This window comes from Streptomyces sp. NPDC002032, assembly GCF_042890765.1.
Lineage (GTDB): Bacteria > Actinomycetota > Actinomycetes > Streptomycetales > Streptomycetaceae > Streptomyces.
The window spans coordinates 55,636-111,178 of sequence record NZ_JBIASM010000017.1 but is presented as its reverse complement, the minus strand read 5'-3'; the positions used below and the strand labels follow the sequence as shown (position 1 = coordinate 111,178).

At 73.7% G+C, this 55,543-nt stretch carries 55 protein-coding genes (2 of these 55 running past the window's edge); 28 read left to right on the top strand and 27 right to left on the bottom strand.

The features are described 5' to 3' along the window. Both ACFYYT_RS29950 and ACFYYT_RS29945 read right to left on the bottom strand, forming a co-directional pair. Nucleotides 1-176 carry the beginning of a hypothetical protein gene (locus ACFYYT_RS29950; RefSeq protein ID WP_351822840.1) on the bottom strand. Its footprint begins 295 nt before the window's first position, so 176 of the gene's 471 nt are visible here — the first part of the coding sequence; the start codon lies at nt 174-176; its stop codon lies beyond the left edge, outside the window. A gap of 209 nt (nt 177-385) precedes the next feature. Beyond that, nucleotides 386-1,516 (bottom strand): NADH:flavin oxidoreductase, encoded by a 1,131-nt coding sequence (locus ACFYYT_RS29945; RefSeq protein ID WP_351822837.1) that lies wholly within the window; start codon nt 1,514-1,516, stop codon nt 386-388. A gap of 197 nt (nt 1,517-1,713) precedes the next feature. On the opposite strand from ACFYYT_RS29945, the gene ACFYYT_RS29940 reads away from it, so the two are divergent. After that, a complete protein-coding gene (locus ACFYYT_RS29940) occupies nt 1,714-2,160 on the top strand; it encodes a MarR family transcriptional regulator (RefSeq protein WP_351822928.1) in 447 nt (148 codons plus the stop codon). 47 nt (nt 2,161-2,207) lie between these two features. Here ACFYYT_RS29940 and ACFYYT_RS29935 read toward each other — a convergent pair whose 3' ends face one another. The 7 genes from ACFYYT_RS29935 to ACFYYT_RS29905 form a co-directional block, all read right to left on the bottom strand. Next, nucleotides 2,208-7,484: a tetratricopeptide repeat protein gene (locus tag ACFYYT_RS29935; RefSeq protein WP_351822834.1), complete on the bottom strand. Its 5,277-nt coding sequence runs from the start codon at nt 7,482-7,484 to the stop codon at nt 2,208-2,210. Further along, nucleotides 7,481-7,984, bottom strand: coding sequence for a hypothetical protein (locus tag ACFYYT_RS29930; protein ID WP_351822831.1), 504 nt, complete (start codon nt 7,982-7,984; stop codon nt 7,481-7,483). Before ACFYYT_RS29930 ends, ACFYYT_RS29935 begins: the two co-directional genes overlap by 4 nt. Nucleotides 7,985-8,087: 103 nt before the next feature. Beyond that, nucleotides 8,088-8,324, bottom strand: a complete 237-nt coding sequence (locus ACFYYT_RS29925; RefSeq protein WP_351822828.1) for a hypothetical protein — start codon at nt 8,322-8,324, stop codon at nt 8,088-8,090. A 137-nt stretch (nt 8,325-8,461) separates the two neighbouring features. Next, entirely contained in the window at nt 8,462-9,853 is a 1,392-nt protein-coding gene (locus ACFYYT_RS29920; RefSeq protein WP_351822825.1) for a HAMP domain-containing sensor histidine kinase, read from the bottom strand. Next, on the bottom strand, nt 9,850-10,581 hold the full coding sequence (locus tag ACFYYT_RS29915; protein ID WP_351822822.1) for a response regulator transcription factor: 732 nt from the start codon (nt 10,579-10,581) through the stop codon (nt 9,850-9,852). Before ACFYYT_RS29915 ends, ACFYYT_RS29920 begins: the two co-directional genes overlap by 4 nt. 141 nt (nt 10,582-10,722) lie before the next feature. Further along, a complete protein-coding gene (locus ACFYYT_RS29910) occupies nt 10,723-11,295 on the bottom strand; it encodes a hypothetical protein (RefSeq protein WP_351822819.1) in 573 nt (190 codons plus the stop codon). A 142-nt stretch (nt 11,296-11,437) separates the two neighbouring features. Next, nucleotides 11,438-12,328 (bottom strand): CAP domain-containing protein, encoded by an 891-nt coding sequence (locus tag ACFYYT_RS29905; RefSeq protein WP_351822816.1) that lies wholly within the window; start codon nt 12,326-12,328, stop codon nt 11,438-11,440. Between the two features lie 317 nt (nt 12,329-12,645). Between ACFYYT_RS29905 and ACFYYT_RS29900 the strand changes: the two genes are divergently transcribed. Together ACFYYT_RS29900 and ACFYYT_RS29895 are read left to right on the top strand one after the other, a co-directional pair. After that, a complete protein-coding gene (locus ACFYYT_RS29900; RefSeq protein WP_351822813.1) occupies nt 12,646-13,659 on the top strand; it encodes an SPFH domain-containing protein in 1,014 nt (337 codons plus the stop codon). Next, on the top strand, nt 13,656-14,555 hold the full coding sequence (locus ACFYYT_RS29895; protein WP_351822810.1) for a hypothetical protein: 900 nt from the start codon (nt 13,656-13,658) through the stop codon (nt 14,553-14,555). Before ACFYYT_RS29900 ends, ACFYYT_RS29895 begins: the two co-directional genes overlap by 4 nt. A 67-nt stretch (nt 14,556-14,622) precedes the next feature. Here the strand turns inward: ACFYYT_RS29895 and ACFYYT_RS29890 are convergent, their stop codons facing one another. Continuing rightward, the gene (locus ACFYYT_RS29890; RefSeq protein ID WP_351822807.1) at nt 14,623-15,267 is read right to left on the bottom strand and encodes an ATP-binding protein; all 645 of its coding nucleotides are present in this window, start codon (nt 15,265-15,267) and stop codon (nt 14,623-14,625) included. Nucleotides 15,268-15,508: 241 nt separating this feature from the next. Here ACFYYT_RS29890 and ACFYYT_RS29885 point away from each other — a divergent pair, with 241 nt between their 5' ends. The 3 genes from ACFYYT_RS29885 to ACFYYT_RS29875 all read left to right on the top strand — a co-directional run bounded on the left by ACFYYT_RS29885 (nt 15,509) and on the right by ACFYYT_RS29875 (nt 18,140). Further along, nucleotides 15,509-16,276 (top strand): alpha/beta hydrolase, encoded by a 768-nt coding sequence (locus ACFYYT_RS29885; RefSeq protein ID WP_351822804.1) that lies wholly within the window; start codon nt 15,509-15,511, stop codon nt 16,274-16,276. A gap of 158 nt (nt 16,277-16,434) precedes the next feature. Further along, nucleotides 16,435-17,028 carry a TetR/AcrR family transcriptional regulator gene (locus ACFYYT_RS29880; RefSeq protein ID WP_351822801.1) on the top strand — a complete coding sequence of 198 codons (594 nt, stop codon included), beginning with the start codon at nt 16,435-16,437 and terminating at the stop codon, nt 17,026-17,028. A 131-nt stretch (nt 17,029-17,159) separates the two neighbouring features. Continuing rightward, on the top strand, nt 17,160-18,140 hold the full coding sequence (locus ACFYYT_RS29875) for a zinc-binding dehydrogenase (protein WP_351822798.1): 981 nt from the start codon (nt 17,160-17,162) through the stop codon (nt 18,138-18,140). 155 nt (nt 18,141-18,295) lie between these two features. Here ACFYYT_RS29875 and ACFYYT_RS29870 read toward each other — a convergent pair whose 3' ends face one another. Continuing rightward, complete coding sequence (locus ACFYYT_RS29870) at nt 18,296-18,967, bottom strand: hypothetical protein (RefSeq protein WP_351822795.1); 672 nt, start codon at nt 18,965-18,967, stop codon at nt 18,296-18,298. Then, nucleotides 18,964-20,673, bottom strand: a complete 1,710-nt coding sequence (locus ACFYYT_RS29865) for a serine/threonine-protein kinase (protein ID WP_351822792.1) — start codon at nt 20,671-20,673, stop codon at nt 18,964-18,966. The genes ACFYYT_RS29870 and ACFYYT_RS29865 overlap by 4 nt, the downstream gene beginning before the upstream one ends. A gap of 367 nt (nt 20,674-21,040) precedes the next feature. On the opposite strand from ACFYYT_RS29865, the gene ACFYYT_RS29860 reads away from it, so the two are divergent. The 3 genes from ACFYYT_RS29860 to ACFYYT_RS29850 all read left to right on the top strand — a co-directional run bounded on the left by ACFYYT_RS29860 (nt 21,041) and on the right by ACFYYT_RS29850 (nt 22,967). Further along, nucleotides 21,041-21,649, top strand: coding sequence for a sigma-70 family RNA polymerase sigma factor (locus ACFYYT_RS29860; RefSeq protein ID WP_351822789.1), 609 nt, complete (start codon nt 21,041-21,043; stop codon nt 21,647-21,649). After that, nucleotides 21,639-21,950 carry a hypothetical protein gene (locus tag ACFYYT_RS29855; RefSeq protein ID WP_351822786.1) on the top strand — a complete coding sequence of 104 codons (312 nt, stop codon included), beginning with the start codon at nt 21,639-21,641 and terminating at the stop codon, nt 21,948-21,950. The genes ACFYYT_RS29860 and ACFYYT_RS29855 overlap by 11 nt, the downstream gene beginning before the upstream one ends. A 687-nt stretch (nt 21,951-22,637) precedes the next feature. Continuing rightward, on the top strand, nt 22,638-22,967 hold the full coding sequence (locus ACFYYT_RS29850) for an STAS domain-containing protein (protein ID WP_351822783.1): 330 nt from the start codon (nt 22,638-22,640) through the stop codon (nt 22,965-22,967). Between the two features lie 67 nt (nt 22,968-23,034). Here the strand turns inward: ACFYYT_RS29850 and ACFYYT_RS29845 are convergent, their stop codons facing one another. Next, the gene (locus ACFYYT_RS29845) at nt 23,035-24,150 is read right to left on the bottom strand and encodes an NADAR family protein (protein ID WP_351822781.1); all 1,116 of its coding nucleotides are present in this window, start codon (nt 24,148-24,150) and stop codon (nt 23,035-23,037) included. Nucleotides 24,151-24,242: 92 nt separating this feature from the next. Here ACFYYT_RS29845 and ACFYYT_RS29840 point away from each other — a divergent pair, with 92 nt between their 5' ends. From ACFYYT_RS29840 to ACFYYT_RS29825, 4 genes are all read left to right on the top strand, one after another. Further along, nucleotides 24,243-25,112 (top strand): endonuclease/exonuclease/phosphatase family protein, encoded by an 870-nt coding sequence (locus ACFYYT_RS29840; protein WP_351822779.1) that lies wholly within the window; start codon nt 24,243-24,245, stop codon nt 25,110-25,112. Between the two features lie 151 nt (nt 25,113-25,263). Continuing rightward, a complete protein-coding gene (locus ACFYYT_RS29835; protein ID WP_351822776.1) occupies nt 25,264-25,956 on the top strand; it encodes a hypothetical protein in 693 nt (230 codons plus the stop codon). Between the two features lie 136 nt (nt 25,957-26,092). After that, nucleotides 26,093-26,635, top strand: coding sequence for a SigE family RNA polymerase sigma factor (locus tag ACFYYT_RS29830; RefSeq protein ID WP_351822773.1), 543 nt, complete (start codon nt 26,093-26,095; stop codon nt 26,633-26,635). Nucleotides 26,636-26,753: 118 nt separating this feature from the next. Beyond that, on the top strand, nt 26,754-28,229 hold the full coding sequence (locus ACFYYT_RS29825; protein WP_351822770.1) for a hypothetical protein: 1,476 nt from the start codon (nt 26,754-26,756) through the stop codon (nt 28,227-28,229). Between the two features lie 93 nt (nt 28,230-28,322). On the opposite strand, the gene ACFYYT_RS29820 is transcribed toward ACFYYT_RS29825, so the two are convergent. The 5 genes from ACFYYT_RS29820 to ACFYYT_RS29800 form a co-directional block, all read right to left on the bottom strand. Then, entirely contained in the window at nt 28,323-29,642 is a 1,320-nt protein-coding gene (locus tag ACFYYT_RS29820) for an MFS transporter (protein ID WP_351819644.1), read from the bottom strand. Then, complete coding sequence (locus ACFYYT_RS29815; RefSeq protein ID WP_351819647.1) at nt 29,639-30,178, bottom strand: winged helix-turn-helix domain-containing protein; 540 nt, start codon at nt 30,176-30,178, stop codon at nt 29,639-29,641. The genes ACFYYT_RS29820 and ACFYYT_RS29815 overlap by 4 nt, the downstream gene beginning before the upstream one ends. A gap of 78 nt (nt 30,179-30,256) precedes the next feature. Beyond that, on the bottom strand, nt 30,257-30,592 hold the full coding sequence (locus ACFYYT_RS29810; protein ID WP_351819649.1) for a hypothetical protein: 336 nt from the start codon (nt 30,590-30,592) through the stop codon (nt 30,257-30,259). A 92-nt stretch (nt 30,593-30,684) separates the two neighbouring features. Next, a complete protein-coding gene (locus ACFYYT_RS29805) occupies nt 30,685-30,825 on the bottom strand; it encodes a hypothetical protein (RefSeq protein ID WP_351819652.1) in 141 nt (46 codons plus the stop codon). A gap of 51 nt (nt 30,826-30,876) precedes the next feature. Further along, the gene (locus tag ACFYYT_RS29800; protein ID WP_351819654.1) at nt 30,877-31,701 is read right to left on the bottom strand and encodes a hypothetical protein; all 825 of its coding nucleotides are present in this window, start codon (nt 31,699-31,701) and stop codon (nt 30,877-30,879) included. Nucleotides 31,702-31,974: 273 nt separating this feature from the next. Between ACFYYT_RS29800 and ACFYYT_RS29795 the strand changes: the two genes are divergently transcribed. The 3 genes from ACFYYT_RS29795 to ACFYYT_RS29785 all read left to right on the top strand — a co-directional run bounded on the left by ACFYYT_RS29795 (nt 31,975) and on the right by ACFYYT_RS29785 (nt 34,866). Further along, nucleotides 31,975-32,172 carry a hypothetical protein gene (locus ACFYYT_RS29795; protein WP_351819657.1) on the top strand — a complete coding sequence of 66 codons (198 nt, stop codon included), beginning with the start codon at nt 31,975-31,977 and terminating at the stop codon, nt 32,170-32,172. Next, nucleotides 32,169-33,251, top strand: coding sequence for a protein kinase (locus ACFYYT_RS29790; RefSeq protein ID WP_388609876.1), 1,083 nt, complete (start codon nt 32,169-32,171; stop codon nt 33,249-33,251). The genes ACFYYT_RS29795 and ACFYYT_RS29790 overlap by 4 nt, the downstream gene beginning before the upstream one ends. Nucleotides 33,252-33,414: 163 nt before the next feature. After that, entirely contained in the window at nt 33,415-34,866 is a 1,452-nt protein-coding gene (locus ACFYYT_RS29785; RefSeq protein ID WP_351819660.1) for a phospholipase A2, read from the top strand. A gap of 101 nt (nt 34,867-34,967) precedes the next feature. Here ACFYYT_RS29785 and ACFYYT_RS29780 read toward each other — a convergent pair whose 3' ends face one another. Beyond that, entirely contained in the window at nt 34,968-36,866 is a 1,899-nt protein-coding gene (locus ACFYYT_RS29780; RefSeq protein ID WP_351819662.1) for an RICIN domain-containing protein, read from the bottom strand. 235 nt (nt 36,867-37,101) lie between these two features. Here ACFYYT_RS29780 and ACFYYT_RS29775 point away from each other — a divergent pair, with 235 nt between their 5' ends. Beyond that, the gene (locus ACFYYT_RS29775) at nt 37,102-38,298 is read left to right on the top strand and encodes an RICIN domain-containing protein (protein ID WP_351819664.1); all 1,197 of its coding nucleotides are present in this window, start codon (nt 37,102-37,104) and stop codon (nt 38,296-38,298) included. A gap of 84 nt (nt 38,299-38,382) precedes the next feature. Here the strand turns inward: ACFYYT_RS29775 and ACFYYT_RS29770 are convergent, their stop codons facing one another. Next, nucleotides 38,383-39,450 (bottom strand): hypothetical protein, encoded by a 1,068-nt coding sequence (locus ACFYYT_RS29770; RefSeq protein ID WP_351819665.1) that lies wholly within the window; start codon nt 39,448-39,450, stop codon nt 38,383-38,385. Between the two features lie 52 nt (nt 39,451-39,502). After that, complete coding sequence (locus ACFYYT_RS29765; protein WP_351819667.1) at nt 39,503-40,234, bottom strand: dienelactone hydrolase family protein; 732 nt, start codon at nt 40,232-40,234, stop codon at nt 39,503-39,505. Between the two features lie 157 nt (nt 40,235-40,391). Here ACFYYT_RS29765 and ACFYYT_RS29760 point away from each other — a divergent pair, with 157 nt between their 5' ends. Then, the gene (locus tag ACFYYT_RS29760) at nt 40,392-41,198 is read left to right on the top strand and encodes a 2OG-Fe dioxygenase family protein (protein WP_388609871.1); all 807 of its coding nucleotides are present in this window, start codon (nt 40,392-40,394) and stop codon (nt 41,196-41,198) included. 132 nt (nt 41,199-41,330) lie between these two features. Here ACFYYT_RS29760 and ACFYYT_RS29755 read toward each other — a convergent pair whose 3' ends face one another. Next, complete coding sequence (locus ACFYYT_RS29755; RefSeq protein WP_351819669.1) at nt 41,331-41,657, bottom strand: hypothetical protein; 327 nt, start codon at nt 41,655-41,657, stop codon at nt 41,331-41,333. A gap of 365 nt (nt 41,658-42,022) precedes the next feature. Between ACFYYT_RS29755 and ACFYYT_RS29750 the strand changes: the two genes are divergently transcribed. Continuing rightward, nucleotides 42,023-42,559, top strand: coding sequence for a GtrA family protein (locus tag ACFYYT_RS29750; protein ID WP_351819672.1), 537 nt, complete (start codon nt 42,023-42,025; stop codon nt 42,557-42,559). 257 nt (nt 42,560-42,816) lie between these two features. Continuing rightward, complete coding sequence (gene asnB, locus ACFYYT_RS29745) at nt 42,817-44,664, top strand: asparagine synthase (glutamine-hydrolyzing) (protein WP_351819675.1); 1,848 nt, start codon at nt 42,817-42,819, stop codon at nt 44,662-44,664. A gap of 23 nt (nt 44,665-44,687) precedes the next feature. Here asnB and ACFYYT_RS29740 read toward each other — a convergent pair whose 3' ends face one another. Further along, on the bottom strand, nt 44,688-45,113 hold the full coding sequence (locus ACFYYT_RS29740) for a subtilase-type protease inhibitor (RefSeq protein ID WP_351819678.1): 426 nt from the start codon (nt 45,111-45,113) through the stop codon (nt 44,688-44,690). 369 nt (nt 45,114-45,482) lie between these two features. Then, nucleotides 45,483-46,406 (bottom strand): RNA polymerase sigma-70 factor, encoded by a 924-nt coding sequence (locus tag ACFYYT_RS29735; RefSeq protein ID WP_351819681.1) that lies wholly within the window; start codon nt 46,404-46,406, stop codon nt 45,483-45,485. A 356-nt stretch (nt 46,407-46,762) separates the two neighbouring features. On the opposite strand from ACFYYT_RS29735, the gene ACFYYT_RS29730 reads away from it, so the two are divergent. After that, the gene (locus ACFYYT_RS29730) at nt 46,763-47,101 is read left to right on the top strand and encodes a hypothetical protein (RefSeq protein WP_351819684.1); all 339 of its coding nucleotides are present in this window, start codon (nt 46,763-46,765) and stop codon (nt 47,099-47,101) included. 63 nt (nt 47,102-47,164) lie between these two features. Here the strand turns inward: ACFYYT_RS29730 and ACFYYT_RS29725 are convergent, their stop codons facing one another. The 3 genes from ACFYYT_RS29725 to ACFYYT_RS29715 form a co-directional block, all read right to left on the bottom strand. Continuing rightward, the gene (locus tag ACFYYT_RS29725) at nt 47,165-48,361 is read right to left on the bottom strand and encodes an MAB_1171c family putative transporter (protein ID WP_388609912.1); all 1,197 of its coding nucleotides are present in this window, start codon (nt 48,359-48,361) and stop codon (nt 47,165-47,167) included. A gap of 116 nt (nt 48,362-48,477) precedes the next feature. Continuing rightward, entirely contained in the window at nt 48,478-49,044 is a 567-nt protein-coding gene (locus tag ACFYYT_RS29720; RefSeq protein ID WP_388609866.1) for an ImmA/IrrE family metallo-endopeptidase, read from the bottom strand. Between the two features lie 265 nt (nt 49,045-49,309). Further along, complete coding sequence (locus ACFYYT_RS29715) at nt 49,310-49,765, bottom strand: helix-turn-helix domain-containing protein (RefSeq protein WP_351819690.1); 456 nt, start codon at nt 49,763-49,765, stop codon at nt 49,310-49,312. Nucleotides 49,766-49,982: 217 nt separating this feature from the next. On the opposite strand from ACFYYT_RS29715, the gene ACFYYT_RS29710 reads away from it, so the two are divergent. The 7 genes from ACFYYT_RS29710 to ACFYYT_RS29680 form a co-directional block, all read left to right on the top strand. Continuing rightward, nucleotides 49,983-50,177, top strand: coding sequence for a hypothetical protein (locus ACFYYT_RS29710; RefSeq protein ID WP_351819693.1), 195 nt, complete (start codon nt 49,983-49,985; stop codon nt 50,175-50,177). 65 nt (nt 50,178-50,242) lie between these two features. Then, a complete protein-coding gene (locus ACFYYT_RS29705) occupies nt 50,243-50,443 on the top strand; it encodes a hypothetical protein (RefSeq protein ID WP_351819695.1) in 201 nt (66 codons plus the stop codon). A 190-nt stretch (nt 50,444-50,633) separates the two neighbouring features. After that, nucleotides 50,634-52,535: an alpha/beta fold hydrolase gene (locus ACFYYT_RS29700; RefSeq protein ID WP_351819698.1), complete on the top strand. Its 1,902-nt coding sequence runs from the start codon at nt 50,634-50,636 to the stop codon at nt 52,533-52,535. Beyond that, nucleotides 52,532-53,122 carry a hypothetical protein gene (locus ACFYYT_RS29695; protein ID WP_351819701.1) on the top strand — a complete coding sequence of 197 codons (591 nt, stop codon included), beginning with the start codon at nt 52,532-52,534 and terminating at the stop codon, nt 53,120-53,122. Before ACFYYT_RS29700 ends, ACFYYT_RS29695 begins: the two co-directional genes overlap by 4 nt. Nucleotides 53,123-53,151: 29 nt before the next feature. Then, nucleotides 53,152-53,994, top strand: coding sequence for a class I SAM-dependent methyltransferase (locus tag ACFYYT_RS29690; protein ID WP_351819704.1), 843 nt, complete (start codon nt 53,152-53,154; stop codon nt 53,992-53,994). After that, the gene (locus ACFYYT_RS29685) at nt 53,994-54,170 is read left to right on the top strand and encodes a hypothetical protein (protein WP_351819707.1); all 177 of its coding nucleotides are present in this window, start codon (nt 53,994-53,996) and stop codon (nt 54,168-54,170) included. Before ACFYYT_RS29690 ends, ACFYYT_RS29685 begins: the two co-directional genes overlap by 1 nt. Next, nucleotides 54,167-55,543 carry the 5' portion of an ABC transporter ATP-binding protein gene (locus ACFYYT_RS29680; protein ID WP_351819710.1) on the top strand. 465 nt of this gene lie beyond the right edge of the window, so the window shows 1,377 of its 1,842 coding nt (coding positions 1-1,377); it begins with the start codon at nt 54,167-54,169; the stop codon falls past the right edge of the window. The genes ACFYYT_RS29685 and ACFYYT_RS29680 overlap by 4 nt, the downstream gene beginning before the upstream one ends.

Sequence of the window (55,543 nt, the reverse complement as noted above, 5' to 3'; positions counted from 1 at the left end):
TTCTTCTTGGCCTCGGCCGCCGCCGAGTCCAGGTCCGCCCCGACCGACTGCACGGCCGACGCCGCTTTCGAGGCGACGTCGGACGGGGTGGTGCTGCCGTCGGAACACCCCGTCGCGCCGGCGGCGAGAGCCGCGAGGACGACCAGCGAGAGGGTGCGCATCCGCACACGGTTCATTCGGCTCTCCATCGAGCTCGGGCCGGCTGCCGCGGACGGGTGCCCGAGCGGGCCGGCGGGCGGGCGACGATCCACCGGAAGCGGACCGGCAACGCCATGATGGATCCGCGCACCGCGCGCGGGCGGCCCCGTGCGCCGGTGTCGCGGCGAACCCCACTGATGGCGCCGACCGCTCAGGAGCGGACCGCCCCCGGGCCGCCGGACACCGCCTAGTGGCTGAGCGACTTGAGGGCGGAGGCGTCGTACGGCTTCAGCTCCTCGAAGCGGTTGCCGAGGACCTTCGCCGCCCACTGCGGGTCCTGGAGTAGCGCCCGGCCGACGGCGACCATGTCGAACTCCTCGCGCTCCATGCGGTCCAGGAGGTTGTCGATGTCGCCCAGCGCCGCCCCCTCGCCCGCGAAGGAGCGGATGAAGTCGCCGTCGAGGCCGACCGAGCCGACGGTGATGGCCGGCCGGCCCGTCAGCTTCTTGGTCCAGCCCGCCAGGTTCAGGTCCGAGCCCTCGAACTCCGGGAGCCAGTAGCGGCGGGTGGAGGCGTGGAACGCGTCGACGCCGGCCGCCGCCAGCGGCGTCAGGATGGCCTCCAGTTCCTCCGGGGTCTGCGCGAGCCGGGCGTCGTAGGCCTCCTGCTTCCACTGCGAGTAGCGGAAGATCACCGGGAAGCCGGCCGAGACGCGTTCGCGGACCGCGGCCACGATCTCCACGGCGAACTTCGTCCGGGCGACCGCGTCGCCGCCGTAGGCGTCGGTGCGGCGGTTGGTGCGCTCCCACAGGAACTGGTCGAGCAGGTAGCCGTGGGCGCCGTGCAGCTCGATGCCGTCGAAGCCGATCCGCTCGGCCTCCGCGGCGGCGTCGGCGAACGCGCCGATGACGTCGTCGAGGTCGGCGCGGGTCATCGCCTTGCCGGTCCCCTCGGTGCCGTCGACGCGGATGCCGGAGGGGCCGACGGCGGGTGCCTCGGCGTACGGGGCCTCGCCCTGGTTGCGCACCATGCCTATGTGCCACAGCTGGGGCACGATCGTGCCGCCCGCCTCGTGCACGGCCGCGGCGACCTTCGCCCACCCCGCCAGCTGGTCCTCGCCGTGGAACCGCGGCACCCGGTCGCTCTGCCCGGCGGACGGGTGGCCGACGTAGGTGCCCTCGGTGACGATCAGACCCACGCCCGCGGCGGCCCGGCTGGCGTAGTAGGCCTGCACGTCCTCGCCGGGCACGCCGTCGGGGGAGAACATCCGCGTCATCGGGGCCATCGCGATGCGGTTGGGGACGGTCAGGCCGTTCAGCGTGACGGGCCGGGACAGGATCTCGGCCGCGCGGGAGGCGGTGGAGGTGGTGACGGTCATGCGGATCCTCCGGATTGAGGCGGTGGCTCGTCGGGTGGCAACGAGAAGTGCATAGTACACACGTTATGTATCATGCATATTGCAGCGCCCGTATCGCAGCGCCCGTACTACAGCGGCCCGCCCGGCCGCGGGTCGGAGATACTGGAGCGTCGGCGGAACGGGGAGGCACCGTGCTGGAGAAACTGGAGCGGGAGCTCATGCTGCTCTCGCGGCACCAGGTGCTCGCCCTGCGCGAGCGCGACCCCGCACGCCTGGAGCGGTCGGCGTACCTGCTGCTCAGCCGGATCGACACCCAGGGCCCCATGTCCATCGGACAGTTGGCGGAAGCCTTCGGGCTCGACACCTCGACCGTGAACCGCCAGACGGCCGCGCTGCTGCGCTGCGGACTGGCCGAACGCGTCGCGGACCCCGACGGTGGCATGGCCCGCAAGCTGCGCATCACCGCCGAGGGCGCGCGCCGGCTCCACGGGGACCGTGAGGTCAACCGCGCCTGCCTGGCCCGGGTGGTCGCCGACTGGTCCCCCGAGGAGGTCCGGGAACTGGAGGACGTCCTGGTCCGCCTCAACCGCAGCGCCGAGGCCCTCGAAGGCCGGTTCTGGCCGCGCACGGAGGAAGAGGCCTTCGACGCCGGCTCCGGCAGGTGAAACCGCTACCGGAATGAGCCTCCCGGAGACCGCCGACGCGGCCCGCCTCAGCCGCGGCGCAGCCAGCGGCGGCGGCCTGGGGCGCGGCCCAGGGCCCGCACGGCGATCCGGCGCTGCTGCGAGGCCACTTCCGCACCGCCCGCGTCGCCCAGCGCCCGGTACAGGGCGGTCGCCTCTTCGGTGATGCCGAGGGCCTCCTCGTACGAGCCGAGGTCGACGAGCGAGGCCCCGAGCAGCAGCAGCGCCTGCGCCTCGCGGGGCCGGTCCCCCGCCTGCCGGCAGGCCGTGAGCAGCGTCCCCAGCACGGGGACGGCCGGCTGCCGCCGTCCCGCCTCCAGCAGCCCGGTGACCAGCTGGAACAACGTCCGGATCTCGGCATCCCGCTCGCCGCCCGCCCCGTACGCGGCCGCGGCCTCCAGGCCGGCGGCCACGGCCCGGGCGAAGCCCCCCGTCCTCAGGTGCGCTTGGAGGAGGTTGCCCAGCGCCGAGGCCGCCGCCACCCCGTCCCCGAGCTCCCCGTACACCGCCGCGGCCCCCTCACAGGCCGCGGCCGCCTCCGCGGGCCGGTCCAGCCGCAGCAGCGTCGTGCCCAGGTGGTAGAGCGCCTGCGCCTCGCGGGGCCGGTCCCCCGCCGCCCGGTGGAGGACCGCGGCCCGCCCGCACGCGGTGACGGCCTCCTCCCAGCGCTCCAGCTCCAGCAGGCCCCGGCTCAGATTGAGCAGCGCACTGGCCTCGACGACGGGCACCTGCGCCGCCCGGAAGAGCTCCACGGCCCGCCGGTTGACACCGACGGCCTCCTCGAACCGGCCCAGGTCCAGCAAGGCGCCGCCCAGCGCGTACAGCGACAGGGCTTCCCCCTCGCCGTCGCCGTCCCCCCGGCAGAGCTCCGCCGAACGCCGCCACGCGTCGACGCACTCCTGAGGCCGCCCGGCCGACTCCAGCGCCGCGCCCAGTTCCCGCAGCACCTTGGCCTCGTGCGGGCCGTCGCCCGCCGCCCGGTACAGCGCGACGGACCGCGAGCACAGGCGTACGGACTCCTCGGACCGGCCGTGCCTCTCGTGGAACATGCCCAGGTGGGCCAGGGCCAGGGCCTCGCCGGGGCCGTCGCCGAGCTCCCGGCAGAGCTCCGCGGCCCGCTGGAGGGCCGCCGCCGCCTCCGGATCGTCGGCCTCGCCGAGGGTGGTGCCGAGTTCGCCCCGCGCCCGCATCTCCGCCGCGCGGTCGCCCGCCCGGCGGGAGGCATCGGCGCTCGCGCGCAGGGCCCGTACGGTCTCGTCCCCGCGGCCCAGGGCGCGCAGCGCGGCCGTGAGCCGCTCCAGGGCCATGCCCTCGCTCTCGGCGTCACCGGCTTCCCGGTGGAGCGCCGCGGCGCGTTCGAGGACGTCCACCGCCTCTTCGAAGCGGTCGGCCGCGACGAGGGAGGTGCCGAGGCCGTACAGCGCCGGGGCCTCGCCGGGGCGGTCGGCCGCGGCCTGGCAGATCACGAGCTCCTGCCGGTAGGCGGCGGCGGACTCGGCGAAGCGGTACACGGCGAAGAGGGCGATGGCCAGGCCGTGCAGCAGGACGCGCTCGCGGTCGCGGTCGCCCGCCTCCCGGTAGCGGGCCAGGGCGCGTTCGGCGGCGCCGACGGCCTCTTCGTACCGTCCTGCCCTGATCAGGGCCTCGTGGACGTTGGCCAGCGCATCGGCCTCGCCCTTCGGGTCGGCCGCTCCGCGGAAGTGGGCGGCGGCCCGCTCCCCGGCGGCGACGGCCTCCTCCCAGCGGCCCGTGTGCGCGCGGGCGCCGGCGAGATTGGTCAGGGCCTCCGCCTCGCCCTCCGCGTCGCCGCTCTCGCGGAAGCGGGCCGCCGCCCGTTCACTGGCCTCGGCGGCCTCCTCGTACCGCTCGGCGCGTACGAGGTCGGTCCCGAGCCGGAAGAGGGCCCGCCCCTCCAGGGCGGGCTCGTCGGCGTCGCGGAACAGGGCGGCGGCCCGTTCGTGGGCCTCGGCGGCCTCGGCGTACCGCCCGGTGCGGGACAGGGCGTCCCCGAGGTTGAGGCGGGAGTCGGCCTCGTGGCGATGGTCGCCCCCGGCCTGGTAGATCTCCGCCGCCTGCCCGCTCGGGAGGACGGACTCGGCGGCCCGGCCCATGGCCAGGAGCGCGTTGCCGTGGTTGTGGAGCGGCTGTGCCTGCCGGGCGCCGCCGGCCCCCTCGAAGACGGCCGCCGCGCGGGCGCTCACCTCGGCGGCCCGGCCGAATTCCCTGCCGGCGGTCAGGGCCTGGCTCAGATTGGTGAGCGCCGCCGCTTCGAGGAACCCGGCGCCGGCCTCCCGGAAGAGGCCCGCCGACCGTTCGAAGGCGTCGACGGCCTCCCCGGTCCTCCCGTCCTCGATGAGGGTTCGGCCGAGGTTCAGCAGGGCCCCGGCCTCGCCGATCGGGTCGCCGGAATCGGCGTAGTGGGCGGCGGCCCGCCCGCTGAGCGCCGCGGACTCCCGCGGCCGGCCCATGTCGTGCAGCGCACGGCCGAACTCGTTGAGGACGTTCGCCGCCCGGCGCACGTCACCGGCGTTGCGGTAGGCGTCCGCGGCCCGTTCGCAGGCGGCGACGGACTCGTCGACGCGCCCCACCGAGGTGAGGGCCCAGCCGAGGTCGCGCAGCGAGCGGGCCAGGTCCGGGAGGTCCGTGGCCGGATGCGCCTCGGCGAGGCGCTGGTACAGCTCGGTGGCCTGCCGCGTGGCGGCCAGGGACTGCTCCCGGCGGTCTCCGGCGGCCAGCTGCCGCCCGAGGTCGCCCAGTACGCGGGCCCGTTCGGGGGAGGTGATGGTGGGGTTCGCCTCGGCCAGCTGCCGGTAGAGGTCGGCGGCCTCCTCCGTCGCGGCCAGCGCCCGCCCGGTACGGCCCACCGCCTCCAGCTGCCGGCCGAGCCCGCTCAACGCCAGGGCCAGACCGGCCCGGTAGGCCCCGGGGTGCTGCTCGAACAGCCGCCGCTGGAGGGCGACGGCCTCCTCGGCCGGGGCGAGGGCCTCGGCCTCTACGGCCGTCCCGCTCAGGAAGTTCCCCAGGTTGATCAGCGCCTTGGTCAGCTCCGGCTGGAACGCCGCCGGGTTGGCCCGGCTGAGGCGGCGGTACAGCTCGACGCTCTCGCGGGTCGCGGCCAGCCCCTCCTGCGGGTGGCCCGCCAGGGCGGCCACGTGTCCGAGGTTGACGAGGGCCCCGCCGAGTTCGTGGCCGCGGGCGGCGGGACCGGCTTCCGCCAGCCGCCGTTCCAGGGCGAGGGCCTCCCGCAGCAGGGGCAGCGCCTCCTCGTGGCGGCGTACGCCCGACAGTCCCAGACCGAGGTTGTTCAGGACCGCCGCCAGGGTGCCCCGGTGCCGCTGGGGGTCCTCCCGGGCGAGGTCGCGGCAGAGGGCCAGCGCCTCCTGGGTGACGGCCAGCGCCTCCTCGCGGCGGTCGTGGGCGTTGAGCCGCGCGCCCAGACTCATCAGCGAGCCCACCAGGACGTCCCGGTCCGCCCGGGACGACGCCGCGGCCAGTGCGCGGCTGAGGGCGGTGGACTCCTCGGCGGCGGCGAGCGCCTGCTCTTCGAGGCCGGTGGCGGCGAGCCGGTTGCACAGGTCGGTGAGCGCGTCCGCCAGAGCGCGCCGGTGGCGCGGGTCCTCGTCGGCCACCAGCCGGCGCAGCCGTACGGCCTCCCGGGAGGAGGCGAGGGCCTCCTCCCGGCGTCCGGCGTAGCCGCGCCGCAGCGCCAGCGTCCCGTGCAGCCGGGCCAGCCGGACGGGATCGGCGGTGGCGGCCAGGCGCCGGGCGATCAGGACCTCTTCGACCGCCAGGATCCCGGCGTCCAGGTCGGCGTGACGGCCCTCCGGGAAGCGGGCCTCGACCGCCTCCAGGACGGACAGCAGCCCGGCGTCGGCCCGGTCGTCGTACGGGGTCGAACCGCCGATCTCGGACAGCGCCGTCAGGGCCGGTCCGCCGGCCTCCAGGACGACGCCGGGATCGGCCAGCAGCAGCGGGTACAGCACCTTGCGGCCCATGTGCGCCCAGCGGGCGGCGGCGGAGGCGAGCACCGTGACCGCGCGCGGCGCCACCAGGGGCCGGAGCCTGCTCTCCTGCGTCAGAGCGGCCGGGACCTCCAGGGTCCACGGATCGGGGTCGTCGCCCGTGACGTCGTGCCCCGGCGTCAGCAGGCTGAGGAAGTCCTCCGCGAGCCGGTCGGGGTAGAGCGGTTCCAGGACCAGCTCGCGGTCGGCGGGCGGGTAGCAGAAGCGGTGGTCCACGAGGAGTTCCTGCGGGTCGCCCGGCACCTCCACCGCTCTGAGGGCCCTGGTCCCGGCGCGGTGGCCGACCGCCCCCGTGAGGGCGGCCGTGAACACCGCTTTGGCCATGGTGGCCGGGCGGGTCCGGAAGTCCTGTCCGTGCACCCCGGCCTCGGAGAGCCGCTGCCAGGCGAGGCGCTCGCGGTCCAGGAGGTACGCCGACAGCTCGTGCGGCCGGCCGGGCGGCCGGGCCCCGCGCGCATGGGCGTCGACGGCGGCGAGGGCGGCCATGTGCAGGGTCAGGGTCAGCCCGAACTCACGGTGTTCCAGGAGCCCGGGCGGCCGTATGCCCGCCGCGTCACCGCAGCCGTACAGATCGGACGCGGCGTAACGGTCCCGGGCGGCGGTGAACATGCGCGGCCGGTCCGCGTCGAGGTCCGGCAGGAGCAGGTCCGCCGCGGCGGCCCGCCGCTCGGCGAGCGCACCGCGCAGCGCCGCGAACCAGCGGACGGTCCGGCCGACCAGCAGCACGCGCGCCGGGAGCCGCTGGTGCAGCACCGGTTCGGACAACAGGCGTTCCAGCTCGCTGTGCACCCACCGGTCGGCGTAGTCGACGACGAGGAGCACGCCCGCCGCGTCGTCGGGGGAGGCGGTGGTCCCCGGGTCGGCGGGGGAGAAGCCGGTGGCGGCCCCGCGGAACCCCGCCTGCAATACGTGCCAACGCCGCCCGGCCGGGCGCGCCGGGTGTCGGGAGCGTTCGGCGAACTCGGTGGCGAGGCGCGTCTTGCCCTGCCCGCCGGGGGCGTGCAGCAACAGCACCGACAGCCGGGACCCCCCGGCGTCCCGCCACTCCTCCAGCCGGTCCAGCTCGGCCTCGCGGCCCGTGAAGGGCACGACGTGTGCGCGTGCGTCGAGCAGCCGGCTGGGCTGGGCCATCAGCCAGGCCGCGTCGGGGGCGACCGGGACGGGCAACTCCTCGACGGTGGGCAGGCGGGCACCGAAGTAGTTGTTGACCGTCGCCGTCGCGTACGGCCCCTGGGCCCCGGCGGCGCCGGGCGCCACCCGCTGTTCGTACCGGTGCTGCGTCACGACGGGCCGGGGACGCCGGGCACGTGGTGGTGGTGATGCACCGTCACCGTGGCCCCCGGGCCCTGCGCGCCGCCACCGCCGTTGTCCACCCACTGGTTGTAGACGGTGTTCCCGCGCCGGGCCAGCGCCTGCGCGAGGGCGTCGATCTGCCCGTCCGCGGCCGCGTTCCCGGCGAGTACCTGCCGCAGCAGCTCCTCCACCTCGTCCGCGCGGTGCGCGTTCGCCTCCAGGACCGCCGCGAGCCGCGCGGCCAGGAGGTCGACCACCGCGCGTTCGCCCTGGGCGTCACCACGCTCGCGGGCCGCGACGACCGTCGCCCGGGCCTGCTCCAACTCCCGCTCGGGCTCCCGCTCCGGCTCCCGGCCGGCGCCCTGCGCGGGTCCCGCCAGCCCCAGCAGCCGGGCGCAGCCGCCCTTGACGTGCCCCCAGGCATCCGTGGTCATGGCGGCGACGAGCGTGGTCGCGGCGGTGGCGGCGACGGTCACGACGGCAGGATCCACAGCGTTCTCCTCCCCCGGGGGGCCCGTGCTCCCCTGGAACACCAGTGTGCCTTCCGGCCGGTGACCGCGGGGGCGAACCTGACGGCCGCCACCGTGGCGGGGATCACTCTCCGTAGAAGTCGGGCTCGATGTTCCCGAGCCGCACGTCGAGTTCGTAGGCGAGCTCCGCCGCGCGGGCGCGGTGTTCGGCGACGGGGCTCGCGGCCAGGGCCCGGTGGGCCTGCGCCAGCTCCTCGGTGCTCATCGTGTACATGTCCGCGCGCGCCCACGCCGCGCGCTGCGCCGCCTGCCGTTCCGGCGGGAGCCGCTCGAACGGGATGTCGGCGTCTTCCTCGTACATCGTCCCTCCCTCAGGGGCGTGCGGGCCGTTCCGGTCGCTCCGGTCGTTCGGCTCCGCGGCCACCGTCAGGTTGTAGCAGTCGTCCCCGGAGGTGCGCAGGCACTCCGGGATCTCCCGCCGGGCGGCGGGGGCCGGGCTCAGCGCCTGCGGCGCCGGGACAGGCGCGAGCGGTGGCCGGACGGGGGCGGCGCGGCCAGGGTGAAGGTCACCGCGATGTGCGCCCCGCCGAGCGGCCCGCGCGTGACGCGCACCGAACCGCCCGTCGCGGTCGCGGCCCGCCGCGCGATGTCGAGGCCCAGCCCCGTGGAGCCGGTGCTGCTGCCGCGCGAAAGGGCCCGGTCCGGTTCCGGGATGCCCGGTCCGCCGTCCTCCACGACCAGTTCCACGGCCTGCGCCGTGCGGACGACGGCGACACCGAACGCGGTCCCCTCCGGAGTGTGGCGGAAGACGTTGCCGATGAGGGCGTCCACCACGGCGGCGACGTCGTCGTCCGAAAGGCCGATGCCGGTGGGCTCCTGGGTGATGTCGAGGCTGCAAGAGCGGTTCTGCTGCTCCGCCAGGACCGCCCAGAAGGCCGTCCGGCGGCGGACGACCTGCGCCGCCTCGCTGCGCGGGCCCGCACCCCCCGGCCCGCCGCTCCCGCGCCCCGGCGGCGGTTCCGTACCACCGAGCAGGCCCTGCCCCATGGGGCCGACCGCGAGCGGGGTGCGCGCCGCGGCGATGATGGCCCGCAGCTCGGTCTCCAGCTCGCACACGGCCGCCTCGACCCTGGCCGACTCCGGTGTGCCCGCCATCCGTTCGGAAGCCAGGTGCAGCGCGGTCAGCGGGGTGCGCAGCCGGTGCGAGAGATCGGCGACGAGTTCGCGCTCGACGGCGAGCAGCTCGTTCATGCGCTGCGCCATCGCGTTGAAGGCGACCCCCGCGTCCCGCAGTTCCCGGGGGCCCATGGGCTCCACGCGGGCGTCCAGGTCGCCCAGCCCGAGCGCGCGCGAGGCCTGGGCGAGCCGCCTGGACGAGCGGACCACCTTGGCCCCGAGCCGGTCGGCGACCAGCACGGAACCGGCGATCAGCCCGACGGCGAGGAAGCACATCACTGCCCATGACTCGGCCACCCCCCGGGTGAGTTCCGCCTCGGGCACGAAGTTCTCGATGACGGCGACCTTGTCGCCCGGCAGCACCACGGGCTGGAGGCAGACCCACCCGCCGGGGACCGCCTGCGAGATCGACTCCCGCCCCCGCTGCGCCCGTTCGAGCAGCGCGGCCGGAGCCTTGGAACGCCCCAGGGGCCCCGCCCCGGGCAGGTGCACGACCAAGTGGTCGGCGGCGTCCAGGCCCGCCGCGGACTCCCGCAGCGCGTCCGGATCCGTCGTCAGGGCGAGCACCGGCGCCATGGCCGCGCCGCGCTGCTGGGCCGCCGTCACACCCTGCTCCTTGACCAGCGACATCACCAGCGCGCCGAGCGGTATGAGGAAGGACAGGGCGACCATGGAGGTCACGGCGAGCGCTACTCCGGCCAGGGAACGTCTCAACGCGGTGCCACCAGCTTGATGCCGACCCCGCGCACGGTCAGCAGATAGCGCGGGGCCGCCGCCCGTTCGCCGAGCTTGCGGCGCAGGGACGACAGGTGCACGTCGACGGTCTGGTCGTCCACGTACGGCTCGCGCCACACCTCGGCCAGCAGCCGGCGTTTCGAGACGACCTGGCCGGTGTGGTGCGCGAGGAACGCCAGCAGGTCGAATTCCCGCCGGGTCAGACGCAGCTCCTGCCCGGCCAGGTACGCGGTGCGCGCGCCCGGGTCCACCGCCAGCTCGCCGACGACGGTCGCACGCAGCGGCTCGCCCCCCTGCGGGGGCGCCGCCCCGGCCGCGTGCCCGGCGGCGGCGGACACGGACACCCCGCCGGTGCGCCGCAGCACGGCGGAGAGGCGGGCGAGGAGCTGCCCCCCGGAGAAGGGTTTGACCAGGTAGTCGTCGGCGCCCGCGTTCAGGATGGCGATGATTTCGGACTCGTCGTCGCGGGCGGTGGCCACCAGCACCGGTACGGAGGAGATGCCGCGGATCATGCGCAGGGCGTCCCCGCCGTCCAGATCGGGCAGTCCGAGGTCGAGGACCACCGCGTCCACGGGAGCCTGCGTGACCTCGCGCAGCGCGCCGAAGCCGTCGGCGGCGCTGCGCACGGCGTACCCCTGCTCGGCCAGGACCTCGATCAGCGACTGGCGGATGCTGGGGTCGTCTTCCACGACCAGGACGCTCGGCATGCGGACACCTTAGAGGCTCGGCGGGGTGGTGACGTGGACAGGTCACGGTCACGGCCACGGCCACGGCCACGGTCACGGTCACGGTCACGGCACGACGAAGGCCGGGCCGTCCCGCCGTCCCGCCGTCCCGCCGTCCTGCCGTCAGAAGGAGGTCTCGCGGACGCTCGCCTTGGCGGACGGTGTGATCGTCGCCGTGATCTCCGAGCGGTGGCCGTCGCCGCTGAAGGTGACGGTGAGCGTGTCGTCGGAGGTCTGCGAGGTCGTCGTCCTGAAACCGAGGCCGGGGACCGCGGAGATCAGGCACACGCCCCGGCTCCCGTAACGGACCGTGACCTTGCCGCCCCGCGAGGGGACGGAGTGCAGACCGGCCCCGCCCTCCTCGCAGTCGACATCGGGGCGGGGCGCGGCGGTCCGGGGGGCGTCCGCCGTGGCCTTGGCGGGGGTGGGGGAGGGGGAGGGGGAGGCAGAAGGGGACGGCTGCGTCACGGTCGGCGAAGGGCTCGGGGAGGGGCTCGCGGACGGAGAGGCCTGTTCGGGCCCGGGGCTGCCCGCCTGCCAGGCGGGGGGCGTGTCGATGACGACCGGGGCGGAACGCGCGCCGGGGGGCTTGTGGCTGGTCGACCCGACCACGAACTGGACCGTGGCGAGCACGGCGGTCACGCTGGCGGCCGTGCACGACAGCCATATGAGCAGGTAGCGCGGAGTCCGGGGCACGGGCCCATAGTGGCCGACGCACGCCACACCGCGTAACCGGCTCCGCCGCCCCGCCCACGGCGAAGGCGGCGGACGCCGCGGGTGAACGCCGACGCCCCCTGGCCGCAAGGGGAGGGGGCGTGGGGGAGGACGTGCCCAGGGGTTACCTGGGGGTGCCGAAGTCCTGCGTCCACCAGGGGCCGCCGTCGCCCTTGTGGACGCCGATGCCGATCTCCTTGAAGGAGCAGTTGAGGATGTTGGCGCGGTGGCCGGAGCTGTTCATCCAGGCCGACATGACCGCATCGGCGTCGCTCTGTCCGCGGGCTATGTTCTCGCCCAGGCCGGACCACTTGTAGCCGGCCGCCTCGATCCGGCTCGTCATGGTGGACCCGTCGGGCCCGGTGTGGGACATGACCCCGCTGCGGGCCATCGTGTCGCTGTACGCCCGCGCCGCGGAGCTCAGCTTCGCGTTGGTCGTCAGGGGCCCGCAACCGGCGTTGGCGCGCTCCTTGTTGACGAGGGCGAGCACCGCGGACTCGGCGTCCGCGTTGACGGAGCCGGAGCCGGAGCCGGAGCCGGAGCCGGACCCCCCGGTGGAGCCGCCGGAGCCGCCGGAGCCCTTCGTGGCGGTGGAGCCCTGGGCCGGCTTGGCCGGCCGGTCGCCCGTGGAGGTGTCGGGCGCGCTCTTGGGCTGCGCTGCCTCGTCGGGGGCGGCCGTACCGGACGGGCCGGCACTGGCGCTCGTACTGGCGCCGGCGCCGGCACTCGCGCTGGGGCTGGCACTCGCGCTCGCCGAAGCCGAAGCCGAAGCCGAGGCGCTGCCGCTCGGAGCCGGGCCGTCGGCGCCCGTCTCCGGCGCCGAGGACGCCGCCCCGGAGGCGGCTGCGGCCGCCTGCGGCTCCGTACGGCCGTCACCACCCGAGTCGGCCACCGCGACCCCCACCGCCACCGCCGCGGCGGCCGCGGTGACGGACAGCACGATGCGCGTGCGCGCCGTCTTCTTCCGGCGGGCCTCGGTGCGGGACGTGTTCGCGGGGGTTCGGCTGCGGCTCATGCCGGTAACACCTCACTGGAGAGGGGGCGGGGAGTACGGCCGAGCCTAGGCCGATGACCAGGGCGAGGAGCGCCACGGAAGGGGTTCTTCAGGTTCCCCTAAGGAAGCCCGCAGGATCGACGCAGGGATGATCACGACATAGCCGCCAACTCGCCCCGGGAGCCGTCACGCTGAGTGCCACCGCCGCGAGGGTGGACCGGGTGTGCCCGCGCCCCGGCCGCCGCGACCGCAGCTCCACGCGGACCTTCTTCTCGTCCCCTTGACGATATGAAGGCGCCTGGTTATCGTCGCATTGACGAAATCAAGGGGGTTCCGCCATGGCCGACATCACCCGGCGCTTCGGCTGGCGTCATCTGCGCTCCGCGCCCACCGCCCACATCCGCCACCACAAGCGCGGCGAACTCGTCCACGACGGGCGGGGGCTCAGCTTCTGGTACCGGTCGCTGTCGGCGGCGCTCTCCGAAGTGCCGGTCGACGACCGGGAGCTGGCCATGGCGTTCCACGCCCGTACGTCCGACTTCCAGGACGTCACCGTGCAGGCCACCGTCACCTACCGGGTCACCGACCCCGCCGCGGCCGCGGACCGGCTCGACTTCTCCGTCGATCCGGACACCGGAAGCTGGCGCGGCGCACCCCTGGAGCAGATCGCCACCCTGCTCACCGAGACCGCGCAGCAGCACACCCTGGACGTACTGGCCCGGACCCCGCTGGCCGTCGCCCTCGTGGACGGCGTCGCCTCCGTACGCGCAAGGGTCACCTCCGGTCTCGCCGCCGAGCCCAGACTCCCGGCCACCGGCATCGAGGTGGTGGCCGTACGGGTCGTGGCGATCCGCCCCGAGGCCGAGGTGGAGCGCGCCCTGCGCACCCCGGCCCGCGAGCAGATCCAGCAGGAGGCGGACCGGGCCACCTACGAACGGCGGGCCGTCGCCGTCGAGCGGGAACGCGCCATCGCCGAGAACGAGCTGGCCAGCCAGATCGAACTGGCCCGGCGCGAGGAGCAACTGGTCGAGCAGCGCGGCATCAACTCCCGCCGCGAGGCCGAGGAGCAGGCGGCGGCGGACGGCGTGCGGACGGAGGCCGAAGCGGCCCGCAAGGTCCGCCTCGCCCGCGCCGACGCCGAGGCGGCCCGCGAGACGGGCGCGGCGCGCGCCGAGGTCCAGGCCGCCTGGCTGCGCGTGCACGACGAAACCGGCCCGGGCACGCTGCACGCCCTGGCGGCGACCCGGCTGGCGGAGAACCTGCCGCGGATCGAGAGCATCACGCTCTCCCCCGACGTCCTCACCGGGCTCCTCACCAGGCTCGGACGTCCGGAAGGCGGCGCGGGCGCGTGAGCCTGGCCCCGCGCGCGGTGCTCGTCCACCGCCGGACCGAGTACGAGGAACTGCTCGCCCGGCACGGGACGCACGGGCAGGCCGCGTTCTTCCTCACCAGCCGGGGCCGGTCGATCGACGAGGTGGTCCGCCGCCACGAACGCACCCGGCAGGCGCTGCGGGAGGTGGCGGCGGCGGTGCCGCTCACCTGGCGCAGCTCCCGGGTGGAGCGGGCGGACCTGGACCGCTTCCTGTTCGCCCCGGAGGACGTGGTCGTCGTGGTCGGCCAGGACGGGCTGGTCGCCAACACCGCGAAGTACCTGAGCGGACAGCCGGTGGTGGGCATCGACAGCGACCCGGGGCGCAACCCCGGGGTCCTGGTCCGCCACCGCTGCGCGGACGCCTCCGCCCTGCTGCGTGCGGCGACCGCCGCCGGGGGCCGGGCGCAGGAGCTGACCATGGTCGAGGCCGTCGCCGACGACACCCAGCGGCTGCTCGCGCTGAACGAGATCTACCTGGGCTCGCCCGGCCACCAGACGGCCCGCTACCGCCTCGCCTGCGACGGCGAGGAGGGCCCGGGGGAGGCCCAGGCGTCCTCCGGGGTGCTGGTGGGCACCGGCACGGGCGCCACCGGCTGGCTGCGCTCCCTGTGGCTGGAGCGCGGCGGCGGCACCGGGCTGCCCGCCCCCTGCGATCCGCGGCTCCAGTGGTTCGTGCGCGAGGCCTGGCCCTCGCCGACGACCGGTACGACGAAGGTCGCCGGTGAGCTGGGGCCGGGTCAGGGCCTGCGGCTGACCGTGGAGTCGGACCGGATCGTGGTCTTCGGCGACGGGATGGAGAGCGACGCCATGGAGCTGACCTGGGGCCAGAGCGTACGGCTGGCCGTCGCGGAAACCTCCCTGCGCCTGGTGACCTGAGCCGCCGCCGGCCACGGGCCCGCGCGGGCGCGGACGGACGGGGCGGACGGCGGGGGCGGGCCCGCTCTCACCGCACCGGCCGGTCCCCCGCGCCCCGTTGGTCGTCGAGGCGGACCTCCAGGCCGGGCCGGTTCGCGGTCCACCGCGTCAGATCCTCCGCGGACAACCACCCCGGCGGCCGGAGCGCCCCGGCCGGGAGGAAGTGGACGAGCGTTCCCGTGGTTCCGTCGGCATCAAGGGGAATCAGGCCGGTCACCGGAACCCCGTGCTCGTAGCGCCGGCTCCAGGCCCCGTCGCGGCGGCGGTTGGTATGGATCAGCCACTCGCTGAGCGCCGCCACGACGGACATGCCCCGCCGCGGATGCCCGTCCGGAAGCCGCTCGGCGTCCGGGGCGTCGAAGAACCGCAGGTCCTTCGTCGCCATCACCGGCTTCCGCACGGTCCGGCCCCGCTCGTCGACGCGCGTGTCGGTGCCCCGTCCGTTGTCCGCCACCGACACGGAGCCGTCGTCGTGCAGGGTGATCAGGCAGCGGCCCCCCGGCCGACCCGATGCCTCATCGACGGCGTAGGCGAGGACTTCGAGGACGAGATGCCCCGGGCCGCCGGGAGCGAACTCCTGCGGCGCCCGGCGAATCCGGGCGAGATGGGCCAGGTCCACCTCACGGGCCCAATCGTGGGTGGTGTTGGTCCAGCCGCTCCTTGATCCATCCATCCCGCGAGTATCGGCCACCCCGACGCGGTTCGGCGATCTGGTCGGTGTCGCGCGCCGGCTCCGTGCCCAAAACCGGTTGGCGGACCGCGAAGGCCGTTGCTAGCCTTCCCGAGGCCGTGCGAGAAGACCAGGAGGTGGTACCCGTGAACGCAGTATCGACATGGGTGCTCCCCTGTGGGGTCATGGTCGGGCGATAGGTCGTCCGGGAGCGCCGTTCACAGCCCTTCCGAAAGGCACGACCGTGCACTTCACTTCTGAACAGAACCTCGACGGCGGCGTCCTCGAACGCGCCTTCACCCTCGGCGAGATCCCCGGCATCCTGTGGACGCCCGCACCGGCCTCCGCACCTGCCCCCGCCCCCGGATCCACCGCCACCGCCCCCGCGCCGCTGATCCTGCTCGGCCACCCTCCGCTCGGACTGCACAGGATGTATCCCCGACTGGTGGACCGGGCCCGGCAGGCCGTGGCCGATGGCTTCGCCGCGGCCACCATCGAGCTCCCCGGAAGCGGCGACCGGCCCCGTTGGGCCGCCGTCGATCAGGCGCGTGCCGACATGCGCCGGGCCGTGGAAGCCGGCGAGCCGGTCAGCGACGAGATCGTCGACGCCCTCGTCCTCCCGCTCGTCGACAAGGCGGTTCCGGAATGGCGGGCCGCCCTGGACGCCCTCCTGGCCCTGCCCGAGATCGGCGGACCGGTCGGATACTCGGGGGGAGTGGTCTCCATCGGCGTCCGGCTGGCGGCGGTCGAGCCGCGCATCGCGGCCGCCGTGCTCTTCGCCGGGAGTTTCGTACCGCGCGCCGTGTTCGAGGAGGCCCGCCGGGTCACCGTTCCGCTGCACGTCCTGCTCCAGTGGGACGACGAAGGGAACGACCGGCAGGCGTCCCTGGACCTGTTCGACGCCTTCGGCTCCGAGGAGAAGTCCCTGCACGCCCACATGGGCGGGCACACCGGCGTCCCGCAGCACGCGGGGGAGGCCGCGACCCGGTTCTTCGCGCGGCACCTGAGGTGAGGCCGGGCCGCCGGGCCCCCGGCGGACGGTGACCGGGGGGCCGGGACGCCCTCGTAGAGGGACGCTCCCGGCCCCCCGCCCCCGCCGTCGATGGCGCGGCCAACCCCGTCTCCCTCTTCACGCTTGTTCTTGAATGGCCATTCAGCTACGTTGGGGGCATGCCACGACCGCGGGAATTCGAGCCGGAACGGGTCCTGGACGCGGCCATGCTGCGTTTCTGGGAGCGCGGTTACCAGGCCACGTCCATCGAGGACCTGGTGAAGGCGACCGGGGTCAAGCCCGGCAGCATCTACAGCGTCTTCCCCGGCGGCAAGCGTGCCCTGTTCGTGAAATCGCTGGAGCGCTACTCGAAACTCGTCGTCCCGCAGAAGCTCGGCGAGCTGGATGCGCCGGGTGCTTCGGTGGCCGAGATCCGCGGGTACTTCGACGGGCTGGTCCGTGATCTGCTGAGCCCCGAAGGCCGCCAGGGCTGCCTCCTCGTCAACACCGCGATCGAGAAGGCGGCCGAGGACGACGAGGTCGCCGCCGTGGTGCGCGGCCACCTCGCCCGACTGGAGCGGTGTATGGCCGGAGCCCTGGAGACCGCGTTGCGGCGTGCCGAAGTGCGGCCCGACGCGGACCCCGTCGGCGCCGCCCGGCTTCTGGTCGCGACGGCCCAGGGGCTGATGGTCGTGGGGAAGGCCAACCCGGACGAGGCGGTCCTGCGGGCGATCGTCGACAACGCCTTCGCCGGCCTGACCCCATCCGTCTGACCCCATCCGTCTGACCGTATCCACCTGACCGAACGCCCACCGTTCCCGATCGACCCCGTGGTCGCCGCGCACAGCGGCGGCCTCTTTTCCGGCCCAGTATTTGAATGCCCATTCAAGAATGGAGGGTGGCCATGCGCGCCATCGTCATCTCAGCCTTCGGCGGCCCCGAGGTCCTCAGCGTCACCGAGCTTCCCGATCCGCGGCCCGCAGAGGGCGAGGTCCTGATCCGGGTCAAGGCCTTCGGCCTCAACCACGCCGAGACGTACATGCGCAGCGGCGCCTGGGGAGAGGTCGCCCAGGTCACCGGGATCGAGTGCGCCGGTGTCGTCAGGGCCGATCCGAGCGGACGGCTGGCCGAGGGGACCGCCGTCGTGGCGATCCTCGGCGGCATGGGCCGTACGCGGAACGGCAGCTACGCCGAGCTGGTGACCGTCCCCGCGAGCAACGTCGTGCCGGTCCGGTCCTCGCTGTCCTGGGCCGAACTGGCCGCCGTCCCGGAGGTCTACGCCACCGCCTGGAGCGCCCTGCACGGCAACCTCGGCCTGCGCCCCGGCGAGACCGTCCTGGTGCGCGGGGCCACCTCCTCGCTCGGCCAGGCCGCGGTCAACCTGGCCCGCGACCACGGCGCGACCGTGATCGCGACCACCCGCGACCTCGCCCGGGCCGGGCTGCTGAGGGAGATCGGCGCTACCGAGGTGCTCCTCGACGACGGCCGCCTCGCCGCGCAGGTCCGCGCGCGCGGGATCGACGTGGACGCGGTCCTCGACGTCGTGGGCAACAAGGTGCTGCGCGACTCCCTGGCCACCGTCCGTCCGCGCGGCCGGGTCTGCCAGCTCGGCTTCCTGGGCGGCCTCGAACCGGTCCAGGACTTCGCCCCCCTCGCCGACCTGCCCAGTGGCGTACAGCTCAGCTTCTTCGGCAGCGCCTTCGTCCTGGGCACGGCGGCCTTCCCGCTCGGCGCGGTGCCGTTCGAGGCCATCTACCGGAAGGTCGCGGACGGCACCTACCGGGCCCGGCCCAGCCGGACGTTCGGCTTCGACGAGATCGTCGAAGCCCACCGCGTCATGGCGTCCGGCCAAGCCCTGGGCAAGATGGTCGTCACCGTGGACTGACCACCGGCGACCGGCCCGCCCTCGTCCGGGCGCGCCGGAAGCGGTGGTGGAAGCCTTCGGCCACCGCTTTCGGCACCGGCCACCCAACGGCCATCCGCCGGCCACCCGCTGCGCGGAGCCGTCCCGCCCCCGGGCGTTCACCGCCCCGTCGGCCCCTACGGCGTGCGTCCCCGCTGCTCGTACGCCTCCCGGATCCCGCCGGCCAGCCCCAGGAGCACCGCCGCCGCGACCGCCACCGCAGCCGTCGTGCGCAGGCCCCAGCCGTGGAGGTGCCCGGCGGCCCCCGGGGAGACCTTGCCCTGCGGGTCGTACAGCACCGCCAGCGGCTCGCCCTCCTTCCCGAGCCGCGCGGGGGAGTCCAGGTGCTCCGGGCCGCCCGCGGGACAGTCCAGGTGGTGGTCGTACGAGGTGCTGCTCCTGGTGGTCCAGTGGCCGTCGGCGTCCATGGAGGACTCCGTCTCGGTGTGCTCGGTGACCTTCAGCACGACGCAGCTGATCTCGACGCCCCGCTCCTCCAGCGCGCTCTGCCCCACGGACGCGAGCGCGCAGAGGGCGCCCAGGCCGGCCGGGAGGGCGGACAGCGAGATGAGCCGGGCCCCGCGCCGTGCGGCGAGGGCGGCGTGCCCCCCGAGCAGGACCAGCGGGAGCACCAGTCCGCCGAGGAAGAACCCCCAGTGGCCCAGCGACCCGTACGCCGACTCCCGGGCCATCCCGTACGCCAGAGCCGCGGCCAGCGGCGGCGCGGCCAGCGCCACCGCGGTCCGCCGGAGCCCGCGCGTCCAACCCCCGTGCCGGCGCGCCATGCCGCCCCGGGCGGTCGGTGTCATGTCGATGCCGCGCAGACGTAGGTTCCCGAAGTGAAGCCGTTCGTGGAGGTGGCGCCACCGGTGCCCGCGGAGAGCCAGACCACCTTCGACCCCGACGAGCAGGGGGGAGCAAGGGTCACGTCCGATGTGTACCTCGGGTCGGTGCGCACCTCGTACTGGCCGGCCGCCGACCAGCAGGGCACCTTCACCCACACGTAGCCGTCGGCCGTCGCCACCGCGCCGGGCCCCGCCTTCTGCCGGGTGTCGCGGTAGAGGCAGTCGCCGGTCCTCGACGACGCGGCCCCCGCGTGCAGGTAGTGGCTGACCCAGCCGGAGAACCCCGACGTGCCGGTGTACGCCCCGAAGGCGATGAGCAGGGTGACGGCGACCGCCTTGGCGATCGTGGCGCCGGGGGAGGCCGGGGCCGTCTGCGGAGGAGGCGCGGGACGTGCGGGACGCGCCCGGGGCTTGGCCTGCGCGGCCGGCGCCGCTGGTGCGGGCGGCCGTACGGGCGGCCGTACGGGCTGTCGTACGGGCGTTCGGCGCGCGGGCCGTTCCGGGGCCCCGGCGCCGGTCAGGCGCAGTTCGGTGCCCTCCCTGTGGACGGTGACCTCCACGGGCTTACCGGTTTCCGGCCGCAGTACGCGGGAGGCCATGGTCAGACCGGAGGCGGGGGCCGTCACCCGCAGGGTGCGGGCGGAGAAGGGCTCGACGGTGTAGCCGGCGGTCGCGGCACCCGCGATCTCGCCGAGGTCGCTCACGCCGAGGCGGGCCCGGACGGGACCGCGGGACAGGTTGGTGATCCGGAGCGACACCAGTGCGGGGCCCTGCTCGGGCCCCGGCGGCAGGGGCGGCCCGGCCGGCTCGGCGTCCTGTGCGGGGGCGTGCCCGGCGGCCTGCCCGGCGTCCTGCGTGGGGGCGTGCGCCGCCCCGGCCCGGTCCGGTGGCACGCGCTCGGCGGCGCGTTCCAGCAGGCCCAGCGCCTGGTCGATCGTCAGGCGGGCGCGCGGGTCCTTCGCGAGGAGGCCGGCGATCAGTGCCGTCAGCGGGCCCGCGCGGTGCGGGGGCGGGTACGGGTCGTACTGGACCGCGTGGACGGAAGCCACCGGGGAGTCGCGGAGGAAGGGCGAAAGGCCCTCCACCGCCTCGTACAGCGTCACGCCCAGCGAGAACAGGTCGCTGCTCGCCCCGCCGGGCTGGCCGACGGCGCGTTCCGGGGCGATGTAGGGCGCGGAGCCGATGACGATGCCGGTCGAGGTGAGCCCCGTACCCGACTCGGGGGCGGAGATGCCGAAGTCGGCGAGCAGGACCTGGCCGGCCGTGCTGATCATGACGTTCGCTGGTTTGACGTCGCGGTGCACGATGCCCTGCGCGTGCGCGGCCCGGAGTGCGCCGAGCAGGGCCACCGCCAGTGCTGCGGCCTCAGCCACCGGCAACGGGCCGCTCTCCAGCCGCTGCTGGAGCGTACCGCCGGAGACGAGCTGCATGACGATCCAGGGAACGTCGTGCTCGACGACCACGTCGTGGACCGTGACGATGTGCGGGTGGTCACGCAACCGGACGGCGCTGAGCGCCTCCAGTTCGGCGCGCCGCAGCAGGGTGTCCCGCTGCGCGGGGGACATGGGGCCGGTCAGCCACAGTTCCTTGACCGCCACCTCGACCTGGAGCCGGGCGTCCGACGCCCGCCAGACGCGGCCCATACCGCCCGAGGCGATGGGTTCGATCAACCGATACCGATCGCCGACCACGTCGCCGGGCTGTGCCCCCTGTGTCACGCTGCCTGCCCCCGCTCGGCGTTCGTGTGCCTGGAAGTGTAGGGCGCGGAAGGTTCCCCCGGACCACCGGAATGAGCCATCCCTCGGTGCGGCCGGCCACCGGGGCCCCGGAACGCTGGTGACGTGGCAGAAGAATTCCCCGTGCGGGGCGAATCCTTCCGCGTCCGCCGCACCTCTCATAGACGTGCGGACGACCGGGTCCGCCCCGAACCCCCGGGGGAGGACCCCATGACCACCACCACCGTCGTCATCGCCGTGGCCGCCGCGCTGCTGCTGTGCGCGTGCACCGTCACGCTGGTGCGTCGCCGCAGGCGTCAGCGTGGCTGACCACGACTGGCCCGGCGCGACCCTGGTCGCCGCGGCGCAGCGCGGCGACGCGGAGGCGCTCACCGCCCTGGTGTACGGCTCGTACCCGCACGTCCAGCGGTTCGCGCGCACGCTGTGCGCCACACCCCAGGACGCCGAGGACGCCGCCCAGGAAGCGCTGATCATCCTCTACCGCAAGATCGGCATGCTGCGGGCCTCCGGTGCGCTGGCGTCCTGGATGTTCCGGATCGTCCGCAACGAGTGCCTGCGCCGCACCCGCGCCCTGCTCCCCCGTGGCACGGCCGCCGCCCAGGGCCGGCACGAGCCGCCGGACGCATACGAGGCGTACGAGGCGGGCGGCACCGCGCGGTCGGCCGAGGAGGACGTCCTGCTGCGCCTGGAAGCCGAGCGGGTGGGGGCCGCCGTCGCCGCCCTGCCCGCCGACCAGCGGCAGGTACTGGTCATGCGGGACATCCAGGGTCTGCCCGGCCGCACCGTCGCGGACCGGCTCGGGCTGAGCACCGCCGCCATGAAGTCCCGCCTGCACCGCGCCCGTTCGGCGGTACGCGAGGCACTGCGGGAGGAACCGACACGTACGAGGGGAACCGGCCATGACACCTGACCCGACCACGAAGACGAGCAGCCCCCCGCCCGCCGGCCCGGGCGCCCCGAGGCCCGGCGGCTTCGCCGGCGCCACGGTCCCCCGCCACCTGGCCCGGGGCGCCCTCGGCTTCGGCGCGCTGATCGGATCGCTGGCCCTGCTGCCGGTCACCGGTCCGGCGAGCCTGCTGCTGGCCCCGGCCGGCCTGCTCGCCCTGCGCGGCTGCCCGATGTGCTGGACGATCGGCCTGGTGGAAACCATCTCGGCCGGCCGCCTGCGCCGCTCCTGCGCCGACGGAAGCTGCGAACTCCGGCGCGCGTAGGCCGTGTCCGATGGGTCGCGGGACACCGTGGCCGCGATCCGCCTATGGCTCCGCCCGAAGTGAAGCTCCCCGTTCAGAGATCCTCGGGACCCGGGTAGTGGAGGCGAAGTTCGCTGAGTACGCTCCATCTCGACACAGCGAGGATCGACGATCTCGTCGAATTCGACGCGGCAGATCAGGTCCAGGCCGAAGCTGCCGAGGCGAACCAGCAGCTCGGCCAGGGTCACGTAGTGCTCTCCGCGACAGGCACGAAACGTGATCCCCTTCATCCCCGCCTCTGCTTCGGCTGTACGGCGCGAGATGCGACCGGCAAGGCCGACGTCCTGCCGGATGAGCACACGCAAGTCCTCAACCGTCAGGGCAACGAGCGGCTTACGCCGAGGCCCATGCACCGTCGCGACAAGGCGGGTCACCCGCTGATGATCCCATCACCGTCCGAGGACAGAGCGTGACGCAGCCACCAACCCCCGGTATACGCATGCGGTCACTGCGCGAGCAGGGGGCACGAAAGGGTGTTCTTCGGGATTTCAGGTGCACGAGCGGATCCGGTGGGCAGGGGCGGAGCGAAGCATCCGGTAGTTGGGTGACGGTGTGTGGCTCCCCGTGGAGCCGCCCGGGCACCGCGTGGATGCCGGCAGGAGGCGATCCCCGGATCGTGTGCCCGCCGGCCGGGAAACGGAGGATCTCGTGCGTCAGAATGTGGAGGTGGCCCCGGATGCCGACGGCATCCGGCTCATCGTGTGCACCGGGGTGTTCGACTACGACACCCTCGGACCCCTGCGCGCTGCGGGCGCGGCCGCCGCGACGGACCCCGCCGTCCGGCAGATCGCCCTGGACCTCACCGGCGTCACCCTCGCCGATTCCTCCATGCTCGGCGAACTCCTCTTCCTGCTGCGCACCGGCCGTCTGCTCCTGGTGGGCCGTGTACCGCGAGCGCTCGACTGGATGTTCGACCTCACGGGCGTCAGGGAGCTGTTCCCGCTCGTGGGCCAGGACGTCGTGAGGCGCGCGGTGTAGCCCAGGGACCCGGGCACGGTCCCCACGCCGTCCTCCGGAACCGCGTGACCCCGACCGGCTCCGGCTCTCAGTCGATGAGGCTCTGCCCGATCAGCAGTTCGGAACGGACGAGTTCCAGGAGGCGGCCCGTCCAGTTGCGGCCCCGGCCGCCGTTCTCGCCCCAGAAGCCCGAGTCGGCGTCGTCGTAGAGGAGGGTCGCGTCACCGGTGGCGAGCAGGATCGCCGCGAGGTCGGGGTGCTGCTCGTACTTGGCGCGCAGCAGCCGGCCCATGACCGCCGTCCGGACCTGCTCCCAGCCCTCGCGCCGCGCCGCCGCGGCCGCGGCCGTACGGGCCTTCGCGCCCGACTCCGCCGCCAGGACCGCGCTCCGGGCCTGCGGTTCCGCGACGGACCGGGCCCAGTAGGCGTGTGCCACCGACGGGTAGGTGACGTCGCCGACGGTGATCGGTGCGGGGTAGTCATTGCGCAGGGCCCGCTTGCCCGGGTCCTCCAGCGCGCGCTGCGGATACGAGTGGTAGATCCTGACCGCGGGGGCGAAGGACTCGGCCGGCCCGTCGGCGGGCACCCGTGAAGGGGCCTTCGCCAGCCACTGCGCACGGTCCTCGAAGTACGCGACGGCCTCCGCGTACGCCTCTTGCGTCACCGTTCCTCCGGACGCGCCCGGCGTCCGGCCGCCGGGTCCCGCCACCAGCACCCGGAGGGGGCGGTCCTTGCGGTCCATGTCGCCGAGCGCGTAGAGCCGTACGGTCTCCGGGACGGACAGGTAGGCGGCCCGGGCGGCGGCCCGGTTGTCCTCCGTGCGGTCCGCCAGGAAGACGTCCACCGCGGCGAGGCAGCGGGCGGTCGAATCGGGGCGGCCGTTCAGCTCGTCGACGGTGTCGCGGACTTCGGCGAGCAGCAGGTCCGGCGTCAGCGGGGTGCGCGGTTCACCGAACGTCCACGAGGCCAGGTCGTGCGCGGAGGCGCGAGCGCCGTCCGGAAAGCTGGTGGCCACCCATCCGCTGCGAAGCTTTTCCTCGAACTCGGCGAGGGTGACCAGCTCCCAGCAGTCGACGAGGCCGTCGGCGTAGATGAAGAGGTCGGTCAGGAAGTACGAGCCGCCGTTGCGTATGAACGCGTGCCGCCACGTCCCGGGTACGCGGACGCCGTCCGCCGTGCGATGGGTGATCCGGTTGCCGATCATGTCGTGATGATGCCGGACGCGGAGGCCGGGAAGCACTTCGATCGTGCGTCGAGTGCGCCGTGTGATGATGTGCGTCGATTCCGGGGGAGGCGATGGTGCCGAGCAGGGGCGCGCGGTGGGTCGCGGGCGCGGTGACCGTGGTCTGCCTGGCGCTGCTCATGGGCCCCGGCACACCGCGCGACGGCGCCCCCCTCGCCAGACCGCTGCCGTCCGACGCGCCCGGGGAGGTCGTACCGGACCGGGTCGCCACGTGGAACATCTGCAATCCCTGCGGCGGGATCGGGCACGACTACGGCCGGGCGAGGGAGATCGCCACGTACGCGCCGCAGGTCATCGGCCTCCAGGAGGCGTGCGTACGTGACGTCGAGCAGATCCGCAGGTACCTGGAGGAGGTCTTCGGGCTGGTCTACCGGGTCGAGTACGGGACGGTCCTGCGGAACTGGAACCGCTGCGGGGGGCTGCCGTGGCGGCCGGGCGGCTTCGGCCAGGCGATCCTCTCGGCGGCGCCGATGACGGACCGGGTGAGCGTCGAATACCCCGACGGGGGCTCCGAGGACCGCGGCTACCTGGCCGTCACCACGCTGGTGGGCGGCAGGCCGGTCCGCGTCTTCAACACCCATCTCGCCGAGCGCCGGCAGCCGGAGGTACGGGCACGCCAGGTGGACGTACTCGCCGCGGAGGTAGCCCGCGAGGGCCGTGCGATCGTCCTCGGCGACTTCAACGCCGTGCCGCACGCGCCCGAACTCGGCCCGATGTGGGCCCTGGCCGCCGACACGGACCCCGCCTGCCGCCCCTCGGCCGCAGGCGCCGGCACCGGCGCTGACGCCTGCACCCCGACCACCGATTGGAACAGCAAGTTCGACTACGTGTTCCTGCGCGGCATCACCCCGCGCTCGCACCGCGTCCACCCCGGCCCGTACTCGGACCACCACCTCCTGCTCACCGACCTGAACCGGGGCTGAGAGCCGCCCCGCACCGGCTGCCGGTCACCACCCCGGCGAACCAGCCCTGCGAGCGGCGCAGTTGGCGCGCAAGAGGCCTCGCCGGGACCGGGCCCGGTGGTTACGCTGGCCGCCCGGACGCGGGGTCCGGCGCAGGCACCGGGGGGACACGATGGCGGCGAGCGGGGACGACGACGGCCGCGGCGACGGCCTCGGCGACGGCCGCCACGACGGCCTCGGCGACGGCCTCGGCGACGGCGGGGCGCCCTGTCCCCGGTGCGGCCGGGGGAACGCGGTGCTCGGCGTCCCGGCCGCCTACCTGGCGGCGAAGTCGACGCGGCGCGAGGAGACCGGCAGGGGCGAGGATCAGAAGACCACCGTCATCGAGCAGAATGCGGCGCTGGCCGCCGCGCTGCTGCCCGCCCCCTCCGAGCCGGAGGACACCGGCGTCGGCTGCTGGGCGGCGACGATGTTCCTGATCGCCGTCGGGACCTTCGTCTGGGGCGCCATCGCCGGGCAATGGTTCGCCCGGGCCGGAGCACGCCACGTCGGGACGGGGCCGGACGGGGCCGCCCGTGTCGTCGTCGACCCGCCCCACACGGTCCTGGGCTGGGTCTCGGGGGCGGCGCTCGTCGTCGCGGTGGCGCTGTGCGCGCTGGTGCGCCTGCGGCTGTCCGCGTGGCGCCGGCGCGTGGGGCCCGGCCGGGACGCGGCGGACCGGGTGTGGTCCGCCGGCTGGTACTGCGGCCGCTGCGGCACGGTCCACTTCGGTGACGGGCCGGAGCTGACGCTCCAGGAGTTCCGCGTCAGGGTGTGGACCGAGGGCGGCTACGGCGCCCAGGCGCTCCGCCGCCGCGCGGTCTGACCGGGGCACCCCGGCCCGCCGCGCCCCGCCACGGGCCGGGCGCGCGGGCCTCCGCCAATTCCCGTCCCGCAGGGTGCAACATTCCCCGGCCCCCGGCGCGTCAAAGGGGTGAGTCGGAACGCAAGGGGGGACGGGGATGCGGCAAACACGCAGGGAGGGGTTCCGCGAGTTCGCGGAGGGCCGGGCGGGGAGTCTTTACCGGTCGGCCTGTCTGCTGGCGAGTGGGGACACCCACCTCGCCGAAGACCTCGTACAGGAGACCCTGGGCCGGATGTACCTGATCTGGGGGAGGGCCTCGCACATCGACAATCCGGCCGCGTACGCGCAGACGGTCCTGGTGCGGGAGTTCCTCAAGCACAAGCGCCGCCGCTCGGCGGGGGAGCGGCCCTTCGCCGTCCCGGCCGAGTCGGGCGGGGCGGGCGGGGCGGGCGGGGCGGCGCAGTTCGCGGTCACGGGCGGCGATCCGGTCCTGCGGCTGACCCTGCTGGAGGTGCTCGGCCACCTGTCCCCCAAGGACCGGGCGGTGCTCGTGCTCCGGTTCTGGGAGGACCGCAGCGTCGAGGAGACCGCCGAGGCCATGAACGTCACCTCGGCGGCCGTGCGTACGCGCAGTTCCCGCGCGCTGGCCCGGCTCCGCGCGGAACTCGGCGGGAGCCTCAGTGTGTTCGTGGCCACCTGAGCGCGGCGGCCCCCGCACCCCATCCCACCCCACCGCACCTCACCGCACCGCCCCCCGCTCCCGTCGCCGGGCCGTACGCCGGCGCATTTTCCCACCACCACCCAGAAGGTGATTCGGCATGTCCTTTGAAGATGAGCTCGGTGCGGCCTTGCGGCGAACGGGGGACGGCTTCGTCCCCGGCCGCCCCGACCTGGTGGCTTCCGGCGAACGCCGCGGCCGCCGGCTGGTGGCCCGCCGCCGGGCCGCCGTCGTCGGCGGTTCGGCGCTGGCCCTGGCCGTCGTCGGGTCCGTCGGAGCGTACGGGGGCGGCCTGCTCGGCGTCGGCACCGGCGGTGACGGCATGGCGAACGTCGCCGCCGCCCCCGTCCCCACCACCGAGACGGCCGGCGCCTCCACCCCGGCCACCGGGCAGCCGGCCGGCGGGGTGAGCGCGGCCCGGCTGATCGAGATCTACCGGCAGTTGCTGGCGGGCGGCCGGGTGAGCGACACCACGGCCGGCGTCCCGGGCGGCGCCGACCAGGCGCCGAACGCGACGGTGGCGGGCGTGTACGACGACGGCAAGGGCCGCGCGGCGATCTCCGTCGGCCTCGCCCGCACCGACCCGCACGGTCAGGCGGCCGAGGACATGCTGAAGTGCCCCGACCCCAAGCTCGTCCCCTACGACTCCTGTGCCGTCGAGACGCTGCCGGGCGGCGGCCGGCTGAACCTCTTCCAGGGCTACGAGTACCCGGACAAGCGCGAGCCCACGAAGCTCTGGCGGGCCGTCCTCGTCACCCGCGAGGGCTATCAGGTCGACGTGTCCGAGTGGAACGCCCCCGCCGAGAAGGGGCAGCCCGTCAGCCGGCCGAACCCGCCGCTGACCAAGGACCAGCTGAAGTCCTTCACCACCTCGGCCCTGTGGCGCCAGGTCCTCAGCCGGCTGCCCGCGCCCCAGCAGGCGCCGGAAGGGGCGGACGCCGCGGAAGCGGAGACGAAGAACACGGGCGACGCGGCGGGCACCGGCGCCTCCACGGGCACCAGCAGCGGCACGGGCACCGGCGACAGCTCCGGGAGCACCACCGGCCAGGGCAAGGGCAAGGGCAAGGACACGGGCGGCACCCCCGCGGGCGACCCGCAGCCGTCCGGCGGAGCGGTCCAGAAGCCCGGCCAGGAGGACACGGGCCAGGGCGGCTCGGGCCACGGCGGCACGGTCGCGACGCTGGAGTCCCTGGTGCCGAAGTCCGGCATCACGGTCCTGCGCAGGTCCGGACAGCCCGGCTACGGCTCCCTCGTCCTCGACGACGGCAAGGGCGCCTCGCTGGTCCAGGTCAACGTCCAGGAGGGGATGGGCGATGTCCTCAAGGACCGTATGGAGGGCGCGGGCGTCGTCGTCCTGCCCGACGGCACCCGGGTGCTGGCGGAGCAGAAGCCGGGCGAGAAGGGCGGCTCGGGCGTGGTCTGGTGGAGCGTCGACACGCTGCGCCCGGACGGCCGCCGGGTGATCGTGTCGGCCTTCAACACCGGCGACCAGTCCAAGCCCGCCACCCGCACCAAGCCCATCCTGACGATGGAGCAGCTCAAGTCCATCGCGCTCGACCCGAAATGGTTCGCCTGACCGTCCGCCCGGGGCCCTGACCGGCTCTCACGCGCCGCGCGGCCCCGCCTCCGGGCGGGGCCGCGCGCCGCGTTTCCCGAAGCCCCACACCGCTCAGCGCGCCGAAACGTCGACGGGCCGCGGCTCCGCGGGCGCACCCTGCCGGACGGGATCCCCGGACTCCGGGTGACCCGCACCCCCGGTCGGGGCAGCGGCCCGCAGCGCCGCCTCGACCCGCCGGTTGGTGGTCATGGAGGCCGTCACGGCCGTCATCGCCAGGAGGAGGCCGGCGGCGGCGTAGAGCGGGGTGCGCACGTCGTACGCGCCGGCCAGCCAGCCTCCGAGGAAGGCGCCGAACGGGGCGGCGCACATGGCGAGCATCCGGGAGGTGGAGGCGACCCGGCCCATCAGGCGGGCCGGGACGATCGCCTGCCGGAGGGAGGGCGCGATCACCATCGTGGCGCCCATGCCCGCCCCGCAGACGGCGAGCGCGAGCCCGGCCACGTACGGGTTCGGGGCGGCGGCCAGCCCCAGGACGGCCAGCCCCTCGATCGCGGCCGTGCAGGTCAACGCCGTGCCGGTGCCCAGCCGTCGGCCGAGGAAGGAGGCGATGCCCGCGCCGAGCAGACCGCCGGTGGCCTCCGCCGTGAGGAGCAGGCCGAAGCCGAGGGTGCCGATGCCGAGACGGTCGTGCGCGAAGAGGGCGAGGACGGTCTCCACGGCGATGAAGGCGACGTTCCCGACCGCCGGACGCAGCGCGAGCCCGAGCAGGATCCGGTCCCGGAAGACGTACGAGGCGCCCGCCCGCGCCTGGCGCAGCAGCGACTCGCGGGCCTGCGGTACGGGCCGGGGCGCGGCGGGCAGCGATCGTACGAGCGCCGCGGAGAGCGCGAACGACACCGCGTCGGCGAGCAGCGGAACCGCCCGCCCGAGCGCGAGGAGCGCACTGCCCGCGGGCGGCCCCGCGAAGCCGGACGCGGCGGTCTGGGCGCCGCGCAGGCGCGCGTTGGCGCGCTCCAGGAGCGCGGGGTCGCGGCCGAGCAGATCCGGCAGATAGGCCGTGGCGGCCGTGTCGAAGAAGAGGCCGCCGAGGCCGAGCAGGAAGGCGACGGCCGCGAGCAGCGCGATACTCAGCACATCGAGCGCGGCCGCGGCCGCCGGTATCGCGAGCAGCGCCGCGCGCGCCGCGTCCGCGACCCACATCGTGCGCCGACGCTCCCAGCGGTCCACCAGCGCCCCGCCGAGCACGCCGAAGAGCAGCCACGGCAGCGTTCCGGCGGCCGTGACGACGGCGAGCGCCATCGGATCCCGCGTCAGCGCCAGCGCGAGCAGCGGCAGCGCCGCGTGCGACACCCCGTCACCGAGCGAGGACACCGTCTGCGCGGTCCACAGCCGTCCGAAACCGGTCGGCAACTTGCCTCCGTCTGAGGTCACTTGGCGTCCCCTTCGGTCTGCCGGCGCGGCGCCGGCCGGAACAGTGCGAAGACGAGTGACGCGTCCGGCAGCGAGGGATCGGACAGCGCCCGGTACTCGTCCGCCAGCGCCTCCAGCCGGGCCCCCAGCTCCGTGAACTGCTCCTCGGTGAGCCGCAGATGCGCCATCCGCACGTGCCGCTCGGCTTCCACCGGCGCCGCCTCCAGATCCGCCACCGCATGCCGCATCAGCACGTCCGGCCCGCCCTCGCCCGGATCCGGCAGCACGATCGACCGCGCGGCCATCGCGTAATACCGCTCGGTGACCCCCCGTACCTTCCGTGTCCGCACCACCTTCACCAGACCGGCCCGCTCCAGCAGCCGCACGTGGTAGCTGGAACTCCCCTTCGCCACGCCCACGCGCTCGGCGATCTGCGTGATCGTCGCGGGCTCGAAGCGGAGCACCGCCATGATCCGGTGACGCGTGAGGTTGGAGACGGCGCGTAGTTGCTCGTCGGTGGTGACGTGAAAGGTCTCGGGAAGATCAGCGGTAGCCATGTGCCCAATGGTCAACGTTTCTTGACCATTGGGCAAGGCCTTATTCCAAAGTCCTCCACCCCACTGCCCGCCGCCCGCTCAGTCGCCCCGGGGCGCCCAGGAGGCAGCATGGGCCCCGGCGGCCCGCCCACACGCCCAGGCCACGGCCGCCCCGGAGACCGCCGCCGCGGCGAGCCCGGCGCCCAGCAGGCCCCCGGACATCCAGCCGCCCTTGCCCAGATTGATCATCAGCCCGCCCAGCAGGGCCGCCGCGCCCGCTCCGACGACTCCGACGGCCGTCAGCGGCAGGGCCAGGTTGTACAGCGCGATCCGCCTGTAGAAGCCCCGTCCGGTCCGGTACGAGGCCAAGGGGCCGAGCGCCTGCGACTGTTCGACGAACACCCCCGCGGCTCCGAGGGCACCCGCGGCAGCCAACGCGGCGCCTCGCCGGGCTCGGGCCAGCGCACGAGACCGGCCGGCGACGGTGACCGTACCGGCGGTGGGGAGGGTGATCCCGGCGAGGCAGTTCAGCAGGGTGGACCCACGTCGAGACTGAGGTCGTCCAGGATGGTCCGCCCGGCCACGCGGTAGCGCAGCCCGCGCGCGGACAGGGCCGAGGTGGAGGCGGAGGTGGGGGCGACGGCGGCGGCGGGGCGGGATGAGAACACGGCCCCGTCGATGCTGTCCGCACCGACGGGCGGGACACGCGGGGCGGGAGCTCAGTACCAGCCGATCAGGTCGAGGGTCATCCCCGGATCGGGTCCGTTTCCGACGGGCTTTCCCGTGTCGTCGGTGAACGTTTCGAAGGCGAGTTTGGGTTCGTCCTGCGTCCCGTTCGTCTTCAGGAACCAGCCGACGCCGTTGGAGAGGAGCGTTTTCGTTCCGTCCGGGCTGGTCACCTGGGCGCCCCGCTTGGGGTTCACCGGGGCGGACCGCTTGACGACCTTGCCGTCGGCTGACAGGTCCCAGCCGAGTTCGCTCCTGCCGCCGAAGAAGGACCCCTGGTCGAGGGTCGCTTCTTCGACGAGCCGGTCCGGGGAGGCGGGATCGGCGGAGTACACCTTCTCGTCGTTGGCCAGGACGTAGATCTTCTTGCCGTCGGCGCTGAAGCGGGGCTGGCGGTACGCGCGCTTGCCTCCGTTGAAGGTGGGCGTGCCGCCGATCTTCGTGCCCGGCGTCTCGTCGTACCGCGAGAAGACCGCCGATCCGGAGAAGCTGCCGACGAACAGGTCCCCGTCCTTGACCCAGACGTACCGCTTCCAGTCGGGTGAGAAGCTGTAGCGCTTCCACGGGTTGGCCTCGGCGTACTGCGGCAAGTACGTACTGAACGTCTGCCGGCCCGTCGACGGGTCGTAGAAGACCAGATCGGTCAGATTGCCGCTGGTCAGCGAGCCGATTCCGGTGGCGCGCGGTGCGTTGAGCTCCTCATCCCTGCCGGGCGCCGAGGCCGTCGGGGCCGATTGCGGCGCCTGACCTTCCTGCGGCTTGTGCTCCGCTCCGCCTGCGCCGCAGGCGACGGCGCCCACGACGGCCAGGGCCGTCACCGCAACCGATCGAAGCCCTGCTCGCCAGAACCCACCCGGACGCCTGGGTAAATGCGCCATCAAGATCATCCCCTCGTCGTACCTGGCACCGACTGCCGGTGATCCGAAGCCTGCCAGGATTCAGGGGTTCGATGGCGCCGAACGCCAGATCGAGCTCCTTCCCCCCCGCAACCGGTCCGGGGCATTCCGCCGTGGTCGCGCGGTCAGGGTGGAGCGGTCACTTGGCAGCACGGTCTACAACCCGGCCGACCCGATGGGCAAGATGGGCGCGATGTGTTCGACCTTCTGATCCCGGCTGTCTCCGGCGAGTTCGAGGTGGATCTTTTGACGATGCGGACCTGCGAGCTCGCGGCCGTCGCCCGTACCGGGGGCGGCCTGAGGGAAAAGAAGCCGCTGACCCCACTCGGCTCCCCGCCGACGGCGCACGACGTACGGGAACACCCCCGGGACACGACCACGGAGGTCCGGTGAACTCCCCGCTCTGGCCGAAGCCGCAACGGCCGGGCGACCCGCGCCGCACGGGACCATATTGGCTGGAGGGCCGCCTGGGAGGGGGCGGAATGGGGCAGGTGTTCCTGGGGCGCTCTCCCGGCGGCCGTCCGGTCGCGGTCAAGCGCGTGCGGGCCGAACTGGCCGAGGATCCCGGATTCCGGCGCCGGTTCGCCTTGGAGGCGGAGGCCGCCCGCCTGGTGGGAGGGTTCTACACCGCCCAACTGGTCGACGCGGATCCCGATGCCGACCCGCCGTGGCTGGTCACCGCGTACATCCCCGGCCCGTCCGCGCACCAGGCCGTCGAGGCGCACGGCCCGATGCCCGCGGAGGCGATCACCGTACCGGGAGCCGGACTGGCCGAAGGGCTCGGCGCGATGCACGCCTGTGGCCTGGTGCACCGCGACCTCAAGCCCTCCAACGTGATCCTGGCGGCGGAGTCGGTGAGCTGCCCCGAGGACGTCGGCCACGCCGGGCCGGTCGCCGGGGACCTTGGCCAGGCAGCGCTCCACCAGGTCCGCCAAGTGGGCGGGCAAGACGGTCAGATCGGGTTCGTCGTGGGCTGCACACCTGGGAGCGGGACGCAGGCCCCGCCCGAGCCCGCTACGGCCGCGGACACCTACCGGCATCCGCACGAGTTGGCCCCCGGGCCGGACCCCGAGCCGGGCCACCGGCCGTCCGACGGCCCCGACGCGCCCACCGGCAGCCGTCGCCTCCCCCGGCAGCCGTCGCCTCCCCCGGCGGCTGTTCCCGGCCGGTGGTCTGGCCGCGCTGGGCGCCGCGGCCGTCCCCCTCGGCTGGAACTACTGGTCCCACCGCAACCGGCTGACCGACCGGGAGCTGTACACGGTGGCGTTCAGCCCCGACGGGCGCACCATCGCGGGGACAACACATTCGACGGCATCCGGCTGCGGGACGCGGCGACCGGCCGCGCCAAGGCGAAGCTCACCGACCGCAGGGCCTGCGCACTGGCCTTCCACCCCGACGGGACCTTCCTGGTCTCAGGAGGCTGGTACGTGGGCGCCGAGGGCGGCTGGCTGTGGCCGCTCGACGGCATGTGACCCGGGCGCCGGGCGGTGGGCCCGTCGTGGCTGCCTGTCCGGGGACAACGGGGAGTTGTCCACCCGTTGAGCTGCGCTTTCCTGCTTGCGGACACCGGACATCGGCCGGCGTTGCGCAGGGTGGCCTCCAAGACGTCGGGTTCGACACGGGAGGCTGAGCGACATGGGTTCGTTGTTCCGGGAGCGTGGCAGGGACGGGGACACGGGGGTGCGCCGAGGTCCGGCCGGGGTACGGGGCAGGGCGCGGACGGCGTGCCTGCTGCTGGCGGTGGTGATGGGCGTCGGTGGCGCCGCCGCGGTCGTGAACCGTGGCGGGTCGTGGGGAGGGGGCGGCAAGGCCGGCGGTGACACCGTGGCGGTGGCCGCGGCGGACGCCTCCGCGAACCACGTCGACTCGCTGCTGTCGGTCGGCAAGGAGGTGTACGCGCTGGAACAAGGCGGGACGGGCGTGTACCGGGCCACCATGCAGGATTCGTGGGTCAGGGTCGGGGACGCCCAGAAGATCGTCGGCGGCGGTGCGGGGATGTTCGCCATGCTGCCCGGCAGCGGTGACATCGCGCGGTACACGGACGACGGGAAGTGGGAGCCGGTCGGCGGTCCGGGGGCGGAGTTCGCCGTCACGAACTCCGCGCTGTACGGGCTCTCCCCCGACGGGACCTCGGTTCACCGGTGGACCAGGGAGACGGGCTGGGGGCAGCTCGACCGCACCGTAGAGCACCTCTACGGTGGCGGAGCGGGCTTGTTCGGGGTGCTGCCGGGCAGCAAGGAGATCGCTCGGTACACGGACGGCGGGACGTGGGAGACGCTCGGCGGCCCGGGCGCGGAGTTCGCCGTCACCGACTCCGCGCTGTACCGGCTCTCGCCCGACCGGGCCACGATCGACGAATGGATGCCGGAGAAGGGCTGGCAGCCCGTCGGGGGGCCTGCGGAGCACATCTTCGGCGGCCGGTCCTCGGTGCTGATGACCGCTCAGGGCAGCGGAGACGTGTCCCGGTTCGCGACCCTCGGCGCACGCAAGTGGGAGGCCGTCGGCGGTCCCGGCGCCGCCTTCACCAGCACCCCCTCTGGGACGGTCTACGGCATCTGGCCGGACGGCTCCGGAGTCTCGCGCCGGAGCGCGGAGGGCGACTGGCTCGGTACGGCCGCACTGCGCGACACCGGTCCGGTCCTGTCCGCCGAGCAGAAGGTGCGGCGCATCCACGAACTCACCGAGCCGGGTGACGAGGCGACCCGCGCGTGGCTGTTGGCCCGGTCCAGCCACGGCAAGGGCGAGCCGGACCCGTACGGCTTCCGCTGGGACGAGAACGGCTGCAATGTGATCGGCGACTCCCTGCACGTCGTCGGCTTCGAGTTCAAGAGCGCCTGCGCGCGCCACGACTTCGGCTACCGCAACTACCGTGACGCCCTGGGTGAGGACGGCTTCCGGGGCGGGGTGCTCGGCGTCACCGGGGGAGGGGTGGACAGTCCGAAGAACCGGGTCGACCAGGTGTTCCGGCAGGACCTGCTCAGGTCGTGCGACGCCGGCCACTATCCGGCTCCGAAGCTTCCCGCCATCGACTGGGCCTGCCGGCAGACGGCGGAGAAGGTCTACGCGGCGGTGGTGGTGGGCGGCTGACGGAGAAGACCGGGGGTGTCGCGGACGCGGAGTCCGCGGCACCCCCGCTCTGGTGTGCCGACGAGGTCCGGGCCATGCGCCGTGCCTGCCCGTCGGCGGGTTCAGTTCCAGATCTGGAGGGGGCTGCCGTCGCAGGGCTGCTGGACGGCGAGGGCCCCGTCGCCCCGGCCCCGGATCGTCAGGCACTTCTCCGAGCCGTTGACCATGCTCCAGCCGCCCCCGGGCTGGGCCTGCCAGCGCCAGGCCTGTCCGGACGATCCGTTGCAGGTCCACTGGTTCGCGCCGGCCCCGTCGTCGCGGGAGTCACCGCGGATCTCCAGGCACTTGCCGGAGTCCATGTGGACCAGGTTCGACCATCCGCCGGGATTGGTGGCGGTCCACTTCTGGCTGGAGGAGTTGTTGCAGGTCCACTGGTTCGCCGTCGCCCCGTCCTCACCCGCACTGCGACGGATCTCCAGACACATCTGCGTACCCGCGTTCACCCACGTCCGCAGCCCGCCACCCACCGCCGGCGGCGGGGCCGGCTTCGGCTCGGGTGCCTGTTCCTTCGGCGACTCCACCTGCGCGGGGCTCGGCGACCGGGGCCCGGGCTTCGTGGCCGGCTCCACCCCCTCGTCCGCCGGGTCCGACGCGGAGGGGCTGGGGGTGGGACCGCCGGAAGGGCCCGAAGACGGGGAGGCGGGGGCCTCGATGCCCGGTGCGCGGGGGCCGGCGCCGGGCGTGGCAGGCGTGTTGAGGCGGGCTTCGGGGCTCCGCTCGCCTGCGGCGCCCTTCTGGTTTCCGGCGATGGCCATTCCACCGATCACGCAGGCGGCCACCAGCACGGCGAGGCCGACTCCGGCCGGCAGCCGCGGCCCGCGCCATGGGCGTTGGCGCCCTTCCGGACCGGGGCCTTCGCCCGGGCGCTCGTCCGTCGGGCCGGAGGAGGCCCGGGTGTCGCCGCTGCCGGACGGGGAAGCGCCCGCAGCCCCGCCCTGACCGACCGGTGACCCGGCTTTGCCCGCGTCGGTCCCGTTGGCGGGCTCGGAGGGCCCGCCAACCCCCAGGCCGCCGTCGCCGCCCGTGCCGCGGTCCGGGCCGCCGCCCGTGCCGCTGTCCGTGCCGCGGTCCGGGCCGCCGCCCGTGCCGCTGTCCGTGCCGCGGTCCGTGCCGCCGCCCGTGCCACCGGCCGCGTCGCTCAGGCTGCCGACGCCACCCGGAGGCGTACCGTCTCCGCCGCCTTCCCCGTCACAGCCCGGGCCGCTCCGGCCGTCCGCACCCTCGGCTCCGGTCCCCGGCGTCGCACTGCCCGCTCCCGCGGTCCACTCGCGCAGGGCGTCCTGCTGCCGGGCGGCGGTGTCGTGGAGGTCGGCGAGGCTGCCGACCAGTTCGCCTCCCCCCGCAGCGGACATCCTCTCCCCAGCGGGCTGCCCGCCGGTCTCGGACCGGGCCGCGCCGTACGCCTCCAGCGTCGCGTCCCGTACCCGGCTCGCCTCGGCGACGTGCCGGCGCAGGACATCGAGCTGCTCCGCGATCGTCCCCACCGGGCGCCCGGAGACGTCCGTACAGCTGTCGGCGGAGGCCGCCCCGGCCCCGGCGGGGGCCTGCCCGGCCGCTTCGTCCTGGAGCACGTCGATCCGGGCCAGGAGCACCTTGATCAGACGGCCCATGTCGGCGATGTCCCGCTCGGCGCGCCGCAAGGCTTCGCCCAGCCCGTCGGCGGGCCGGGTTTCGGCCTCCGCGGTCAGGGCCAGCCCGTGGAGGTGACGGGCCTTGGCCAGCATGGCCTCCCGCCCGCGGGCGTCGCGGACCCGGTCCTTGACCACGCTGCTGAGCCGGGGAAGCGGCACGAGCTGAGCCCCGGAACGGTACTCGCCCCAGAGCGTCTTGCCGCCCTCGTAGCGCTCGGCGAGCTCACGCAAGCTCATGCCCTCGGTCAGCTCCCGCAGGAACCCCGCCAACGCATTTGCCGCCTCCGTCGCCCCCTTGGGGTCGCCCTGCGGGCGTCCTGCCTTGACCATCTCTCCCCCTCGGTTGTCCGCGGACAACCCCCGTTGTCCACCCCTGGCACCCGTCTGACCTGCCGATACACGGCACCAGACCCCGGCCAACCCGGCCGCGGACCCACCCTGGGCACGGGCCCGGGCCGGCTTCTCGGCGAAGCCCGCAGCGAGGGCCGGTCCCGCGTGCGCGCCACCGGCTCCAGGCGATACAGAACAGGGCCCCGGCAGCCGCCGTCCACCAGGGGGAGTCCAGTTGTCTCAATTACGCGTGCCCGTGGCCGTCGCGATGGCGGTGGTGGCGGCCTGCCTCATCGCCGCGTTCATGACGGCACCCACCACCCGTCCCGGCGAACGGACCGGCAGCACGATCGACACGACGGCGGCAGAAGTCCAGACGAAGACCGGGGGCTCCATCACCCGCGCACAGGTGCTCCAGCGCGCCCAGTCATGGGTGGACATGAAGGTTCCCTACGACCAGGAAGGCTCCTGGCCCGAGAAGGCCCTGGGCCGCGAGTGGAGGACGGACTGCTCCGGCTTCGTCTCCATGGCCTGGATGCTCAAGGCCAGCGAAACCACGCTGAGCCTGCCGCGCCTGACCACACGGATCCCCACCTCCGAGCTCCGCCCCGGCGACATCCTGAACTCGTCCGAGCACGTGGTGCTCTTCGCGGGCTGGATCGACCGGGCGAAGGGCACCTTCACCTTCTACCAGGAGAGCAACAAGAGCCGCCCGACGAACAAGTCGACCGGCAGTCTTCAGGCCGCCAAGCTCTCCAACCACCCCGTCAGCAGCTACACGGCCCTGCGCTACGACCACATCGCCGAGGACGCGCCCACGCCCGCACCCGAGCCCCCGACGCCCGCCCGGTCCACGGCCGCGCCGGCCCCGTCGGCCGCCCCCGCGCGGAGCGCCGTGCCCTGGACCACGCCGGCTCCGCCCGCCGAGCCGCTGCCGACGCCACAGCCGAAGAGTCCCGCACCGGTGGCACCGCCGAAGGCCGGGACACCGAAGCCCCAGCCGAAGCCGGCACCGCCGCCGGTGGTGGGGGGCGGGCTGCGGACGTGGGTGAACGCCGGCACGAACCTGTGCCTGGAGATCCGCCGCAGCCTGGGCCACGACGGGGCGACCGCGAACCAGTGGACGTGCAACAACTCCTCCAGCCAGCAGTGGACCACCACCAGCCCGGGCGGCTGGACCACGATCGTCCACCGGGACTCGGGCAAATGCCTGGAGATCCGCGGCGACGCCGTGGCGGACGGCGCCACCGCGAACCAGTGGACGTGCAACGGGTCGTCCACGCAGAGCTGGCGCTGGCAGGCCCAGCCCGGCGGCGGCTGGAGCCTGGTCAACGCGAACTCCCGGAAGTGCCTGACCATCCGGGGCGAGGGCGACGGAGCCCTCGCCGTCCAGCAGCCCTGCGACGGCAGCCCCGCCCAGACCTGGACCTGACACGGCATCGAAGGGCGGTGGCCGAGGCCAACGCCGAGCGGACGGCCCGGAACACAGCGGCGCGGTGGGAAGGTCAAGGACCGCTCACTGGATGAGGTCGGTGTGCGGGTGCTCCGGAGCTGCCGGGCAGACGTAGAGCTGCATGTTGTCGGTGCTGCCGACTTCGACCCCGGTCGGCCGCGTGGCCCTTTGGCCGGGGACACGCGTGCCGGCGAGCGCGCAGGCACGGTCCTCGTACGGTATCCAGCCGTGCGTACTGCGGTCCCATTCCACGGAGGTGATGGTCAGCAGCGGCACCATCCGGGCTTCGCACACGGCGCAGAACCGGGGATACGGATCGGTGCGGCCCCACGGAGGCCAGCCGCCTGCCTTCCAGCCCGGAGCCTTGGCCAGTTCGGCGTCGTAGAAGCCCCGCGGATAATCCGCGTACGAGGCGTCCAGGGCTACCCCCGCCGCCCGCCACCTGCTCGGGTCGTTCACCATCAGCCGCAGCTCCGGGCTGAGGTCGAGGCTGTCGGGATACTCGGTGATCGCTTCCGGTGCCAGCAGACACGGCCCCGGCACGTATCCCTCCCAGTCCACCTCGAAGGGTTCCGGAGGTACGGCGAGGACCTCGCCCACCTCGGCCGCGGAGCGCCAGAACAGCGCGGTCGACGGCTTGGGGAACGCGTCATGGTCGTAGGGGCACCACAGCACCTGGAGCAGGTCGGCCCGCCCGGGCGGCCGCAGCAGGGGTACGTCGCGCGCGTACAGCTGGGCCACCGGCAGCATGGGCGTCGGGGCGTCCCAAGTCCACGGAAGATCGGCGTCGGCCACCTCCATGTACGCCGCGTTGTTGCGGTCGTAGGCCGCCGCCTCCTCGGGCGTGTGCCGAGGACCGTCGGGGTCACGGCGCAGCCTGGCCTGCACGCGTCTCTCCAGCCTCACGGCCGCCGTCTGCTGGGCGAATCCGCTGCCCTGGTGGGATTCCCCGCAATGGGGCCACGGCTCCTCGGCGGGCCACAGCAACGGGCCGCCCACCGAACTGTCCCGCACGGAAGGCGACCCCGGACGGGGGTGCAGCCGGATCGCGGCCCGCGCCAGCGGAGCCAGCTCGGGGAACACCGCGGTGACATCGACCGGTCGCGGTGGAGTGGTACGTACGAAAACCATGCCGGCGATCCTTTCACCGGCCACTGTCAGCCCGAGTACGAGGGCGCCGGGGTCACTCCGTCCTCTGCACGGGAACGCACCCCCCGAGCAGGGAGATGACGTCGTGCCAGGCCCGCCGGGCGTGCCGTGGGTGGTGGCCGACGCCGGGCGGCGCCGGGTGGTCGACCGGTGGGTGGTGGAAGGCGTGGAGGGCTCCTCCGTAGACGGTCAGGCGCCAGTCGACGCCCGCGGCCTGCATCTCGGCCGTGAACGCGTCCCGTTGGGCGGAGCCCATGATGGGGTCCTCGGAGCCGACCCCGGCCCACACCGGGCAGCGGATGCGGGCGGCCTCGCCCGGCCGGCCCGTGGTCAGCGCGTTGACCGTCCCGATCGCGCGCAGGCCGGCGCCGTGGCGCCCGAGTTCCAGCGCGACCGCGCCGCCCGTGCCGTAGCCGATGGCGGCGATCCGGTCGGAGTCGGTCCTCGGTTCGCCGGCCAGCACCTGGAGGGCCGCGAGGCCGATGTCCCGCAGCCGGTCGGGGTCGGCGAGCAGCGGCATGCAGCGGGCGAGCATCTCCTGGGGGTCCCGCAGATAGCGGCCGCCGTGGAGGTCGAAGGCCAGCGCCACGTACCCCAGCTCGGCGAGGGCGTCGGCCCGGCGGCGCTCGACGTCGCTGAGCCCCATCCCCTCCGGCCCGATCAGGACCCCGGGCCGGCGGCCGGCACCGGCGGGGAGGGCGAGGTGCCCGATCATCGTGAGGGCGTCGGCCGGGTAGGCGACCGTACGCGTCGTGATCGTCGTCATGAGGCCCGAACGTAGGGGCCGTCGAGCCCGGCCGGCCCGGTGTTCACCATCGGCGGACAGTACGCGCCGACAGCACGGTCGAGCCGGGGGGCGGCTGCCCGGAGGGCGATCTTCCCCGCCACCCCGTTGTGCTGGAGCATGCAGGACCATGCAGGACATGAGCGATAGCGCCGACGGCGAACCGGGTCCGCGCGTGGTGGCACTGAGCTGGGTGGACAACGCGGGCATCAGCCGGGTCAAGGCCGTACCCGCCCACCGGCTGGAGCACGCGAACCGGTGGGGCGTGGGCATGGCCCCCGTCGTCGACACGTTCCTCGTCGACGACTCCCGGGCCGGCGGCCCCGGATTCGACGGCCCCGTGGGCGACCTGCGGCTGCGGCCCGACCTCACCCGGCTGACCCCGCTCGCCGCCCAGCCCGGATGGGCCTGGGCGCCGGCTGACCGCTACGGCCAGGACGGCACCCCGTACGAGGGCTGCCAGCGCTCCTTCGCCCTGCGCATGACCCGGGAGGCGCGGGCCCGGGACTTCGCTCCCTTCCGCGCGCGCGAAGCCGGCAATCCGTTCTTCCGGGCCCTGGTCCACCACAACGCCGCGACCTTCGACCGGTGCGCCGGGCAGGCGCCGCCGTCCTGGGAGGTCGACGCCCACCTGATCCGGGTCACCGCGCGCGCCGGTGCCCGGGGCGAGCCGTCGCCCGAAGGACGCCACCGCGACGGCTTCGACTACATAGCGCTCCACCACGTCGGCCGGGCGAACGTCACGGGCGGCCGCACCACCCTCTACGCGGCCGAGGACGGCCCACCGCTCGCCACCACCACCTTCAGCCTCCCCCTGGACAGCCTCTACGCACAGGACGCCCGGATCCTCCACGACGTCACCCCGGTGTCCGTGGCCGTACCGGCGGCCCACGGCCACCGCGACATGCTGCTGATGAGCTTCAAGGCGCGCGAAGACACCGGCTGAACCGGAACGCTCGACCGCGTCGTCACGACGACCCGGCCTGTGTCAGCACCCGGCCGGTGCGGGCGGCCGCTGGCCGGGCCGGCCCGTCGGTCGTTGAGCCTTGAGGTGCCCCCACCGCTTGTTCCCGCCCGCTCAGTGGTGGAACGCCGCGCAGGTGACCGTGGTCTTGCCGTCTGCGGTCGTCACCTTGTACTTGCCGGCGGTGAGGCCGCCGAGGTCGAACCGTCCCGACTTGTCGATGGGGACCGAGCCCGAGGAAGCGCCGGAGTAGGTCACGGTCGTGCCGGCGGGGAGGCCTTCCCCCCACACGTGGTCCTTGCCGGCCGAGTCCACCTCGATGTTGCACTTCGCGGCCGCAGGTACCGCCGCGTGCGCGGCGTGCGCGGCGACGGCGGGGCCCACCGCGAGGAGGGGAGCGACCAGGAGCGTGCATGCTGCAAGACGACGTGTTCGCTTCATGATTCGACCTGCCTTGGGGCTGACGTGAGGGCTGGTGAGGCGCGTGACGGCTCCGAAGCCCGCGGCACGGTGGAGCCACACGCGGCATTGATCACCTTTTCATGCTATTGCCGGGTTTGCCGCCCAGCATCTCGCACCGCGACCGCAACACGGCCCGGGTGCTGCGTCCGCATGGCGTTCACCGTCATCCAATGCAACGAGCCGCCCTTTGTTCGTTGCGTTAAATGTCAGCCCAGTGCAACAAATATCGGGTTCTGACCTGTACTAACGCCGATTTACCGCTCCTGTCTCGTTGCCGAAAACATGAATGCAACGTAGCGTTTCTCGTGTCAGAAAACACTGGGGCGGGCCAAAGGGGTGGGGTCATGGGAACAGCAGCGCAGAACCGGCGGCAGGACCCCCCGGGCGCTCTCGCCGCCTTCGCCCGGTTCGTGCTCTGTGGCGGGGGAGTGGGGCTGGGTTCCAGCTTCGCCGTGGTGGCGCTCGCCGCCTGGATGCCCTGGGCGTTGGCGAACGCGCTCGTCACCGTCGTGTCCACGCTCCTCGCCACCGAGCTGCACGCCCGCTTCACCTTCGGCGCCGGCCGCCACGCGACCTGGCGCCAGCACGCGCAGTCGGCCGGGTCGGCGGCAGCCGGATACGCCGTCACCTGCCTGGCGACGCTCGTCCTCCAGCAACTGACGGCGACCCCCGGAGCCCTGCTCACCCAGGCCGTCTACCTGTCCGCGTCGGCCCTCACCGGTGTCGCCCGGTTCGCGGTGCTCCGCCTCGTCGTCTTCGCCCGCAACCGCGCACAGGACGCCCCGGCCCCGGCCCACCCGCTCCTCCCCGTGGCCGTCCCCGTGCCCCTCCCCGTCTCCGCCCCGGCGCCCGACCCGTCGACCCTCTGCCGCACCGCCTGACGCAGGCCCTCGGCCCGTCGCCCCCGGGGTTGGGTGAAGTTTTGCCCGGTGTCCGAAAAGTGGCCTCCCGGGCGGCCCGAGGCGTTGACGTGTCGGGGTCGTGCTGGGCAATGGCCGGGTCAAATGCGTCCGAAAGCCCTGCCGGGAGCGGACGCGCGCCCGTTGGGGGAGCTGCCCAAAAGGTTGACCGAGGCTACCGGGCGGCGCATCCTGCGGAAGTAGATGGTAGATGCAACTTCTTCGGGAGGTGTTGCTCCATGTGCGGCATAACCGGATGGATCTCCTTCGACCGCGACCTGCGCACCCCACAGGCCCGCGAGCAACTGGAGGCGATGACGCGGACGATGGCCTGCCGGGGGCCCGATGACCACGGCACCCACGTGGAGGGCCCGGCCGCCCTCGGCCACCGCCGCCTCGCCATCATCGACCTGCCCGGCGGCCGCCAGCCCATGACCGCCGCGACCCCGGACGGAGCGGTCACCCTCGTCTACAGCGGCGAGACCTACAACCACGTCGAACTGCGCACCGAACTCGCCGCGCACGGCCACCGGTTCCGCACTTCCTCCGACACCGAGGTGGTGCTGCGCGGCTGGCTCGAATGGGGCGCCGGCCTCCCCCGGCGGCTCAACGGCATGTACGCCTTCGCCGTCTGGGACGCGCGGGAGCAGCGGCTGACCCTCGTCCGCGACCGCATGGGCGTCAAGCCCCTGTACTGGTACGAGACCCCGGACGGCGTCCTGTTCGGCTCCGAACCGAAGGCGATCCTCGCCCACCCCCTCTCCTCCCGCCGCGTCTGCGCCGACGGCCTGCGCGAGCTGTTCACCATGGTCAAGACCCCCGGGCACGCGGTGTGGGACGGCATGCGGGAGGTCGAGCCCGGCACCCTCGTCACCGTCGACCGCACCGGCAACCACGCCCACACCTACTGGACCCTGGAGAACCGGCACCACGAGGACGGCCGGGACGCCACCATCGGCCACGTCCGCGAACTCCTCGACGACATCGTGGCCCGACAGCTCATCGCCGACGTGCCCCGCTGCACCCTGCTCTCCGGCGGCCTCGACTCTTCCGCGATGACCGCCCTGGCAGCCCGCCGGCTGGCCCGGCACGGCGAGAGCGTACGCAGTTTCGCCGTCGACTTCGCCGGCCTGTCGGAGAACTTCGTCGCCGATGAACTGCGCGGCACCCCCGACACCCCCTTCGTGCACGACGTGGCCCGGTCCGCCGGCACCGACCACCGGGACATCGTGCTCGACTCCGGCGCCCTCGCCGATCCGGAACTACGGGCCCGCGTGCTGCGCGCCCGCGATCTGCCCACGGGCTTCGGCGACATGGACGGCTCCCTGCACCTGCTCTTCGAGGCGGTCAGGCAGCACTCGACGGTCGCCCTCTCGGGGGAGTCCGCCGACGAGGTCTTCGGCGGCTACCTGCAGTTCTTCGACGAGGAGGCGCGGGCGGGCGGGACCTTCCCCTGGCTGGTCCGCTTCGGGGACCGCTTCGGCGCGGACTCCGACGTCCTCGCCCCCGGCCTGCTCGCCCGCCTGGACCTCGACGCCTACACGCGGGACGCGTACGCGGGCGCGGTGCGCGAAGTGCCGAGGCCGCAGGGGGAGGACGACTTCGAGTACCGGATGCGGATCATGTCGTACCTCCACCTCACCCGGTTCGTGCGGGTGCTGCTCGACCGCAAGGACCGGGCCAGCATGGCCGTGGGCCTGGAGGTCCGCGTTCCGTTCTGCGACCACCGGCTGGTCGAGTACGTGTACAACACGCCGTGGGCCCTGAAGTCCTTCGACGGCCGCGAGAAGAGCCTGCTGCGCGAGGCCACCGCCGACGTGCTGCCCCGCTCCGTGTACGACCGGGTGAAGAGCCCGTACCCGGCCACCCAGGACCCCGCGTACGGGCAGGCGCTGCGCGCGCAGGCCGAGGACCTGCTGGCCAAGCCCTCGCACGAGGTGTTCGAGCTGGTCGACCGCGACGCCGTCACCCGCCTCGCCCGTTCCACGGCGCCGCTGACCACCCAGGCGGGCCGGCGAGGACTGGAGCGGACCCTCGACCTCGCCCTGTGGCTGGACCTCTACCACCCCGAGATCGTGCTGGACTGAGGGTCCGCGTCGGCGGTACGGCGTCAGAACGCGTAGAGCGGGTTGCCGTTGAGGGTCGCGGACATCTCGCACGGGTTGGAGAACGTGTGCTTCCAGGCGACGCGGCTGCCGCGCCAGACGCCGTCCGCCGTGACGGTGACGGGGTCGTAGTGCACCGGGCAAGCCCGGTCCCGGCTCGGCGCGGCCAGCAGGCGGTCGAACTCGCCGCCGGTGGCGTTGAGCGCGTCGCACGCGGCCCTGGGAGCGGGGTGGGTCCCCTCGGCCGTGTAGGCACAGCTGAGGGTCGTCGCACGCAGGACGGTGCCCGTGGCGGCGTCGTCCCCCCGGGTGATGCCGAGGACCATGGCGGACGGGGCGTACAGGCTCGCGGGCGCGGCCTGCGCCGCGCCCGCGGAGCCCGCGAGGCAGAGGAGAGCGGCGGCGGAGACGGTGGCCGAGCGGTAACGCATGACAGGACTCGCTTTCGAATCGAAGGAGTTCACTGGCGCGGGCCTTTCCTGGAGGGCCCAACCGGGTCTGACCATGCCAGGACCGAAGGGCGATCGCATATCGGCGATCGATTTACGGACAGTCGGTTCGGATATCAGACAGTGCGGGGCTGTTTGCAAAGCCGGAGCGGAATGCCCCCAGGTCCACGTCGGTCCGTTGCGCCGCGCCCCGCCCGGCGTCGCGCACCCGCCCCCGCCCCCAGCCCAGGTGACGGCTGCTCACGGTGCGCCGAACGGCCCTCCAGGGTGACCGGATCGGTGCTGATCGGATGCCGGACCCCACCGGCCGTATCACCGGTCCTCAGCTCCGTCCGGGAGCGGACGATGGGGTCAGTTCGGCTGCCTGCGCGTCTGCCGCACTTCCCGGTGGACGGCCCAGGCATCGGCTACCGGGCCGAGGTGGCCGAGCTTGTCCGGGTTGATGACCGAGCGGATGACGTGGATCCGCCCGTCGAGCAGGTCGAGGACCATGACGCGCAGGACCTTGCCGTCGCGGTCGCGGAACAGGGCGCCCGGCTGTCCGTTGATCGCGCGAGGTTCGCAGGTGATGCCGGTACGTGTCATCAGCGCGGGGATGGTGGCGAGCAGCCGTGCCACGTTCTCGGCGCCGGCGACGGCCCGGGCCAGCTGCGGTGCCTTGCCGCCGCCGTCCCCGACGAGCTGGACGTCGGCGGACAGCAGGCTCCGCAACCCGTCCACGTCACCCTGTGACATGGCCCCGAAGAACTTCTCCGCCAGCTCCTGTTGCTCCTGACGGTCCGCGACGAAACGGGGCCGTCCCTCGCGCATGTGGCGGCGTGCGCGTACGAGCAGCTGGCGGCAGGCCGCCTCCGAGCGTCCGACCACCGTGGAGACCTCGTCGAAGCCGAAGGCGAAGACCTCGCGCAGCACGAACACGGAGCGCTCCAGCGGGCTGAGCCGTTCCAGGAGCAGCAGTGCCGCCATGGACACCGAATCGGCCAGTTCCGCTGCCCGCGCCGGGTCCTGGTACGGATCGTCGAGCAGGGGCTCGGGCAGCCACGGTCCGGCGTACTGCTCCCTGCGCACCCGGGCGGAACGCAGGACGTCGATGGCGATCCGGGTCACCGTCGTCGACAGGAACGCCTTGGCCGACACCGGGCGGGTGGAGGAGGCGCCGAAGCGCAGCCAGCTCTCCTGCACCGCGTCCTCCGCCTCGGTCACGCTGCCCAGCATCCGGTACGCGATCGAGAACAACAGGGGCCGCAGCGCCTCGAATTCCCCGGCCTTGTCCATGTCGGTTCCCCCTCGCGGTTCGAGCCCCCGACCGGGCGGCCACCGCCGGAGCATCCCCCGAGCGGCCGTCGCCCGTCCCCGCGAGCTGCCCGGTCCCGGTTGATCATGGCACCCCGCGCCCCGGGCGGGGCCGGTTCGGGCGGACCGACCGGTCGCCACCGCGTACGTGAGGGTCTGCCGCGAGGCAGCCCGCACCCCCCGTGACACGGCGCGGTGTGATGCAGGTCTCCCGCAGTCTCGGGCCGTGGATGTCACAGGCCGAACCGCTGCCCCGTCTCGGGTGCGGAAGGCATCGGCCACGGCGCCGGTGGCCCCCTCCCCGCACCGTCCCGCCCCCCTGGAGAAAGACCACTGCCATGGAGATCCTCCGATACGTACTCCTCGTCTTCCACCTCTTCGGATTCGCCGCGCTCCTCGGCGGCATCTTCTACCAGACACGCGGAAAGGACCCGGTGACCGGCGGCTACATGGTGACCAGCGCCGTCGTCCAACTGGTCACCGGTGCGGGGCTCATATGGGCCCGGGCGTCCCTGGACCTGCCGGTCGACGACGCGAAGACGGGAGTGAAGCTGGCCCTGGACGTCCTGGTGGCCGCGACGGCGCTGGTGGGCCTGCGCAATAAGCAGGCGTGGGCCTTCTACGCCGTGGGGACGTTCACGGCCGCCGCAGCGGTCGTGGCCGTCGCCTGGACGTAGGCGGCGGGCCCGGAACCCGCCTGGCAGGGCCGGCCGGTGGACGACGGCCCCGCCGAAGCCCGGTCAGGCCCGCTGGCGGGGCTCCGCCGCATCCCCCGCATCCCCCGCGTCCCCCACATCCCCCGCGCGGCCGGTCACGGCCCGGTCGACCACCCGCGAGCCGAGTGCGCGGGCCACGCGCTGCTGGTGGAGCAGTTCGGCCGCCAGCTCGGGAGGACAGGCGGCCAGCGGTGTGGCCGCCGGCCGGGCGGGCGGCTCGTCCCGGGCCTTGGCCGCGAGGGCGCCCCGCAGCTGCGCGGCCTCGACCACGGCGGCCGCCTGCTCCCCGCTGAAGCCGGCCCGGCCGGCCTCCCGGCGGGCCGCCCCGGCGATGTCCTCGTCCATCCAGGTGCGCAGCTCCCACTGGGCGTCCCGGATCTCGATGAGCGTGCGGTAGAGCCGGGTACGAAGGTCCGTACCGCGCCCCATCGGGATGACCGGGCCGGGCACCTGCTCGGTCAGCGTGCGGTGCAGCGGCAGCAGGATCCGGTGCGCCCTCCGGTACCGGATCCGGTCGGCGACGGCGGTCAGGTGGGGGCCCCAGTCCGGCAGGATCCAGCCGATGGTCTGGGTGCACACCGCCAGGGCCACCCCGATCTGGGCGGCCGGTTCCCATGCGTGGCCGGTGCCGCCGAACTGTGCGGCGACGATGCCGGCGGCCCGGCACACCGAGTAGCAGAGTGAGAACGGCAGCGAGAGGGCGACCAGCCGCAGCCCACGGCGCAGCCAGGGCGACGGGGCGAGCCGGGAGTATCGCCAGCCCATGACGCCGACGCCGATCTGGGTGAGGGTGAAGGCGGCGAGGTAGACGACCAGATAGGCCGGTGTGTAGTGGGCCCGTACGACGGCGAAGTCGTCGGGGGACTCGCCGTGCGCGGCCGCTTCGAAGAACAGCACCACCATGGCGCCCAGCACCACGCCCAGCAGGACGATCCTGGGCACGGCCGCGCGGCGGGCGGCTCCGGGCGACAGGGTGAGGCTGAGTAGCACCAGTTGCTGGCAGACGCTCAGGGCGATCACCGAGCTCTGGGAGAGCAGGCCGGAGAAGTTCTCGATGCCGACGGCCCGGCTGAGCCAGACCCAGACGGCCGGGGTGGAGACGGTGAAGATCACGACCAGGAAGAAGAAGCTGCCGATCAGGGCGAGCTGGGCCGCCGAGCGGTCCGTGCGCAGCACCCGCGCCTTGTAGAGGAGGGCGACGGAGGCGAGGGCGGCGCACAGGGGGTAGAGGATGTCGTTGATGTCCGCTCCTTGCTCTTCTCCGGACGGTGTTCGCCGGACGTGCCTTCGCCGGTCTCCGCTCGCCCCTGTCGCCCCCAGCCCCCAGTGCCCAGCCCTCAGCCGTCGGTCTCGGTCCGTCCCGGCGGTTCGAGCAGGGCGAGTCGCGCGACGAGCTCGTGCGCCTCGGGCGGTACGGGCCGGTCGCGGTGGACCGTCCAGCCGCTGAGCCGGCGGCCGATCAGCGATCCGACCAGCTCGGCCTCGACCTCCGCCTCGGAGTCGGTGTGTCCGCGCCCCAGGACGCGCCGTACCAGCCCGGGGTCGAGGGACGGGAGCAACAGCCGGGACACCTCGGCGGCCAGCACCGGTGAGGTGTCGTGGTCGCACACGAGGTGCCCGATTTCATGCAGCACCACCTGGTGTTGGTGGATGGGGGCGAGCCGCTCCTCCAGGAACACGTAGTCGTTGCGGTCCGTCGCCACCCACAGGCCGTGCGGGCTGTCGGCGGGAAGGGCCATCGGGAGCACCAGCAGGGGGCGCCCGCGCCGGGCACCGACGTGTTCGCAGACTTCCTCGATGGTCATCTTGCGCCGCGGGGGCAGGGCGAGTTCACGGAACCGCTCCTCGCACCGTCGCTCCAGAGGGGTCTGCCCGAGCCCGCGGGCCCCGATGAGCCGGCGCACGACATTCACCGGCCGACGGCCGTGGCCGGCGACTGGGCATGGTTCACGTGAAGACTCCCCCGATGAGCTCGACATACGGATCCCAACACAACGATCCCACCCCGTCCAGGCGAATTCACGCCAGTTCGGCATTACGGGCATCCGCCCCCGGCAGAAGAACCGCAGCTCAGGGCATACGCACGCCGATCCGCGACGCCCACGGGCGGCAGGGCCCCCTCCACGAGGCGGCGGCCCCTCCCAGAGCCCGCGCGCCCTGCCCGGGGGCTCAGGAAGCCGGGCCGTCCAACGGGGCCTCGGGGAGGCCCTCCAGTTCACGGACCCGCTCGATCACGTCGTTGATGGAACGCAGGCTCTTCTCGGAGAGCCCGGCGGTACGCAGCGCCACCCGCCGGACCTGGGCGTCCCGCAGCGCCATGAGCAGGGCGAGTTCGGCGCCGATGCTCTCGGCCACCTCGTCGTCGAAGAAGTACGCGGCCGGGACGCCGAAGAACTTGGCGAGGCCTTCGAGGTGACGGAGGGTCGGATTGTCGCGCTGTCCCTTGCGCAGCAGCCAGATGTAGCTGCCGGAGATGGGGATGCCCTCGGCCGTGATGGCCCGCGCCACGTCCTCGACGCTGTAGGGCCCTCGCCCGGCCGGGACCACGTGGGCGAACAGGTGGTTCAGCTTGTCCGCCAGCGACCTCGGCGGCGCTTCACTCTGCCCGGCACTCTGTTCGGCCATGGTGCCTCCATCCTCGGGGCGCACCCTATCACCACACTGGTGTAACAAGCATCGCCTATCGGCCAGCCATATCAGTTGACGCACAGATCGGAATCGGCCTAGCATCACGACGTCAACTGGTGTTCGATTCAGCCAGACAGTGTTCCACATCAGTTGATGAGCGAGCGAGGTTCCCCAGGCGCAGTCCCGGTATGACCAACCGAAAGGAAATGCCCCCATGGCCAAGATCGCGGCCTTCATGAACGAGCAGCAGATGGGCCCCATCACCGAATCCGTGGTCAACCGTGACGGCACCCCCGTCATGGCCACCCCGGCGGTCGTCGCGGTGCCCGCCTCCGTCAAGATCACCGCGGCGGTCGTCGCCTTCACCGTTCCGGTCGGCGCCTATGTCGCCGGCCGCGTCGTGAACTGACCCCGCGACTGATACCGCAACTGATCCCGCCCCATTCCGCACCCCGACCCAGGGAGGTCCAGCAAGTGAACCGAATTACCGAAAGCGTCCGCGTGATCGCCGGCGCGACCCTCTCGGAGGACACCGGCGAGCGCACCAGCCGGATGATGCCGGTGGCCTTCACCCCGGCCGTCCTCGTGGTCTGCCCCTACGCGGCCGGCGGCCTGGCGGCCGGCGCCGCCGCGGTCGGCGCGTACGAGGCCGGACGGGCCGCCGCCAAGGGCTGACCCGCCCGCGGAGTCCGCTCCGGACGGCCGGCCGGAACGGGCTGTCGGGCCGCGCGCCAATCGCGGCCCGACAGCCCCGCCCATGCTAGTGCCGCGTCAGGCGACGTCCGCTCCTTGACGGGCAAACGTTGCCCGACGCGGCACTGGCCAAGCAGCGCAACCACTGACGAGCCGAGAGGTAGGAACGTCTTTGCGGTACTTGAGGAAACTCGCCTCGGCGGTCTTCTCCCCCGTCCCGGTCTCCCGGGACCGGGCCCTGGGAATTTCGGAGCGGCTCTCCGCCCTCACCACCCTTTCCTCTTCCCTGGAATACCTGCACCAGCGCAAGCAGCTCGATCCCGGCGGCCTGAACGACTGGGACATCATGAAGAAGTCGCCGGAATCGAAGAACTTCTTCATCCGGCGCGTCAGCGGAGCCGTGGCCGAAAAGCACGTGACCCTCGCCCTGCACGCGTCGCGCGCGGCGGTCAGCGCCGGCCTGCTGCTGCCCGGCAACAGCCGCTGGCGCGGCGCCGGCAGCCTGTTCCTCGGCGCCACCACCTGTCTGCTCTCCGCCCGCCACCGCTACGGAACCGACGGATCCGACCAGGTGGCCACCCTCGTGCAGGGCGCCACCGGTCTGGCCCGGCTCTCCACCAGCACCCGTACCCAGGACGCCTTCCTCTGGTACGTCGCCCTCCAGGCCAACCTCTCCTACGCGGCGTCCGGCTGGGTCAAGCTGATCGGCGAGCGGTGGCGGGACGCCTCCGCACTGCCCGGCGTGATGCGCACCCGGACCTACGGCTCCGAGGGCGTGTACCGGCTGACCCAGCGCTACCCGAAGAGCTCCAAGTACCTGCAGCACAGCGTGCTGGCGATGGAGTGCCTCTTCCCGCTGGTCTACCTGGCCGGCGGGCGGCTCACCCGCCCCTTCCTGGCCTCGGCCGTCGGTTTCCACATCGCCAACGGCTTCGTCATGGGCCTCGGCCGGTTCATGACGGCCTTCCCCTCGCTGCACCCCATGGTCGCCTACACCACCACACCGGCCGCGCACCCCGCCGTGGCCGGGCGGGACGACCGGGCGGTGAAGGCGGCCGCCGTACTGCTCGCGGCCGGGGTCGCCCTGAGCGCGGCCATCGCCGTCCAGCGCCGCGGCACCGTACTGGAGGGCTGGCCCACCTCACGGAAGTTCGTCACCCGGCACGGCAACGAGCTGATGTACGAGACCGGTGGGGCGGAGTTCTCCGAGGAGCCCGTCCTGGTGTTCTGCGCCGGCCTGGCCTCGACCTCCGAGCACTTCTCCTGGATCACCGAACGCTTCGTCAACGAGACCGAGCACGCCGTGGTCTCCTACGCCCGGGCCGGCTACGGCGGCAGCCTGCGCCGCACCACCGCCCCGTACGAGCTCGCCGAATCCGTGGACGACCTGGAGGACCTGGTCCGCGGCGTGGTCCCGGCGGACCGGCAGGTGGTGCTCGTCGGGCACTCCCTGGGCGGCGAACTGATCCGGCGGGCCGCGGCCCGGCTCGGCGACCGGGTGGCGGGGCTGGTCTACCTCGACCCGGCGCACCCGGCGGAGCTCCAGCGCTCGGAACGCCAGAGCGCGGGCGCCAAGGACCTGCGCGACACCATCGCGCACGCCGCGCTGTACCTGCGGCTGGGCACCGGCGTCCTGATGAGCCGGCCCGACTGGCTCGACCGGCTGCCCAAGGCCTACCGCGAGCGGGTGTTCGCCCAGTACACCGACGCCCGGCTGTGGCGGGCGGGCAAGCGCGAATGGGCGGCCGTGGAGAAGGAGTTCCGGGCCTTCGACGGACGGATCGACGCGATCAGCGCCCCCGGCCTGATCATCGCCGCCCAGCAGACCGTGGACCAGGACCCGGAACAGCTGCTGCTCTACAACGAGCTGTCCCACGCCCACCGAAGCCACGGCGAGCACGGCGGGATCAAGGTCGTGGAGGGCTCGGACCACGACTCCCTGCTGACCAACGCCCCGCACGCGCACCGGGCGGCGGACCTGATCGCCGAGTTCCTCGGCGGTGTGCGTCCGTCCGGCGGGGCGGCCCGGGAAGAACAGGCACGACAGCAGCGGCGGGAAGGGGCGGAGCGGTGAGGACAGCGACCGGAATCCTGAAGACGGCGTTCACCGGCGAGGGCGCCTGGGCGCGGGTACTGGGCGCCGGGATGCTGGTGGCCACGGTGGCCGCCCAGCACCCGCACCCGGCGTTCGACAGATCCCGTACGAAGGACGTCTTCTCCCTCGTCCCCAACTGGAAGTTCTTCGCCCCGAATCCGGCGGTGCACGACTTCCACTACGTGTACCGCACGCTGGAACCGGGCGGCGCGACGAGCGAATGGCACGAGATCGAGATGATCGAGAGCCGCCGGCTGCACCAGGCGTTCTGGTTCGCCACCCGGCGGCCGGAGAAGGCGGTCTTCGACATCTGCACCTCCATCCTCCAACTGGCCGCCAAGGGCGGCGCCGCGGCGGCCCAGACCAACTCCGCCTACCAGGTGCTGGTCGAGTTCATCCGCAAGACCATCCGGGAGCGGCACGGCGAGGACGCCGTACGCGGCTTCCAGTTCGCCGTCGTACGGGCGGCCGGGCACGACACCTCCGAGGAACCGGAGCCGCTGTTCGTGTCCCCGTACACCCCGATGGAACGGCCGCCGGTCGGCGGCCACCTCGTCACCGCCTGATCCCCCACGGCAAGGAAGAGGCCCCGCACATGGCCGGCACCACCCACGACACGGTCGAACACACCGCGGCCGACGGCCCCACCGCCGACGGCACGACGGCCGACGACACCGCGGTCCGGGACATCGGATACGGAACGCAGTTCTCGTCCTGGTACGACCGCGTCTTCCCCAAGGACGCGAACGCCGAGGCGGTCGCCACCGCCCTGGCCTCGCTGCACCCCGCCCCCGGCTCCGGCACCCTCGAACTCGGGGTCGGCACGGGCCGGATCGCCGTCCCCCTCTCACGGCGCTCCGGCCCGGTCAGAGGCGTCGACTCCTCGCCCGAGATGCTGGCCCTGCTGGCCGCGGAACCGGGTGCGGAGCTGGTCACCGGTGTCCTCGGGGACGTACGCACGTACACCGACGAGCGGCGGTACGGGCTGGTGTACGCCGTGTGCGGGATCCTCTCCATGCTCCTCACCCCCGAGGACCAGCAGGCCATGGTCCACCGGGCGGCCGCCCTGCTGGCGCCCGGCGGGCGCCTGGTGATCGAGACCGGCAACCGGCCCGCGGTCGAGGCGATGCACGAGGGACGCTCGCGCACGACCCTCTTCACGCCCTACCCCGAGCCGGGCACCGGCCTGCAGACCCATTCCACGCTGCCGCCCGGCTCCGAGCTGTGGCAGTGCTCGCACGTCTGGTACGAGTCCGACGGCACCACCCGCGTCGGCACCGAGCTGTCCCGGCTGACCACCCCCGACGAGACCGACGCGTACGCACGGGCCGCCGGGCTGGTCCCGGAGGGCCGGTACGCGGACTGGGACCTCTCGCCGTACTCGGAACGGTATCCGCTGTTCCTCACCACCTACGTACTCCCGGAGAAGGAGCAGTGATGAACACGACGCGCACCCTCTGGTTCCTCTTCTCGTTCGCCGTGGCCGTACCCGTGATGGCGGTGATGTTCCGCGAGGACGGGCAGTTCACCAGCCAGTCATGGGTCAAGGGCCTGATCATCGGCACGGCCGTGGCCGTGGTCGCGGCCATCGCGGCGGGCAGGACACGGCCGTGAACATCGGCGCGCTCGTCCGCCGGCACCGCCTGCTGCTGGGCGCCGGGGTCCTGCTGGGCCTCGGCGGCACCGCCGCCACCCTGCTCCAGCCGCTGCTGATCGGCGACCTGATCGAAGCGGTCGCCCTGGACCGCTCCATGACCTGGCCGATCCTGCTGATCGCCGGGCTGTTCCTGCTCGACGCGGTGTTTGCCGCGGCGCACTTCTACCTGATCGGGCGGGCCGGCGAGAACATCGTCCTGGACATGCGCACCACCCTGACGGGCCGTCTGCTGCACTCCCGGATCAGGGCCTTCAACCAGCTGGAACACGGAGACGTGTTCACCCGTACCGTCGCGGACACCTCCCTGGCGCGGGTCGCGCTGTCCTCCTCCGTCTCGCAGCTCATCACCTCCGCGCTGAGCACCATCGGCTGCGTCGCCGTCATGGCCTGGATCGACTGGCGGCTGCTGCTGGTGACGGCGGGCTGCCTGGGCGCGGCCTCGGCGGTCGCGCTGGGCCTGGCCCGGGCCGTACGCACGGCCGCGGTGGTCAACCGTACGGACACCAGTGCCTTCGGGTCCGGGCTGTTGCGGGTCCTGGGCGCGCTCACCACGGTGAAGGCATCCCGGGCGGAGCGGCGCGAGGCCCGGCACATCGGGGAACTCGCCGACGCCGCCCGGGTCAGCGGGATCCGGGTCACCCGGCTGTCCGCGCTGCTCATGCCGGCGATGAACGTCGGCACCCAGGTCTCACTGGCGGTGGTGATCGCCTGGGGCATGGCCCGCACGGCGACCGGTGCGCTGCCGATCGAGGACCTCACGGCCTTCATCATGTACCTCTTCTACCTGGTCAGCCCGTTGGTGATGCTGTTCCTGTCGCTGGGCGAGCTCCAGCAGGGACGGGCGGCCATCGACCGCGTCAAGGAGCTCGCGGAGATCGAGACCGAGACGGACGGCGCGTACGGGGACGGGTACGGGGACGCGTACGCAGACGGCCCCACGGCCCCGCCCCGGGACGCGGCCACGGCCCCGGCCGGGGTCACCACAGGGGCCGGGACCGCCGCAGGGGCCGCCACCTCAGGGGCCGTCACCGCAGGTGCTCCGGAGCCGCCCGCCGTCGAGTTCGCGGACGTCGTCTTCGCGCACGCGGGAGCGGAGGCCCCCACCCTCGACGGGATCTCCTTCGCCCTGCCCCGCACCGGGGTCACGGCCGTCGTCGGCCCCTCCGGGGCCGGCAAGACCACCCTGTTCCAGCTCATCGAGCGCTTCCACACCCCCGACCGCGGCAGCATCCGCCTCGCCGGCACCGACACCGCCGCCCTGCCGCTGGACGAACTGCGCTCCCGGATCGGTCTGGTCGAGCAGGAAGCCCCGCTGATGCGCGGCACCGTC

What these genes read in the sequence shown, in the direction of transcription:
- ACFYYT_RS29840 (WP_351822779.1), top strand. Translation starts at nt 24,243, where the DNA reads ATGGTGCCGAGCAGGGGCGCGCGGTGGGTCGCGGGCGCGGTGACCGTG.
- ACFYYT_RS29785 (WP_351819660.1), top strand. Translation starts at nt 33,415, where the DNA reads ATGGGTTCGTTGTTCCGGGAGCGTGGCAGGGACGGGGACACGGGGGTG.
- ACFYYT_RS29825 (WP_351822770.1), top strand. Translation starts at nt 26,754, where the DNA reads ATGTCCTTTGAAGATGAGCTCGGTGCGGCCTTGCGGCGAACGGGGGAC.
- ACFYYT_RS29845 (WP_351822781.1), bottom strand. Translation starts at nt 24,150, where the DNA reads ATGATCGGCAACCGGATCACCCATCGCACGGCGGACGGCGTCCGCGTA.
- ACFYYT_RS29905 (WP_351822816.1), bottom strand. Translation starts at nt 12,328, where the DNA reads ATGAGCCGCAGCCGAACCCCCGCGAACACGTCCCGCACCGAGGCCCGC.
- ACFYYT_RS29815 (WP_351819647.1), bottom strand. Translation starts at nt 30,178, where the DNA reads ATGGCTACCGCTGATCTTCCCGAGACCTTTCACGTCACCACCGACGAG.
- ACFYYT_RS29770 (WP_351819665.1), bottom strand. Translation starts at nt 39,450, where the DNA reads ATGGTTTTCGTACGTACCACTCCACCGCGACCGGTCGATGTCACCGCG.
- ACFYYT_RS29940 (WP_351822928.1), top strand. Translation starts at nt 1,714, where the DNA reads ATGCTGCTCTCGCGGCACCAGGTGCTCGCCCTGCGCGAGCGCGACCCC.
- ACFYYT_RS29750 (WP_351819672.1), top strand. Translation starts at nt 42,023, where the DNA reads ATGGGAACAGCAGCGCAGAACCGGCGGCAGGACCCCCCGGGCGCTCTC.
- ACFYYT_RS29735 (WP_351819681.1), bottom strand. Translation starts at nt 46,406, where the DNA reads ATGGACAAGGCCGGGGAATTCGAGGCGCTGCGGCCCCTGTTGTTCTCG.
- ACFYYT_RS29855 (WP_351822786.1), top strand. Translation starts at nt 21,639, where the DNA reads ATGACACCTGACCCGACCACGAAGACGAGCAGCCCCCCGCCCGCCGGC.
- ACFYYT_RS29765 (WP_351819667.1), bottom strand. Translation starts at nt 40,234, where the DNA reads ATGACGACGATCACGACGCGTACGGTCGCCTACCCGGCCGACGCCCTC.
- ACFYYT_RS29740 (WP_351819678.1), bottom strand. Translation starts at nt 45,113, where the DNA reads ATGCGTTACCGCTCGGCCACCGTCTCCGCCGCCGCTCTCCTCTGCCTC.
- asnB (WP_351819675.1), top strand. Translation starts at nt 42,817, where the DNA reads ATGTGCGGCATAACCGGATGGATCTCCTTCGACCGCGACCTGCGCACC.
- ACFYYT_RS29780 (WP_351819662.1), bottom strand. Translation starts at nt 36,866, where the DNA reads ATGGTCAAGGCAGGACGCCCGCAGGGCGACCCCAAGGGGGCGACGGAG.
- ACFYYT_RS29755 (WP_351819669.1), bottom strand. Translation starts at nt 41,657, where the DNA reads ATGAAGCGAACACGTCGTCTTGCAGCATGCACGCTCCTGGTCGCTCCC.
- ACFYYT_RS29915 (WP_351822822.1), bottom strand. Translation starts at nt 10,581, where the DNA reads ATGCCGAGCGTCCTGGTCGTGGAAGACGACCCCAGCATCCGCCAGTCG.
- ACFYYT_RS29870 (WP_351822795.1), bottom strand. Translation starts at nt 18,967, where the DNA reads ATGACACCGACCGCCCGGGGCGGCATGGCGCGCCGGCACGGGGGTTGG.
- ACFYYT_RS29690 (WP_351819704.1), top strand. Translation starts at nt 53,152, where the DNA reads ATGGCCGGCACCACCCACGACACGGTCGAACACACCGCGGCCGACGGC.
- ACFYYT_RS29760 (WP_388609871.1), top strand. Translation starts at nt 40,392, where the DNA reads ATGAGCGATAGCGCCGACGGCGAACCGGGTCCGCGCGTGGTGGCACTG.
- ACFYYT_RS29710 (WP_351819693.1), top strand. Translation starts at nt 49,983, where the DNA reads ATGGCCAAGATCGCGGCCTTCATGAACGAGCAGCAGATGGGCCCCATC.
- ACFYYT_RS29730 (WP_351819684.1), top strand. Translation starts at nt 46,763, where the DNA reads ATGGAGATCCTCCGATACGTACTCCTCGTCTTCCACCTCTTCGGATTC.
- ACFYYT_RS29945 (WP_351822837.1), bottom strand. Translation starts at nt 1,516, where the DNA reads ATGACCGTCACCACCTCCACCGCCTCCCGCGCGGCCGAGATCCTGTCC.
- ACFYYT_RS29685 (WP_351819707.1), top strand. Translation starts at nt 53,994, where the DNA reads ATGAACACGACGCGCACCCTCTGGTTCCTCTTCTCGTTCGCCGTGGCC.
- ACFYYT_RS29880 (WP_351822801.1), top strand. Translation starts at nt 16,435, where the DNA reads ATGCCACGACCGCGGGAATTCGAGCCGGAACGGGTCCTGGACGCGGCC.
- ACFYYT_RS29925 (WP_351822828.1), bottom strand. Translation starts at nt 8,324, where the DNA reads ATGTACGAGGAAGACGCCGACATCCCGTTCGAGCGGCTCCCGCCGGAA.
- ACFYYT_RS29715 (WP_351819690.1), bottom strand. Translation starts at nt 49,765, where the DNA reads ATGGCCGAACAGAGTGCCGGGCAGAGTGAAGCGCCGCCGAGGTCGCTG.
- ACFYYT_RS29835 (WP_351822776.1), top strand. Translation starts at nt 25,264, where the DNA reads ATGGCGGCGAGCGGGGACGACGACGGCCGCGGCGACGGCCTCGGCGAC.
- ACFYYT_RS29890 (WP_351822807.1), bottom strand. Translation starts at nt 15,267, where the DNA reads ATGGATGGATCAAGGAGCGGCTGGACCAACACCACCCACGATTGGGCC.
- ACFYYT_RS29875 (WP_351822798.1), top strand. Translation starts at nt 17,160, where the DNA reads ATGCGCGCCATCGTCATCTCAGCCTTCGGCGGCCCCGAGGTCCTCAGC.
- ACFYYT_RS29900 (WP_351822813.1), top strand. Translation starts at nt 12,646, where the DNA reads ATGGCCGACATCACCCGGCGCTTCGGCTGGCGTCATCTGCGCTCCGCG.
- ACFYYT_RS29830 (WP_351822773.1), top strand. Translation starts at nt 26,093, where the DNA reads ATGCGGCAAACACGCAGGGAGGGGTTCCGCGAGTTCGCGGAGGGCCGG.